45 protein-coding genes (1 of these 45 running past the window's edge) are annotated in these 57,671 nt (G+C 72.5%); 12 read left to right on the top strand and 33 right to left on the bottom strand.

The features are described 5' to 3' along the window. Positions 1–334: 334 nt before the first annotated feature. From ACZ6R9_RS32645 to eccD, 9 genes are all read right to left on the bottom strand, one after another. A complete protein-coding gene (locus ACZ6R9_RS32645; RefSeq protein WP_380488334.1) occupies positions 335–2,020 on the bottom strand; it encodes a ribonuclease J in 1,686 nt (561 codons plus the stop codon). 172 nt (positions 2,021–2,192) lie between these two features. Beyond that, positions 2,193–3,092, bottom strand: coding sequence for a 4-hydroxy-tetrahydrodipicolinate synthase (dapA, locus tag ACZ6R9_RS32650; protein ID WP_465542315.1), 900 nt, complete (start codon positions 3,090–3,092; stop codon positions 2,193–2,195). A gap of 317 nt (positions 3,093–3,409) precedes the next feature. Further along, positions 3,410–4,195, bottom strand: coding sequence for an FAD-dependent thymidylate synthase (gene thyX / locus ACZ6R9_RS32655; protein ID WP_380488332.1), 786 nt, complete (start codon positions 4,193–4,195; stop codon positions 3,410–3,412). 33 nt (positions 4,196–4,228) lie between these two features. Further along, positions 4,229–4,690, bottom strand: a complete 462-nt coding sequence (locus ACZ6R9_RS32660) for a tetratricopeptide repeat protein (RefSeq protein ID WP_380488331.1) — start codon at positions 4,688–4,690, stop codon at positions 4,229–4,231. Position 4,691: 1 nt separating this feature from the next. Then, positions 4,692–5,438, bottom strand: coding sequence for a 4-hydroxy-tetrahydrodipicolinate reductase (dapB, locus tag ACZ6R9_RS32665; RefSeq protein WP_465542318.1), 747 nt, complete (start codon positions 5,436–5,438; stop codon positions 4,692–4,694). A gap of 22 nt (positions 5,439–5,460) precedes the next feature. Continuing rightward, a complete protein-coding gene (locus ACZ6R9_RS32670; protein ID WP_380488329.1) occupies positions 5,461–6,816 on the bottom strand; it encodes a M16 family metallopeptidase in 1,356 nt (451 codons plus the stop codon). A 103-nt stretch (positions 6,817–6,919) separates the two neighbouring features. Then, the gene (locus tag ACZ6R9_RS32675; protein WP_380488328.1) at positions 6,920–9,130 is read right to left on the bottom strand and encodes a polyribonucleotide nucleotidyltransferase; all 2,211 of its coding nucleotides are present in this window, start codon (positions 9,128–9,130) and stop codon (positions 6,920–6,922) included. A gap of 375 nt (positions 9,131–9,505) precedes the next feature. Continuing rightward, entirely contained in the window at positions 9,506–9,796 is a 291-nt protein-coding gene (rpsO, locus tag ACZ6R9_RS32680) for a 30S ribosomal protein S15 (RefSeq protein WP_030462697.1), read from the bottom strand. An 88-nt stretch (positions 9,797–9,884) separates the two neighbouring features. Further along, the gene (eccD, locus tag ACZ6R9_RS32685; protein ID WP_465542321.1) at positions 9,885–11,348 is read right to left on the bottom strand and encodes a type VII secretion integral membrane protein EccD; all 1,464 of its coding nucleotides are present in this window, start codon (positions 11,346–11,348) and stop codon (positions 9,885–9,887) included. 587 nt (positions 11,349–11,935) lie between these two features. Between eccD and eccCa the strand changes: the two genes are divergently transcribed. Together eccCa and ACZ6R9_RS32695 are read left to right on the top strand one after the other, a co-directional pair. Beyond that, positions 11,936–15,895 carry a type VII secretion protein EccCa gene (gene eccCa, locus ACZ6R9_RS32690; protein ID WP_380488326.1) on the top strand — a complete coding sequence of 1,320 codons (3,960 nt, stop codon included), beginning with the start codon at positions 11,936–11,938 and terminating at the stop codon, positions 15,893–15,895. A 470-nt stretch (positions 15,896–16,365) separates the two neighbouring features. Next, positions 16,366–17,775, top strand: a complete 1,410-nt coding sequence (locus ACZ6R9_RS32695) for an APC family permease (protein WP_380488325.1) — start codon at positions 16,366–16,368, stop codon at positions 17,773–17,775. Between the two features lie 96 nt (positions 17,776–17,871). Here ACZ6R9_RS32695 and mycP read toward each other — a convergent pair whose 3' ends face one another. The 4 genes from mycP to eccB all read right to left on the bottom strand — a co-directional run bounded on the left by mycP (position 17,872) and on the right by eccB (position 21,723). Beyond that, positions 17,872–19,179, bottom strand: coding sequence for a type VII secretion-associated serine protease mycosin (mycP, locus tag ACZ6R9_RS32700; RefSeq protein ID WP_380488324.1), 1,308 nt, complete (start codon positions 19,177–19,179; stop codon positions 17,872–17,874). Positions 19,180–19,310: 131 nt separating this feature from the next. After that, positions 19,311–19,595: a WXG100 family type VII secretion target gene (locus tag ACZ6R9_RS32705; RefSeq protein WP_380488323.1), complete on the bottom strand. Its 285-nt coding sequence runs from the start codon at positions 19,593–19,595 to the stop codon at positions 19,311–19,313. A gap of 71 nt (positions 19,596–19,666) precedes the next feature. After that, on the bottom strand, positions 19,667–19,966 hold the full coding sequence (locus ACZ6R9_RS32710; RefSeq protein WP_380488322.1) for a WXG100 family type VII secretion target: 300 nt from the start codon (positions 19,964–19,966) through the stop codon (positions 19,667–19,669). 182 nt (positions 19,967–20,148) lie between these two features. Continuing rightward, positions 20,149–21,723 carry a type VII secretion protein EccB gene (eccB, locus tag ACZ6R9_RS32715; protein WP_380488321.1) on the bottom strand — a complete coding sequence of 525 codons (1,575 nt, stop codon included), beginning with the start codon at positions 21,721–21,723 and terminating at the stop codon, positions 20,149–20,151. A gap of 253 nt (positions 21,724–21,976) precedes the next feature. On the opposite strand from eccB, the gene eccE reads away from it, so the two are divergent. The 3 genes from eccE to ACZ6R9_RS32730 all read left to right on the top strand — a co-directional run bounded on the left by eccE (position 21,977) and on the right by ACZ6R9_RS32730 (position 26,355). Further along, entirely contained in the window at positions 21,977–23,362 is a 1,386-nt protein-coding gene (gene eccE / locus ACZ6R9_RS32720; RefSeq protein WP_380488320.1) for a type VII secretion protein EccE, read from the top strand. Beyond that, on the top strand, positions 23,362–24,120 hold the full coding sequence (locus ACZ6R9_RS32725; RefSeq protein ID WP_380488319.1) for a hypothetical protein: 759 nt from the start codon (positions 23,362–23,364) through the stop codon (positions 24,118–24,120). Before eccE ends, ACZ6R9_RS32725 begins: the two co-directional genes overlap by 1 nt. Positions 24,121–24,330: 210 nt before the next feature. Next, positions 24,331–26,355: a MinD/ParA family ATP-binding protein gene (locus ACZ6R9_RS32730; RefSeq protein WP_465542326.1), complete on the top strand. Its 2,025-nt coding sequence runs from the start codon at positions 24,331–24,333 to the stop codon at positions 26,353–26,355. A gap of 61 nt (positions 26,356–26,416) precedes the next feature. On the opposite strand, the gene ACZ6R9_RS32735 is transcribed toward ACZ6R9_RS32730, so the two are convergent. Beyond that, the gene (locus tag ACZ6R9_RS32735; protein ID WP_380488317.1) at positions 26,417–27,361 is read right to left on the bottom strand and encodes a bifunctional riboflavin kinase/FAD synthetase; all 945 of its coding nucleotides are present in this window, start codon (positions 27,359–27,361) and stop codon (positions 26,417–26,419) included. 63 nt (positions 27,362–27,424) lie between these two features. Further along, a complete protein-coding gene (locus ACZ6R9_RS32740) occupies positions 27,425–30,847 on the bottom strand; it encodes a serine protease (RefSeq protein WP_465542327.1) in 3,423 nt (1,140 codons plus the stop codon). 225 nt (positions 30,848–31,072) lie between these two features. Between ACZ6R9_RS32740 and ACZ6R9_RS32745 the strand changes: the two genes are divergently transcribed. Then, on the top strand, positions 31,073–31,582 hold the full coding sequence (locus ACZ6R9_RS32745; protein WP_465542328.1) for a GNAT family N-acetyltransferase: 510 nt from the start codon (positions 31,073–31,075) through the stop codon (positions 31,580–31,582). Between the two features lie 62 nt (positions 31,583–31,644). Here ACZ6R9_RS32745 and truB read toward each other — a convergent pair whose 3' ends face one another. The 8 genes from truB to rimP form a co-directional block, all read right to left on the bottom strand. Beyond that, positions 31,645–32,550, bottom strand: a complete 906-nt coding sequence (truB, locus tag ACZ6R9_RS32750) for a tRNA pseudouridine(55) synthase TruB (RefSeq protein ID WP_465542329.1) — start codon at positions 32,548–32,550, stop codon at positions 31,645–31,647. 99 nt (positions 32,551–32,649) lie between these two features. After that, the gene (locus ACZ6R9_RS32755) at positions 32,650–33,780 is read right to left on the bottom strand and encodes a DHH family phosphoesterase (protein ID WP_380488313.1); all 1,131 of its coding nucleotides are present in this window, start codon (positions 33,778–33,780) and stop codon (positions 32,650–32,652) included. Further along, positions 33,777–34,214, bottom strand: a complete 438-nt coding sequence (rbfA, locus tag ACZ6R9_RS32760; RefSeq protein ID WP_380488312.1) for a 30S ribosome-binding factor RbfA — start codon at positions 34,212–34,214, stop codon at positions 33,777–33,779. The genes ACZ6R9_RS32755 and rbfA overlap by 4 nt, the downstream gene beginning before the upstream one ends. A 145-nt stretch (positions 34,215–34,359) precedes the next feature. Continuing rightward, positions 34,360–34,656: a DUF503 domain-containing protein gene (locus tag ACZ6R9_RS32765; RefSeq protein ID WP_380488311.1), complete on the bottom strand. Its 297-nt coding sequence runs from the start codon at positions 34,654–34,656 to the stop codon at positions 34,360–34,362. Positions 34,657–34,780: 124 nt separating this feature from the next. Next, complete coding sequence (gene infB / locus ACZ6R9_RS32770; RefSeq protein WP_380488310.1) at positions 34,781–37,864, bottom strand: translation initiation factor IF-2; 3,084 nt, start codon at positions 37,862–37,864, stop codon at positions 34,781–34,783. A gap of 189 nt (positions 37,865–38,053) precedes the next feature. Continuing rightward, on the bottom strand, positions 38,054–38,356 hold the full coding sequence (locus tag ACZ6R9_RS32775; protein ID WP_380488309.1) for a YlxR family protein: 303 nt from the start codon (positions 38,354–38,356) through the stop codon (positions 38,054–38,056). 69 nt (positions 38,357–38,425) lie between these two features. Further along, positions 38,426–39,427, bottom strand: a complete 1,002-nt coding sequence (gene nusA, locus ACZ6R9_RS32780; RefSeq protein ID WP_380488308.1) for a transcription termination factor NusA — start codon at positions 39,425–39,427, stop codon at positions 38,426–38,428. A gap of 2 nt (positions 39,428–39,429) precedes the next feature. Continuing rightward, positions 39,430–39,972, bottom strand: a complete 543-nt coding sequence (gene rimP, locus ACZ6R9_RS32785; protein ID WP_380488307.1) for a ribosome maturation factor RimP — start codon at positions 39,970–39,972, stop codon at positions 39,430–39,432. Between the two features lie 225 nt (positions 39,973–40,197). Between rimP and ACZ6R9_RS32790 the strand changes: the two genes are divergently transcribed. From ACZ6R9_RS32790 to ACZ6R9_RS32800, 3 genes are read left to right on the top strand one after another with little or no spacing between them, the layout of a single operon-like run. Further along, complete coding sequence (locus ACZ6R9_RS32790; protein WP_465542334.1) at positions 40,198–41,142, top strand: ferritin-like domain-containing protein; 945 nt, start codon at positions 40,198–40,200, stop codon at positions 41,140–41,142. A 35-nt stretch (positions 41,143–41,177) separates the two neighbouring features. Continuing rightward, entirely contained in the window at positions 41,178–42,098 is a 921-nt protein-coding gene (locus ACZ6R9_RS32795; RefSeq protein WP_465542336.1) for an aminoglycoside phosphotransferase family protein, read from the top strand. A gap of 48 nt (positions 42,099–42,146) precedes the next feature. After that, positions 42,147–42,698, top strand: a complete 552-nt coding sequence (locus ACZ6R9_RS32800; RefSeq protein ID WP_380488304.1) for a GNAT family N-acetyltransferase — start codon at positions 42,147–42,149, stop codon at positions 42,696–42,698. Between the two features lie 52 nt (positions 42,699–42,750). Here the strand turns inward: ACZ6R9_RS32800 and ACZ6R9_RS32805 are convergent, their stop codons facing one another. From ACZ6R9_RS32805 to ACZ6R9_RS32840, 8 genes are all read right to left on the bottom strand, one after another. After that, a complete protein-coding gene (locus ACZ6R9_RS32805) occupies positions 42,751–43,626 on the bottom strand; it encodes a GNAT family N-acetyltransferase (protein WP_380488336.1) in 876 nt (291 codons plus the stop codon). Positions 43,627–43,709: 83 nt separating this feature from the next. Further along, positions 43,710–44,870: a flavodoxin-dependent (E)-4-hydroxy-3-methylbut-2-enyl-diphosphate synthase gene (gene ispG, locus ACZ6R9_RS32810; RefSeq protein WP_380488303.1), complete on the bottom strand. Its 1,161-nt coding sequence runs from the start codon at positions 44,868–44,870 to the stop codon at positions 43,710–43,712. A gap of 121 nt (positions 44,871–44,991) precedes the next feature. Next, complete coding sequence (locus ACZ6R9_RS32815) at positions 44,992–46,299, bottom strand: M50 family metallopeptidase (protein WP_380488302.1); 1,308 nt, start codon at positions 46,297–46,299, stop codon at positions 44,992–44,994. A gap of 25 nt (positions 46,300–46,324) precedes the next feature. Then, positions 46,325–47,554, bottom strand: a complete 1,230-nt coding sequence (gene dxr, locus ACZ6R9_RS32820; protein ID WP_465542339.1) for a 1-deoxy-D-xylulose-5-phosphate reductoisomerase — start codon at positions 47,552–47,554, stop codon at positions 46,325–46,327. Positions 47,555–47,585: 31 nt separating this feature from the next. Further along, positions 47,586–47,993 (bottom strand): hypothetical protein, encoded by a 408-nt coding sequence (locus ACZ6R9_RS32825; RefSeq protein ID WP_380488300.1) that lies wholly within the window; start codon positions 47,991–47,993, stop codon positions 47,586–47,588. A gap of 112 nt (positions 47,994–48,105) precedes the next feature. Then, positions 48,106–49,548: an aldehyde dehydrogenase family protein gene (locus tag ACZ6R9_RS32830; protein WP_380488299.1), complete on the bottom strand. Its 1,443-nt coding sequence runs from the start codon at positions 49,546–49,548 to the stop codon at positions 48,106–48,108. A 139-nt stretch (positions 49,549–49,687) separates the two neighbouring features. Beyond that, a complete protein-coding gene (locus ACZ6R9_RS32835; RefSeq protein ID WP_465542341.1) occupies positions 49,688–51,253 on the bottom strand; it encodes a PucR family transcriptional regulator in 1,566 nt (521 codons plus the stop codon). Between the two features lie 168 nt (positions 51,254–51,421). Continuing rightward, positions 51,422–53,437: an ATP-binding protein gene (locus ACZ6R9_RS32840; protein WP_465542343.1), complete on the bottom strand. Its 2,016-nt coding sequence runs from the start codon at positions 53,435–53,437 to the stop codon at positions 51,422–51,424. Positions 53,438–53,659: 222 nt separating this feature from the next. Between ACZ6R9_RS32840 and gabT the strand changes: the two genes are divergently transcribed. Together gabT and ACZ6R9_RS32850 are read left to right on the top strand one after the other, a co-directional pair. Next, positions 53,660–55,000: a 4-aminobutyrate--2-oxoglutarate transaminase gene (gene gabT / locus ACZ6R9_RS32845; protein WP_380488296.1), complete on the top strand. Its 1,341-nt coding sequence runs from the start codon at positions 53,660–53,662 to the stop codon at positions 54,998–55,000. Between the two features lie 355 nt (positions 55,001–55,355). Next, on the top strand, positions 55,356–55,985 hold the full coding sequence (locus ACZ6R9_RS32850) for a phosphatase PAP2 family protein (protein WP_465542345.1): 630 nt from the start codon (positions 55,356–55,358) through the stop codon (positions 55,983–55,985). A gap of 104 nt (positions 55,986–56,089) precedes the next feature. Here the strand turns inward: ACZ6R9_RS32850 and ACZ6R9_RS32855 are convergent, their stop codons facing one another. Then, on the bottom strand, positions 56,090–56,422 hold the full coding sequence (locus ACZ6R9_RS32855) for a DUF2218 domain-containing protein (protein ID WP_465542347.1): 333 nt from the start codon (positions 56,420–56,422) through the stop codon (positions 56,090–56,092). Positions 56,423–56,553: 131 nt separating this feature from the next. Between ACZ6R9_RS32855 and ACZ6R9_RS32860 the strand changes: the two genes are divergently transcribed. After that, on the top strand, positions 56,554–57,024 hold the full coding sequence (locus tag ACZ6R9_RS32860; RefSeq protein WP_380488293.1) for a MarR family winged helix-turn-helix transcriptional regulator: 471 nt from the start codon (positions 56,554–56,556) through the stop codon (positions 57,022–57,024). Here the strand turns inward: ACZ6R9_RS32860 and ACZ6R9_RS32865 are convergent. Further along, positions 56,951–57,671, bottom strand: the 3' portion of a protein-coding gene (locus tag ACZ6R9_RS32865; RefSeq protein WP_465542350.1) for an EamA family transporter. The gene runs 200 nt beyond the window's last position; the window shows 721 of its 921 coding nt (coding positions 201–921); the start codon falls outside the window, past its right edge; the stop codon is at positions 56,951–56,953. The genes ACZ6R9_RS32860 and ACZ6R9_RS32865 overlap by 74 nt on opposite strands.

Genomic DNA, 57,671 nt, shown 5'->3' on the forward strand with positions numbered 1-57,671 from the left:
CTGGCCGGGGATGTCAACATATCTGGCGTTGACTTTTGGCACGCTGTTGAGTTCTCAAGGAACGGACACTTCCTTCGAGCCGCATTCCTGCGAACCCTCCGGGCGCTTCGTTCTTTCGTGTTTCCAGCTTATCAGATGTTTTCCGCTCCGTTTTCCGGAGTTTCATTCATTCCGATTTGCTTTGGCCTTTCGGCGCTCCCGAACTCTATCAGAGTTTCTCGGCCTGTTTTCCCCGCCCCATTCGAACGAATTCGAATCCGGAGCGAAGCCGCACGACCGTGGGGCAACCCGGAGAACGTTACGCACCGGGCTGCCCCAGGTCAAATCAGGTCGGTCAGACCTCGACGACGACCGGGAGGATCATCGGGCGGCGCCGGTAGTTGTCGGCGACCCACTTGCCGATGGTCCGGCGGACCAGCTGCTGGACCTGACGGACCTCCAGGACGCCTTCCCCGGCGGAGCGGGTGAGGGCTTCCTCCAGCTTGCCGGCGATGGACGCGAACGCGCTGTCGTCGATGCCGGAGCCGCGGGCCTGGATGGTCGGGCCGCTGACGATCTTGCCGTTGGTGGAGTCGACCACCACGAAGACCGAGATGAAGCCCTCTTCGCCGAGGATCCGGCGGTCCTTGAGCGAGGCCTCGGTGATGTCGCCGACCGAGGAGCCGTCCACGTAGACGTAGCCGGCCTGGACCTTGCCGGCGATCCGGGCGACGCCCTTCTCCAGGTCGACGCAGATGCCGTCCTCGGCGATGACCACGCGGTTTCGCGGGACGCCGGTGGCGATGCCGAGGTCGGCGGCGGCACGCAGGTGGCGCCATTCGCCGTGGACCGGCATCAGGTTCTTCGGCTTGCAGATGTTGAAGAAGTACAGGAGTTCACCGGCCGAGGCATGGCCCGAGACGTGCACCTTCGCGTTGCCCTTGTGGACAACCTTGGCGCCCCAGCGGGTGAGGCCGTTGATGACCCGGTAGACGGCGTTCTCGTTGCCGGGGATCAGCGAGGAGGCGAGGACGACGGTGTCGCCCTCGACGATGCGGATCTGGTGGTCGCGGTTGGCCATCCGGGACAGCGCGGCCATCGGCTCGCCCTGGGAGCCGGTGCAGATCAGCACCACCTCCTTGTCGGGGAGGTCGTCGAGGGTCTTGACGTCGACGATCAGGTTGCCGGGGACCTTCAGGTAGCCGAGGTCGCGGGCGATGCCCATGTTGCGGACCATCGAGCGGCCGACGAAGGCGACCTTGCGCCGGTACTCGTGCGCGGCGTCCAGGACCTGCTGGATGCGGTGCACGTGGCTGGCGAAGGAGGCGACGATGATGCGCTTCTCCGCGTTGGCGAAGACGTTGCGCAGCGCGGCGGAGATGTCGCGCTCGTGCGGGATGAAGCCGGGGACCTCGGCGTTGGTGGAGTCCACCAGGAGGAGGTCCATGCCCTCTTCGGCCAGCTTGGCGAAGGTCGGCAGGTCGGTGAGGCGGCCGTCCAGCGGGAGCTGGTCCATCTTGAAGTCGCCGGTGGCGACGACCATGCCCGCGGGGGTGCGGACGGCGACGGCCAGGGCGTCGGGGATGGAGTGGTTGACCGCGATGAACTGGCAGTCGAAGGGGCCGATCCGCTCGCGGTCGCCCTCGGCGACCTCCAGGACGTAGGGGCGGATGCGGTGTTCGGCGAGCTTGGCCTCGATCAGGGCGAGGGTGAGCTTGGAGCCGATCAGCGGGATGTCCGGGTTCTCCCGGAGGAGGTAGGGGACGGCGCCGATGTGGTCCTCGTGGCCGTGGGTCAGGATGATGCCGTCGATCTTGTCGAGGCGGTCCCGGATGTAGCTGAAGTCGGGGAGGATCAGGTCGACGCCGGGCTGCTCGTCCTCGGGGAAGAGCACGCCGCAGTCGATGATCAGGATGCGGTCGCCGTACTCGAGGACCGTCATGTTGCGGCCGATCTCGCCGAGACCGCCCAGCGGGGTGATGCGGAGGGCGCCCTCCTTGAGAGCGGGGGGAGCGCCGAGTTCGGGGTGCGGGTGGCTCAAAAGACTCTCCTCACGACGCACGCCATATGCCCGGAGGGTTCTTCCCCCGGTGGCATATGGCGTGCGTCCATCGTGGTTACCTGACTGCCGATTGCCGCGCGCCGTCGGTCCCGGTCCAGCGGCGGACCCGGTGGGGGTCCGGCGAGCCGGGGGCGCGCACGTCTGTTGTTGGTTACAGGTGTACCCCGCCGGCGGCGAGATCCTCCTTCAGCCGGGCGATCTCCGCGTCCGTGGCGGAGACCAGGGGCAGCCGGAGCGGGCCGGCCGGGTGTCCCTGCAGGTTCAACGCAGCCTTGGAGAGGATCACTCCCTGGGTGCGGAAGATACCGGTGTAGACCGGCAGCAGCGACTGGTGGACGGCGAGCGCCTTGGCGTGGTCGCCGGCGACGAAGGCCTCGATCATGGCACGCATCTCGGCGGCGACCACGTGGCCGACCACGCTGACCACGCCGACGGCTCCGACCGAGAGCAGCGGCAGGGTCAGGTTGTCGTCGCCGGAGTACCAGGCGAGGCCGGTGTCGGCGATGGCGCGGGCGGCTGCGGCGACGTCGCCCTTGGCGTCCTTGTTGGCGACGATCCGCGGGTGCTCGCCGAGGCGGACCAGGGTGTCGTGTTCGAGGGCGACGGCGGCGCGGCCGGGGATGTCGTACAGCATCACCGGCAGTTCGGTGGCGTCGGCGATCGCGACGGTGTGCAGGTACAGGCCCTCCTGCGGCGGCTTGCTGTAGTACGGGGTGACCGCGAGCAGGCCGTGGGCGCCGGCGGCCTGCGCCTGGCGGGCGAGTTCGACGCTGTGGTGGGTGTTGTTGGTGCCGACGCCGGCGATGACGTGGGCGCGGTCTCCGACCGCCTCGACCACGGCCCGGACCAGCTGGGCCTTCTCCGCGTCGGTGGTGGTGGGCGACTCGCCGGTGGTGCCGTTGAGCACCAGGCCGTCGTTTCCGGAGTCCACCAGATGGGCGGCGAGGCGCTGGGCGCCGTCGAGGTCGAGCTCGCCTTCGGCGGTGAACGGGGTGACCATCGCGGTCAGGACCCGGCCGAAGGGCGTCTGCGGTGTGGAGGTCGGAGCCATGGGTCCAAAGCTACTCGTAGGGCGGTGGTCGATCGCCACGCAGGTCCAGGGTTTGGACAGTCCTGAGGGCCGCGGGCCGGGCCCGACATGGGATTCCGGTGCTGCGCGCTCGGGGGTTCACGCAGCACCGGAATCCGTGCCCCGAGCGTATGGAGCGGCCGAGAACGCCGCAATCCGGGCATCTCGGGCGGGTCCGGCCATCTGCCCGTCCACGCAGGTCAGCGGCCGGTTCACGGCCGCCCGCGGAAGGCCGCACGGGTGAGCACGGCCGGGCCGGGATCCGACGGTCCGTCAGACCCCGGCCAGGGGGTCGGGCGTCAGACCTTGCGCCAGCCGGGGACCCAGGCGCCGTCCTCGACGGTGTAGTCGCCGAACAGCGAGGGCGCCTCCTTGACCATCAGCTCGCCGATCTTGCCGAACAGCAGCCGGATCTCCTCCTCGGCGCCCGGCGCGGTGCGGTTCTCGATGACGTGGCGCAGGGTGCGCACGTTCGCCGTCCAGACCAGGCCGGTGGCCAGGCCCTCGGGGGCGAAGCGGCGCATGAAGGAGGTCTTCTCCTTCTTCTCGTGGAACTTGACGCCCTCCTCGTCCAGCCCGAAGTGGTCGGCCATCCAGTGCTGGAACTCCTCGATCTGCTGCATGAGACCGGTGGCGCGGCTCATCAGCTCCTCGTCCCGCTGCGCCCACTCGGGGAACCAGAACGGGATGTCGTCGAGGCGGACGAAGCGCAGCGACTCCTGGGAGACCGCGACGCCGGCCCGGTGGCGGACCAGCTCGTGGGTGACCACCCGGCTGACGTTGTGCAGCACGAAGGTGAAGGAGACGTGCTCCAGCACCGAGCCGTGCGCGCTGGCCAGGATGTTCTTCAGGTAGACGTCCTGGTCGGTGCGGACCTTGGTGACGTTCGGGTTGAGGCCCGGCTTCCACGAGCGGTAGCAGATCCGGCCGGCGAACTCGGCGAGGTTCTGGGCGTCGTCCAGGTCGCCGCGGTCGACTCGCTCCAGCCAGCTCTCGCCGCCGACGTCCTGCAGGTAGGCCGCGACCTCGTCGTAGTCGAGCTCGGGGCGGGCGATCAGGTGGACCTGGGGTTCGACTGCGCGCATGGGTGATGTCCTGGCTGTTGGGGGCGGTACAGGTCAGTTTACGGCGGTGGCCGCGGCGTCCCGGCCATGCAGCTTGATCGCGTGCTGCATGGCCTTGCGGGCGCGCGGGACGTCGCCGGCGTCCGCGTAGGCGACGGCGAGCCGGAAGAAGTTCCGCCAGTCGGTGGGGTCGGCCTCGGCCTCGCGCTTGCGACGGGCGAACACCGCGTCGGCGGAGGCCCGGTCGATCCGGCCGCCGCCGGTGCGCTTGAGCTCGTCCACGGGCAGGCCGCCCTCGGCCTCCAGCTGGCGGGCGAGCCGCTCGCTGGCCCGGCCGAAGCGGATGGTCTGGCGGAGGAACCAGAGCCCGATCACCGGGATGACGAAGGCGCACACGCCGATGCCGATGCCCAGCGGCTTGCCGGTGGCGACGAGCTGCACGCCCTCCCCGACGCAGACCGCGCTGACCAGCAGCAGGATGCCGGAGAGGACGAAGAAACCGGTGCGAGAGGTCATGTCACAGGTCCAGGAAGTGTTCCAGGCCGAAGGTCAGGCCCGGGTGGTCGGCGATCTTCCGCACGCCGAGCAGGATGCCGGGCATGAAGCTGCTGTGGTGCATCGAGTCGTGCCGGATCGTCAGCGTCTCGCCGGTGTCGCCGAACATCACCTGCTGGTGGGCGAGCAGGCCGCGCAGCCGCACCGCGTGCACCGGGACGCCGTCCACGTCGGCGCCGCGGGCGCCGGGCAGGCTGTGCGTGGTCGGGTCCTGCTGCGGGGGCAGGCCGGCCTCCGCGCGGGCGGCGGCGATCAGCTGCGCGGTGCGGGTGGCGGTGCCGGACGGGGCGTCGGCCTTGCGGTCGTGGTGGAGTTCGACCACCTCGACGGACTCGAAGTACTTGGCCGCCAGCTGGGAGAACTTCATGCCGAGGATCGCGCCGATGGAGAAGTTCGGGGCGATCAGCAGGCCGAGCTCGGGGGCCTCGGCGAGCAGACCGCGGACGGTCTCCAGGCGCTCCTCGGTCCAGCCGGTGGTGCCGGTCACCACGTGGATGCCGTTGCGCAGGCAATGGTCGAGGTTGCCCATCACCGAGTCGGGGTGGGTGAGTTCGACCGCGACATCGACCCCGGCCTCGCCGAGTTCGGTGAGCTCGGAGCCACGGCCGAGGGCGGCCACCAGCTCCATGCCGTCGGCGGCCTCCACGGCCTTGACGGCCTCGGAGCCGATCCGGCCCTTGGCGCCGATCACGGCGACGCGCAGCGTCATGTCAGTTGTCCTCTCGGGCGGTTCAGGCGAGCAGGTCGGCCAGCTTGGCGGCCCGGCGGTCGTTGACCGGGCCGATCAGCGCGAGCGAGGGCCGGTGCGCCCCCAGCACATCACGGGCGACGGCGTGCACGTCGTCCAGGGTGACCTCGGCCATCTTGCGCAGCATCTCGTCCACCGACAGGTGGTGGCCGTAGGAGAGTTCGGCCTTGCCGATGCGGTTCATCAGCGAGCCGGTGTCCTCCATGCCGAGCACGGTGGAGCCGGAGATCTGGCCGATCGCACGGCGCAGTTCCTCCTCGGTGATGCCTTCCTCGACGACCCGGGCGAGTTCCTCGCGGCAGATCTTCAGCACCTCCTCGACCCGCTTGGGCTGGCAGCCGGCGTAGATGCCGAACAGACCGGTGTCGGCGTAGGAGGAGGAGTACGAGTACACCGAGTACGCCAGGCCGCGCTTCTCCCGGACCTCCTGGAACAGCCGGGAGCTCATGCCGCCGCCGAGGGCCGCGTTGAGCACGCCCAGCGCCCAGCGGCGCTCGTCGTGGCGCGGGATGCCGGGGACGCCGAGCACCAGGTGGGCCTGCTCGGTGGGGCGGTTGAGGACGGCGGCCTTGCCGGAGGTGCGGACCGCCTTGACGCCGCGCCGGACCTCGGCGGGGTGGCCCTTGGACTTGGCCAGCACCGGCGCGAACGCCTTCTCCACCAGCTTGACCACCTTGGCGTGGTCGAGGTTGCCGGCCGCGGCGACCACCAGGTTCTCCGGCTTGTACCGGCGGTGGTAGAAGCCGGCGATCTGGTCGCGGCTCAGGCCGGACACCGTCTCCTGGGTGCCCAGGATCGGGCGGCCGAGCGGGCCGGTCCCGAAGATCACCTTGGCGAACAGGTCGTGCACCACGTCGCCCGGGTCGTCCTCGGCCATCGCCATCTCTTCCAGGATGACGCCGCGCTCGGACTCCACGTCCTCGGGGCGGACCAGCGAGCCGGTGAGCATGTCGCACACCACGTCGATGGCCAGCGGCAGGTCGGTGTCCAGGACCCGCGCGTAGTAGCAGGTGTTCTCCTTGGCGGTGAACGCGTTCATCTCGCCGCCGACCGCGTCCAGCGCGGCGGAGATCTCCAGCGCGTCGCGCCGGGCGGTGCCCTTGAAGAGCAGGTGCTCCAGGTAGTGCGTGGCGCCGTTCAGCACCGGGGTCTCGTCCCGGGAGCCGACGCCGACCCAGATGCCGAAGGTGGCGCTGCGCACCGTCGGGAGGGTCTCGGTGACGACCCGCAGGCCGCCGGGGAGCACGGTGCGGCGGACGGTGCCCGCGCCGCCTTCGGTGCCCTTGAGCAGGGTCCGGGTAGTGCCGGGGCGCTGCTTCGCCGCCGAGGCCTGGGCCACGGGTGTTCCTTCCAACTACTGCTTCACGAGGGGAGCTTCACGAACAGGGCGCGGCCCGCACGCGCCGATCGGGGCGTGCGGGCCGCAGGGTGTTACCGGGGTGTCACTCGGAGGCGGCGGCCTCGCCGCCCTCCTCGCCCTCGATGACGGGGATCAGCGACAGCTTGCCGCGCGGGTCGATCTCGGCGATCTCGACCTGCACCTTGGTGCCGACGCCGAGCACGTCCTCGACGTTCTCGACGCGCTTGCCGCCGGCCAGCTTGCGGATCTGCGAGATGTGCAGCAGACCGTCCTTGCCCGGCATGAGCGAGACGAAGGCGCCGAAGGTGGTGGTCTTCACCACGGTGCCCAGGTAGCGCTCGCCGACCTCCGGCATGGTCGGGTTGGCGATCTGGTTGATCGTCGAGCGGGCGGCCTCGGCGGCCGGGCCGTCGGCGGCACCGATGTAGATGGTGCCGTCGTCCTCGATGGTGATCTCGGCGCCGGTGTCCTCCTGGATCTGGTTGATCATCTTGCCCTTGGGGCCGATGACCTCGCCGATCTTGTCCACCGGGATCTTGATGGTGATGATCCGCGGCGCGTTCGGGGACATCTCGTCGGGCGAGTCGATGGCCTCGTTCATCACGTCGAGGATGTGCAGGCGGGCGTCCCGGGCCTGCTTCAGCGCGGCGGCCAGCACGGAGGCCGGGATGCCGTCGAGCTTGGTGTCCAGCTGCAGGGCGGTGATGAAGTTGCGGGTACCGGCGACCTTGAAGTCCATGTCGCCGTACGCGTCCTCGGCGCCGAGGATGTCGGTGAGCGTCACGTAGTGGGTCTCACCGTCGATCTCCTGCGAGATCAGACCCATGGCGATGCCGGCGACGGCGGCCTTCAGCGGCACACCGGCGTTCAGCAGCGACATGGTGGAGGCGCAGACCGAGCCCATCGAGGTGGAGCCGTTGGAGCCCAGCGCCTCGGAGACCTGGCGGATCGCGTAGGGGAACTCCTCGCGGGTCGGCAGGACCGGGAGGATCGCGCGCTCGGCAAGGGCGCCGTGGCCGATCTCGCGGCGCTTCGGCGAACCGACGCGGCCGGTCTCACCGACCGAGTACGGCGGGAAGTTGTAGTTGTGCATGTAGCGCCGACGGGTCTCCGGGGAGAGCGTGTCGAGCTGCTGCTCCATGCGCAGCATGTTCAGCGTGGTGACACCCAGGATCTGGGTCTCGCCGCGCTCGAACAGGGCGGAGCCGTGCACCCGCGGGATGGCCTCGACCTCGGCGGCCAGGGTGCGGATGTCGGTGACGCCGCGGCCGTCGATGCGGACCTTGTCCTTGATGACGCGCTCGCGGACGATCTTCTTGGTCAGCGCGTTGTAGGCGCCGCTGATCTCCTTCTCGCGGCCCTCGAACTCCGGGAGCAGCTTGTCGGCGGCGACGGCCTTGATGCGGTCCAGCTCGTTCTGGCGCTCCTGCTTGCCGGCGATGGTCAGCGCCTTGGCCAGCTCGTCCTTGACGGCGGCGGTCAGCGCGGCCAGCACGTCGTCCTGGTAGTCCAGGAAGCGCGGGAACTCGCCGGTCGGCTTGGCGGCCTGCTTGGCGAGCTGGGCCTGGGCGGCGCACAGCACCTTGATGAACGGCTTCGCGGCCTCCAGGCCGGAGGCGACGACCTCCTCGGTGGGGGCCTCGGCGCCGCCCTCGACCAGCTTGATGGTCTTGTCGGTGGCCTCGGCCTCGACCATCATGATCGCGACGTCGCCGTCCGGCAGGACGCGACCGGCGACGACCATGTCGAAGACGGCCGACTCCAGCTCGGAGTGGGTCGGGAAGGCCACCCACTGGCCCTTGATCAGCGCGACGCGGACGCCGCCGATCGGGCCGGAGAACGGCAGGCCGGCCAGCTGGGTGGAGGCGGAGGCCGCGTTGATGGCCACCACGTCGTACAGGTGGTCGGGGTTGAGCGCCATGACGGTGACGACGACCTGGACCTCGTTGCGCAGGCCCTTGACGAAGGACGGGCGCAGCGGGCGGTCGATCAGGCGGCAGGTGAGGATCGCGTCCTCGGACGGCCGGCCCTCACGGCGGAAGAACGAGCCGGGGATGCGGCCGGCGGCGTACATCCGCTCCTCGACGTCCACCGTCAGCGGGAAGAAGTCGAAGTGCTCCTTGGGCTGCTTCGAGGCGCTGGTGGCCGACAGCACCATGGTGTCGTCGTCCAGGTAGGCCACGGCGGAGCCGGCGGCCTGACGGGCCAGGCGGCCGGTCTCGAAGCGGATGGTGCGGGTGCCGAAGCTGCCGTTGTCGATGACGGCCTCGGCGTAGAAAACGTTCTCTTCCACCTGGAAGATCTCCTCTTTCGTACGTCTCCCCAGGAGCGCCCCTGCGCGTGCCTGCCGTGGCCCGGGCAGTTGGGCCGGTCTTCGATCGAAGCCACCGGGTCCGTCCCCGCGTGTCGGGGGTCCCGGCGGCCACTACCGAGGACCGGCGCCTTTCGGCGTGCGGCGGTCGGCGTGTGGACGCTCCTGCGGTGCGGGCGGCTTCCGTTTGAAGCCTTGGTCGGCCCGCAAGGGCGGGCATGCCCTTTACCTTACAAATTCACACCCTATCGAGCGCGGCTTTACGGCCGGGCTGTTCGCGGGGTGCGGTCGCGAGGTGGCGCGGAAAGCGCCGAGGGGCGGCTCCCCCGGTGAGGGGAGCCGCCCCTACGAGCGGTGTCAGCGGGCGCCGCCGGCGGCACCGCGGCGGATGCCGAGGCGGTCCACCAGGGTACGGAAGCGCTCGATGTCCTTCTTGGCCAGGTACTGCAGCAGGCGGCGGCGCTGGCCGACCAGGATCAGCAGGCCACGACGCGAGTGGTGGTCGTGCTTGTGGAACTTCAGGTGCTCGGTCAGGTCCGAGATGCGGCGGGAGAGCATGGCCACCTGAACCTCGGGAGAGCCGGTGTCGCCCTCCTTCTGGCCGAACTCGGCGATGATCTGCTTCTTGACGTCAGCGGCGAGGGCCACGGGCATCTCCTTCGGTGTTGGCCGAGCGGTCCTGGTCGAAGGCACAGGACCTGACAGAACTCGGACGGATCAACGATACCAGCGCGGCTCAGCCGGTCGCGCCGCGCACCACGTTGTAGATGTTGAGCACGGCCAGCGCCAGCGGCACCAGGGCGATCAGCATCAGGCTGTCGACCATGTCCAGGATGCGGCCCCAGAACGGGGACACTCCGGAGCGGGGGACGATCAGCGCGATCGCGATCATGATCGCGGCGCCGGCCGCGATGGACGTGGACAGCCACACGGTGCGCAGGTCGCCGCCGTCGCCGCCGGTGGCCGCGGCCATCGCCAGGTGCATCGGGGTGTGCAGGGCGAGGCCCAGGATCAGCAGCGCCAGGCCGGCCAGGCCGGCGATGGTGAGCGCGAACACCTGGGCGGTGTAGCGGAACAGCCGGGCGCGCAGCATGGTCGTGACGCCGATGGCCAGGGCCAGCAGTTCGGCCCAGGTGCGGTCGCTGAAGCCGAGCACGGTGCAGGCGCCGACGATGGTGGTGGCGGCGCCGCCGACCAGGCCGACCAGCACCTCGTGGCCGCGGCGGGCCTGGGCGGCGATCCGCTCGTACTGGACGGTCTCGGCGCTGGTGTTCTCCTCGCCGTAGGCGGTGCCGCGGGTGCGGGCCTGGCCGGGGGCGCTGAAGCCGACGGGCAGGCGGGCGAACCGGGCGGACAGCGCGGGCAGGAAGCCGATCGCGGCGACCGCGGCGACGCCGGTGACGGCGGCGATGTCGGTGATCGCGGTGCCGGACATCAGCACGGCGGCGAAGGTGGCCAGGGTGCCGGCGGCGGCGACGAAGGCGGCGGCGACGAACACCGAGTCCTTCTCCGGCAGCAGGCCGACCAGCAGGACGGCGACCACCAGCACGGCGACGCAGCCGACCAGGAACTGGAGCCGGCCGGGGCCGTCGCCGAGGTGCGGGACGTCGATGATGCCGGAGCCGGCCAGCATGGCGTGCGGCAGCGCGCCGAGGCCGAGCGCGAGCGCGGCGACGTGGTCCTCGTAGACCCGGGCGCGGACGGCGGCGAAGGTCACCAGCACGACGGCGGTGACGCCGGCCAGGATGCCCGGCAGGCCGAACATGTTGTGCCGCAGGTCGGAGAACCACAGCGCGAACGCCAGCAGGGTGAGCAGCACCGTGCCGGCGATCAGGCCGAAGGCCCGCATCAGGTCGGGGCTCCAGAACCGGCGGTCGGCCTCGACCGCGGAGGCGATGGCGTCGGCGACGTCGTCGTAGACGGCCGGCGGCAGCGACTCGGAGAACGGGCGCAGGCTCAACAGGTCGCCGTCGCGGACCTGTTGGGCCGCCAGCGGAAGTCCGCTGTCGAGCACGGTGCCGTCCCGCCGCACCAGATGGAACCCGGTCGGCGTTCCGTCCACCTGGGTCTGCCCGGAGAGCCGCAGCACTTCCGGGTAGATGTCGGCGAGCGGGACGTCCTCCGGCAGGGCGACGTCGATCCGGCTGTCCGGTGCCACCACGGTGACCCGGCAGAAACCGGTCGTAGCGTTTGTGCTCACCGGCCCTCTCCCCCTCGTTGGCTGTGTCGGCAAGTCTGCTGACCACTCGTCGACCGGCTCCGGAACTGTCACGGCCCGAACGAGAGTTGGCGCGGCGTCACCTTACCCCCTCCGCGCAAGGGTGCACCGCGTCGGGGGCGTGGAGGAGGTGTGGGCGGCGCATGCGGATGGAGGCGGTGCGCAGGAGCGCCGGGGGTTGTGTGTTGACGCCGGATCAGTACCCTGCGGGTGGGCGACCCCGTGGACGAACGGCTTGCCCAGCGCAGTAGGATCGGCCCCTGCGCACGGCGTACGGGGGCGGCGATCGAACGCGACAGCCCCGCGCGCCTGCGGTTCGGCGGAGCGGGGGCGGCGTCATCACACGGGGCGCCCTCACCGTACGTATCCAGATGCGTGAGGGCGGATTGTGAGCGAGCGATGGGGGTGCCCCCGACCCTGTGCCCGGGGAGGGCGCACCGTTGACGACGGGGAGTCGCGCGCTGCGGCTGCCGCTGGGGGCGGGGTGACCACGTGAGCGAGCGGAGCGAGCTCACCATCAAGAGGCGCGTGTGTACGAAGTGCTCACCGAGCGCCAGCGAGGTGAACGCATGAGTACGGTGACGGTCAAGCGTCCGCCGCGGGCGTTCCCGCCTCCGGTGTCGGAGGAGCCGGTCGAGCTGGTTCCGCCGCCGGAGCTGCCGCGGGGCGGTGGCGAGGACTGGATGATGTCGCTGCTGCCGCTGCTCGGCATGGGCGGTTCGGCGGCGTTCTTCTTCTCGCCGGGCGCACAGGGCCCGATGAAGATGATGGGTGTCCTGATGGTCGCGTCGACCGCCGCGATGGCGGTGGCGCAGATCGTCAAGGCGCGCAAGGGCGGTAGCGCGGCCACCTCGGACGAGCGCCGGGACTACCTGAAGTACCTGCAGCAGAAGCGCCGCGAGGTGCGTCGCACGGCCGAACGTCAGCGCGGGGCACTGCTGTTCACCCACCCGGAACCCGACCAGCTGTGGTCGATCGTGGCCGAGGGCCGCCGGCTGTGGGAGCGCCGGCCGACGGATCCGGACTTCGCGCAGATCCGGGTGGGCCTGGGCCCGTTGCAGTTGTCGACGCCGCTGGTGGCGCCGCAGACCGCCCCGATGGACGAGCTGGAGCCGCTCGCCGCGGAGGCGATGGGCACCTTCATCAAGACCCACGGCACGCTGCAGGACCTGCCGCTGGCGGTGTCGCTGCGCGCCTTCTACCACATCACGGTGTGCGGCGACCCGGACTCGGTGTACGGCAACGTCCGGGCGATGGTGGCCCAGTTGGCGACCCTGCACTCCCCCGAGGACCTGATGATCGGGGTGGCCGCCGCGCCCGGCGCGGTGGAGGAGTGGGAGTGGGCGAAGTGGCTGCCGCACACCCAGCACCGCAAGGAGAGCGACGGCGCCGGTTCGCGCCGTCTGATCGCTTCCGGGCTGGGTGAGTTGGAGGAGCTGCTGGCCAACGAGCTGGCCGGCCGCAAGGGCTTCTCCCGGGACAGCACGCCGAGTTCGGACCAGCCGCACCTGGTGGTCATCATGGACGGCGCCTCGGTGCCGGTCGACTCGGTGATCGCCGGTCCGGAGGGCGTCCAGGGCGTCACCGTGATCGAGGTCGTCCCGGGTGACCTGGACGAGCCGAACGGCCACCTGGTGATCACCGTCGGCAAGCACGAGCTGCTGCTGGAGGCCGCCTCCGGCGCCAGCTACCCCGGCAAGCCGGACACCCTGTCGGGGTGGCAGGCCGAGGCGCTGTCGCGGCAGCTGGCGCCGTTCCGGGCGTCCGCGGGCGGCGACGACAGCGACCCGTCGCTGGTGTCGATGGACTTCACCGAGATGATGCACACCGGCGACCCGGGCTCCTTCGACCCGGCCCGGCACTGGCGTCCCAAGCCGATCCGCGAGAAGCTGCGCGTCCCGCTGGGCGTCGGCAGCAACGGCGAGTACGTCTGGCTGGACATCAAGGAAGCCTCGCTGGAGGGCATGGGCCCGCACGGCATGTGCGTCGGCGCGACCGGTTCCGGCAAGTCCGAGGTGCTGCGCACCATCGTGCTGGCGCTGGCGGTCACCCACTCGTCCGAGGTGCTGAACCTGGTCCTCGCCGACTTCAAGGGTGGTGCGACCTTCGCCGGTATGGCGGAGATGCCGCACACCGCGGCCGTGATCACCAACCTGGAGGGCGAAGCCACCCTGATCGACCGCATGCGCGACGCGATCGAGGGTGAGATGAACCGCCGCCAGGAGCTGCTGCGCGCGGCGGGCAACTACGCGAACATCAACGAGTACGAGCGGGCCCGTACCGCGGGCGCGCCGCTCGACCCGCTGCCCTCGCTGCTGATGATCATCGATGAGTTCTCCGAACTGCTCACCGCGAAGCCGGACTTCATCGACCTGTTCATCCAGATCGGCCGGATCGGCCGTTCGCTCGGTATGCACATGCTGCTGGCCTCGCAGCGACTGGAGGAGGGCAAGCTCCGCGGTCTGGACACCTTCCTGTCCTACCGGCTGGGTCTGCGCACCTTCTCGGCCGCCGAGTCGCGGGCCGCGATCGGTGTGCCGGACGCCTACCACCTGCCGCCGATCCCCGGCGTGGGCTACCTCAAGTTCGGCTCCGACGTGATGGAGCGCTTCCGGGCCGCGTACGTGTCCGGCAAGTACCGTCCGCCGGGCCAGCAGCGCGCGGTCGGCGGCCGGGTGGTCACCGCCCAGCCGGTGCTGTTCACCGCCGCCGAGGTCGAGATCATCGAGCCCGAGGTGGAGGAGGTCCTTCCCGACCCGTCGGAGGAGGAGGAGAAGGACGACGCGCTGCTGGACACCATGCTCGACGTGTTCGTCCAGCGCATGATCGGCCAGGGCCCGCCGGCCCACCAGGTGTGGCTGCCCCCGCTGGAGGCGCCGCCGTCGGTGGACACCCTGCTGGAGCCGCTGCAGGTCAGCCCGGAGCGCGGTCTGACCCCGGCGTCCATCCACCAGGGCAACCTGATCGTCCCGGTCGGCATCGTCGACAAGCCGCGCGACCAGCGCCGCGACGTGATGTACCTGAACTACTCGGGCGCGGCCGGCCACGGCCTGATCGTCGGCGGTCCGCAGTCCGGCAAGTCCACCATGGTGCGCACCATCGTGGCGGGCTTCTCGGTCACCCACACCCCGGTGGAGACGCAGTTCTACCTGCTCGACTTCGGTGGTGGCGGTTTCGGCTCGCTGGCCGACCTGCCGCACGTCGGCGGCGTCGCGGGCCGACTGGACGTCGAGAAGGTCCGCCGCATGATCAGCGAGGTGCACGGGGTGCTCAACCGCCGTGAGGAGCTGTTCCGCTCCCAGGGCATCGACACCATCGCCACCTACCGCACCCGCCGGGCCAACGGGCAGCTGCCGGACGAGCAGTTCGGCGACGTGTTCCTGTTCATCGACGGCTGGCTGATCTTCAAGCAGGAGTTCGAGGTCCTGGAGCCGGTCATCGCGGACATCGCCCAGCGAGGTCTCGGTTACGGCGTCCACGTGGTGATCACGGCGGCCCGTTACGCCGAGGTCCGCCCGGCGCTGAAGGACCAGCTGCAGAACCGCGTCGAGCTGAAGCTCGGTGACTCCATGGAGTCGGAGATCAACCGCAAGGTCGCCGCGAACGTGCCGTCGATCCCGGGCCGCGGTCTGACCCACGAGCAGTTGCACTTCCTGTCCGGTCTGCCGCGCATCGACGGCGCCGGCACCACCGAGGACCTGGTGGACGGTGTCGCCGACATGGTCAGCCAGATCAACGCGGCCTGGACCGGCCCGCGCGCCCCGCAGGTGCGCATGCTGCCGGCGGTGCTGGACGGCAACTCGCTGCCCAAGGGCTTCGAGCACCCCGAGCTGGGTGTCGCGTTCGGTGTCGACGAGGTCGAGCTGGCGCCGGTGTTCGTCAACTTCGAGAACGACCCGCTGTTCGTCATCTTCGGCGAGAGCGAGTCCGGCAAGTCGGCGATGCTGCGCATGCTGATCAAGCAGATCACCGAGCGGTACACCCCGGACCAGGCCGGCATCGTGGTCGGCGACTTCCGCCGCTCGCTGCTCGGCGTGGTGCCGCCGGAGTACCTGGTGGAGTACGCGGCCGCCGCGCCCGCCATGTCGGCGATCGTGGAGATGCTGCGCGGCGCCTGCTCGCGTCGTCTGCCCGGTCCGGACGTCACCCCGGAGCAGCTGCGCAACCGCAGCTGGTACCAGGGCAAGGACATGTTCGTGATCGTGGACGACTACGAGCTGGTCGCCACCCAGTCGGGCAACCCGATGGCGCCGCTGGCGGAGTTCCTGCCGTTCGCCCGCGACATCGGTCTGCGTCTGATCGTCGCCCGCAGCGCGGGTGGCGCCGGCCGTTCGCTGTTCGAGCCGGTGATGCAGCGCATGCGCGAGCTGGGCGGCCAGGGCCTGATCCTCTCCGGTGACAAGGGCGAGGGCGCGCTGCTGGGCACGGTCAAGCCGCAGCCGTTGCCGCAGGGCCGTGGTGTGTTCGTCTCCCGCCGGATCCAGGCGGGCCAGACGGTGCAGACCGGTTGGCTGCCGACCCTGCAGTAGCCGACGGGCGAGAGTCACGCAGTGTGACCAAGGGGGCCGGGTTCCGAAAGGGATCCGGCCCTTTGGCATCCCAAGGTCCGAACGGTGCCATAACGTTATCTTCTGATTTTTCGCCACCTCCTTCGGTTCCCGTACTCCGAAGGCCGAACCGCCTGGGATTTCGGGCCATCAGCCACCCCGGCGCAGCGCCTTTGAATCTGAGTTGCGCAGATCACTTCACCTTCGATTCAAGCGCGGTTCATCGGAGTTACCTCAATGGAAACAAGCAGCCAACCGGCCACTCGGCTGCGTTCCGTAGGAAAACCCGGCTTACGACAACGGATTCCGCAGCTGATCCCGCGTTGACGGGGCCAATTCACCCAGGCAACCTGGCGCATCGGGAGCGATGGAGAACCAGACCCGCGAGAACGTGTTTCGGAGGCGATACCGCTCCCTCCCCCAGTGACCGCCGACAGCCGATCGGATGCCCCATGACCGACACGCTCCCTCCGCAGGCAGCCGCCCCCGCCCCGGGTGCCGCCACCGGCACGGAGGCCCCGAAGAAGCTCGCCCGATCGCTCGGCGTCGTGGGCGGCACGCTGCTCACGCTCTCCTGCGTGACCCCGGCGTCCTCGCTCTTCGTGCTCGTCCCCGAGCTGTTCCAGGGCCTCGGCACCTACACCCTGATGGCCATCGTCATCGGCACGGTGATCTGCATCGCGGTGGCGTTCTGCTACTCCGAGCTCGGCACCCTGGTGCCCTCGGCGGGCGGCGAGTACGCCATGGTCGGCACTCTGGCGGGCAAGTTCGCGGGCTGGCTGGTCTTCGTCCAGTCGCTGATCGTGGTGATGATCGTGCCGTCGATCATCGCGATGGGCACCGCCGAGTACCTGGAACCGATCATCCACGTCGACCCGAAGATCGCCGGCGCCGTGGTGATGATCGCGGCCACCATCGCCGGTCTGCTCGACCTGCGCGCCAACGCCTGGATCACCGGCATCTTCCTGGTGCTGGAGGTCATCGCCTGCGCCGTGGTGTCCTTCCTCGGCTTCACCCACACCCAGCGCGGCGCGGACACCATGCTGCACGGCACCATCGCCGACGCGGCCGGTGCCACCTCCGGCGTGGGCCTCTCGGTGATCATCGCCATGATGGGCACCGCGCTGTTCGTCACCCAGGGCTTCTCCACCGCGATCTACCTCTCCGAGGAGCTGGAGGACCCGCGCAAGAACGTCGCCCGCACCGTGCTGTGGACGCTGGGCCTGTCGGTCGCCATCATCGTCATCCCGGTCGCCGCCATCACCATGGGCGCGCCGGACCTGACCGCGCTGACCGAGGGCAACATCTCCCAGCTGGTGATCGGCTGGAGCAACACCGGCGTCGGCACCTTCATCAGCCTCTGCATCGCGCTGGCGATCATCAACGCCGGCATCGTGATGGTCATCCAGAACTCCCGGGTGCTGTTCGCCTCCGGCCGCGACAAGGCCTGGCCGCAGCCGGTGAACGACGCCTTCGGCACCCTCAACAAGTTCAGCGCCCCGTGGGTCTCCACCCTGGCCGTCGGCGTCCCCGGCGCGGTGCTCTGCTTCGTGCCGCAGTCCCTGCTGATCGAGATCACCGGCGTCGCGGTCGCCGCGCTGTACCTGCTGGTCGCCGTCGGCTCGCTGTTCTCCCGCCGCGGCGAGCACAAGCACGCCCCCGCCTGGCGCCAGCCGCTGTGGCCCGCGCTGCCGATCCTGGTCATCGGTGCCCTCGGCTACACGCTCTACCAGCTCAACGGCCCCGGCCTCTACTGGACTCTGGGCATCACCGCCGCCGCCGGCCTGTACTGGGCGTTCTACCTGCGGCCCCGTCAGGAGACCCGCTGGGTGATCACCCTTCCCGAGGACGAGCGGGTCTGACCCCCCGCGGACCGCTCCCTCTCGGCCCCGCCGGTTTCCCCCGACCGGCGGGGCCGACCCCTGTCCGGGGACGGCCCCTCACGTCGTTCCGAACGGTCAGTGGCGGCGGCGCCGGCCCATGTCACGGGCGACGATCGCACCGCCGGCCAGGCCCGCCACCAGCAGGCCACCCGCCCCGAGCACGAAGGTCCCGGTCCGCCGGTCCCGGTCCGCCTGCGTCTCCTCCAGGCCGGCCGGCTGCGCGACCAGCGGAACGGTGTCCAGCTTGGTCGGGGCGTCCGGGGTCGGGGACGACTCGGGCGTACCCGTGAACGAGACCGCCTTGACCGGGTCGACCACGCCCCAGCCGATCCACTTGTTGCGGCCGTGCTCGGTGCGCTGGGCAGTCTGCTCGATCACCGTGCGGATCTGCTTGGGGGTCCAGTCCTTGTGCATCCCCTTGAGCACCGCGGCAAGGCCGGAGACGTAGGGCGCGGAGAAGCTGGTGCCGTTGTCGGTGCACTGTCCGCCCCCGGGGACGGTGGAGAGCATGTCCACGCCCGGCGCGACCACCTTGACGAAGTCGCCGTACTGCGAGAACGTGGCCCGCTCGTTGTTGCGGTCGGACGCGCCCACGGACAGCACGGTGTCGTACTTGGCCGGGTAGGTGGGGCCTTCGGCGCCGTCATTGCCGGAGGACGCGACCACCACGATCCCGTCCTCGTCGGCCTGCTTCAGTACCGCCTCCAACTGACGGTCCTCGGCGAACGCCGGCGCGTCGGAGGGCTTGGTCGGGTCCACCTCGACCCGGACGTCCTGCGAGATGTTGATGACGTCGGCCTTCAGTTGCATCGCTTTCTTGATGGCCTCGATCAGCGTGGTCACACTGCCGTGGCCCTCGGCATCGTTCTGCCGGATCGAAATGATCTTCGCGTCCTTGGCCAGGCCGACGAAGCCGACCCCGGGCCTCGGATCGGCGGCGATGATGCCTGCGACCTTGGTGCCGTGCCCGACCTTGTCGGAGGTGGCTCCGCCCTCCGGCTTCGGCTGACCGGCCGGCTGCGAATCGCCGAGCAGGTCGCCGCCGTCGATCACCTTGCCGGGGGCGCCCAGTTGCGGGTTGCTGACGTCCACGCCGGTGTCGATCACCGCGACCCTGATGCCGTCCCCGGTGTGCTGGGCCTTGCCGTTCTTGTCCACGCCCCACAGCTCGTCCAGGAAGACCCGCTGGAGCGACCAGGGCACCGCTTCGACGTCCTTCTGGGCGCAGTCACCGGCCGCCGCGATCGCCACCGGCGCTCGGAACCCGGCTCCCCCGGAGGCCGCGGGCGAGGGCTCGGCGTAGGCGGGGCCGGCGGCCGTGGTGCCGACCACCCCGAGCACCAGCAGCACCGCGCCGGCCCGGCGCAACGATCCTGACGACACCTGAAGTCCACCCCTCATTGCTTCCACCCGTGTTCGGCGCGTGCCCCGTGCAACGCGCGAAGGGCGGGCGCCCCGTGGGACGCCCGCCCTTGTGAAGAGCGCTTACCGCGCAGAGTCCCGAGAGGGAACAGTCAGGACCAGAGCGACTGGTTCTGGTTCTCGGTCTGCTGGTAGCTCTGCGCCGCGTTGTCCAGCGCGGTGGCGATCTGGCCGAGCACCTGCTGCAGGTCGGCAGCCTTGGCGTCCCACTGCGCCTGGCGGGCCTGGTAGCCCTCCTGGGCCGCACCCTGCCAGGAGGAGGCGACGCGGGTGACGCCCGACTTCAGGTCGTCAAGCTGCGACTGGATGCGCGAAGCGGTCTGGCGCACCTCGGAGCTGGCGTTCTGCAGGGTCTGGAAATTGACGAGAATGGACATGCTTGTCTCCTTGTCGATGGATGCACGGCGCGCCCCCGTAAGGGCGCGGTGTGACGGTTACCGGCTCGGCGTCAGCCGATGCCACCGACGGCAGCACGCTGCTCTTCTTCGGTCATCGAGTACGCCTTGGTGGTCGCCTCGATCGCCTGACGGATCTCGTCGAGCACCTTGTTGAGCGCGTTGGCGTCGTCGTTGGTCCGCTCCTGCATCTGCTTGTACGCAGTCGCGGCCGCGCCCTGCCAGCCCGAGGAGATCTCGGAGACCAGGTTGTTCAGGCGACCGATCTCGGCCTGCACCTGCTGGTTGACCTCGCCGATGCGGTTCGCGAAGGAGGTCATTTCCTCCGCGGTCATCGTGAACTGACCTGCCATGATCCACCGTCCCCCATGAGACAGACTTCCGTCCGGGCGCCCCTGTGGCGAACGCCCGCACGGGCACCACGTGGTGTGGTGCTCTGTAGCACTGTAACGGCCAAGTGCCCTCGGCCCAACACCGGGTCGCAGGTAGTTACCAGACCATGACACTGAACTCCCGCACCGGCGTTGACGATTCGTCAGGCGTTCTGAGGCTGAAGTGCAGTGTTGGTGTTGAGCACCGGACCGGCCGGCACCAGCTTCGACCAGAAGTCGGGCACGAACTGCGGGTTGACGGACTTGAAGCCCAGCCGCGCCTGCGCCTCGTTGGTGCCCTTCTTGTCGCCGCCCTGCGGGTTCGCACTGGGGCTCGCCGTGCCGTTGCCGCCGTCGTTGTTGGCGGGCAGCGTGTAGCGCAGGCCGGAGTCGGTGATCAGGTAGCCGGTGCCGGTGCCGCCGTCGCTCGGCTTGCTGCGGCCGTCCAGCGAGCGGTACAGCAGACCGTGACCGGGCGTCACGTGCGCGCTGGCCGCGTCCGAGCTGATGTCCGCCGGGTAGGTGGTACCGGCCCACACCGAGCGCTTGATCTGGTCGCCCTCGTAGCCGTTGAAGGTCGAGCAGACCACCGTGCGGGCGTCCTTGTCGCCGAGGTTGACCGCCGGGGACTTGCGGGTGGGCAGGTCCTTGGCGTCGTCCAGCCACTTCTTGGAGATCGTCGGCTGGAGCTTGCTGTAGTCGCCCGCGCCGAGCTCCGCGATGGTCGGCGTCGCGCCGCCGTACGCCGCGGCCTGCGTGTTCGGGTCGAGGCGGATCAGGTTCGCCTGGAACTCGCTGACCTGGTACAGCTTGTCCGGGCCGACCGCGTAGTACTTGTCCTCGAACTTCAGCACCCGGCCGACCTTCTTCTCCGGGGCCTGCGACAGGTCCACGGTGGAGGACTGGGACTGCTTGGCGATGACGTTGTCGAACCGGAAGAACTTCACCGGCTCGCCGTACTCCAGGGTCGCCAGCCATTCCTTGGTGACGCGCTGGGGCTTCGCGTCCGGGCCGAACAGGGCCGTCACCATGGCGGCCTTGTCGGTGTCGCTGGTGTCCTCCCGGCCGACCGCGTGCTTCAACCCGTTGCCGTCGACCAGGAACTTCGACCCCGTGGTGCCCTGCTCGTCCGGCCCCTGAACGAACAGCGCCTGACCGTCACCGAGCTTCCGCTCCGCCTGAAGGGTCTTGGCGTCCGCCCCGGCCGCGATGAACACCGACTGGGCGACCGAGGACGACAGGTTGTCCTTGCCCTGCTTGTCGCACACCGACCACAGCTTCGCGCTGCCCGCGTCGTCGCTCTTCGGCAACTTGTCCGGCGCGTACGGGATGCCGATGGCGGGACCGCGCCGCGGGTACTTGTCCAGCACGTCGTCGGCGACCGTCTGCACGGTGGCGCCCTCGGACAGCACCAGGCGGGCCGAGGACATGTTCAGCACCTGGTGCAGCATCGGCTTGCCGCTCTTCTGGTCCGTCAGGATCACGTACCGGGTGGTGGACGTCTTGCCCTGCAGGATGTACTTGCCGTTGTCCCAGTTCGGCGGCGCGCTGGGCTTGATGACGCCCCACATGCCGAAGCCGGCGACGACCACGGCCCCGATCACGAAGCTCGGCAGAATCGCACGGATCGGACGCGGCGCGTCCTCGTCATTGCCGCCGCCCCCCGGCTGCAGGAAAGCCCCCACCATCCGCTTGCGGGCGAAGGTGTAGGCGTTCAGCTCGTCCCGGCGTGATGCCATGCTCGTCCCCGTCTCCCCTGTGTGACCCGACCTGCGGGTGTCAACGCGCTTGTGCTGTGCGTGAGTCTGCCACCCGACGGGCGTCCGGAGCGGTCAACCCTCTACGATGCGACAGCAGACGGTGAGTACGGTAACGGGTAGGCTCCGACGGTCCGCCATCCGGGCCGTCGACCCGGCCCGCGGCCCGGCCCTGATGGCCGCAGCCGCACGGGGATCTGACGGCACATCTGAAGCAGAGAGGGCAATTCGGGGGATGCCAAGCCAGTCCGCTCCAGCACGACGACGCTCCAGCACGCACGGCCGGAGGCCGGACGCCCAGGGCGGCCGGCGGGCGCGTACCGCTCCGGCCGCGGCGCCCACCGGGCCGGTCGGCCTGCGGCTGCTGCCCAGGCCCGGGCTGCTCGCCCGCCGCCTGGAACTCAAGCAAATCGTCCAACTCGAGGTCGCCGTCGCCCTGGTGGCGGTCGGCTGGTCGATCAGCAAGCTGATGGCCGCGGTTCTCGCGGTGCCCGCGGTGATCCTCGTCGTGGTGGCGGTGCTGCGCCTCGGCGGCCGCACCATGGGCGAGGCGATGGGGGTCCGCTCCGCGTTCAACTCCCGTCGCAAGGAAGCGAAGTACAACGTTCCGCCGCCCGGCACCGACCCGGCGCTGGCGCCGATGATGGAGCTGGAACCGGCGCTGCGCACCTGCACCCACGCCATCGAGACCGACCTCGGTGACGGGCGGCCGCTGCGCCGCGAGACCGGCATGGTCGGCGACGGCACCTTCTTCACCTCGGTGCTGCTGGTGCAGTCCAAGGACCAGCCGCTGCGCCCGGGCCGGACCCCCGAGTCCTCGCTGCCGCTGGACCTGATCTGTTCGGTCCTGCAGGTCGACGACATTCCGCTGGAGTCGGTGCAGCTGATCCAGCACACCCAGCCGGCGCCCGCGCCGCACCTGCCGGAGCACTCGCTGGCCGCGCGCGCCTACCAGCAGGCTCCCGGAGGAGTGAACACTCCTGCGCTGCGGTTGACGTGGATCGCCATCAAGCTCGACCCGGAGCACGCCTCCACCGCCGTGCTGGCCCGCGGCGGCGGCGAGGAGGGCGCCCGCAAGGCGCTCCAGCGGGTCACCGACCAGCTCGCCGGGCGGCTGAACAGCGCCGGCTTCACCGCGACCGTCCTGGACGAGCGTGAGCTGATCGCCGCGCTGGCCATCTCGGTGTGCGCCAACCCGGTGGCGGTGGCGGGCCGTCAGGGCTCCGGCGGCGGCGGGGTCGGCGTGCGGCGGGCCCAGGAGTCCGCGAAGTTCTGCCGGATCGACGACCGCTGGCACGCCACCTACTGGATCTCCAAGTGGCCGGAGCTGTCCCGTCCGAACGCGGGCGGCGGCCGGGTCGCCGCCCCCGACCTGGTCAACCAGCTGACCAGCACCCCGGCGTTCGCCTCCACCTTCTCGATCACCGCGACCCGCGCGATGGGCGGCTCGGTGGCGCTCAGCGGGCACGTCCGGCTGACCGGGCGCAGCGAGAGCGAGGTCGCCCAGGTGGGCCGCCTGGTGGAGTCCCGCGCCCAGCACGCCGGCACCGCGCTGACCCGTCTCGACCAGGAGCACGGCCCGGGCCTGCTCGCCACGCTGCCCCTGGGAGGGACTTCCTGATGGCCTATCAGACCTATGGCGGCCAGGCCCCGCAGCCCGCGGAGCAGAACCGGGTGCGGGTCCGTCCCGGCTACGGCCTGCGCGGTCCGCGCCGGGAGAAGCACGTGCTGACCGTCGACGACCTGGCGGCGCTGGCCTTCCCGGTCGGCGACGACGGCGTGGTGATCGGCCTGGACCAGCAGCAACGGCCCGCGGTGATCGGCCTGTTCCGGCCGACGCAGTACGACGTGGTGCTGGTCGGCGGCATGTGGACGGCGCAGCTGATCGCGCTGCGCGCCGCCGCCACCGGTGCCCGGGTCGCGGTGGAGACCGGCCGTCCGCAGGCGTGGGCGCCGATGGCGCAGGCTGCGGGCGGCGGGCAGCCGTGTGTGACGATCCACCAGGTGGGTCGTCTGGGGGCGCAGGGCGCGTCGGTGGCGTCACCCGTCCTGGTGGTTCGGGACCTGGGTGCGCGGCCCTCGCGCAGCCGGCTGTCGGCCTCTCCGTGGCAGACCACGCTGACGGTGCTGCCGTACCTGGGCCCGAACGCGTCCCGGGTGCTGAACGCCGCCGACCTGGTGGGCCTGCAGCGGATCTCGCCGCAGGAGTCGGAGCTGGTGGGCCGTCTGCTGTCGCTGTCGCCGGGCGATGTGAACACGCTGCCGACGATGCCCGACCACATCACCCTGTGGGCGACCCGGATGCGCCGTCAGTACGTGATGACCAATCCGGGCGAGGCCGAGACCCAGGTGCTGGGCGGCCCGCGCCGCATGGACTGAAGCGGCGCGGCCGGGCGGGCCGCGTCGCGCGGGCCGGCCGGCCGGTGCGTCCGAAGGGGACGGTGTTCCCCGAGGGACGGACCGGTCGGCCGCCCCGCTCCGATCTGCCGTCAGATCGGCCTCCGCCTTCAGCGGACCGGTCCGCACGGCCTAGTCTTGTTGCCCGAAGGCAACCGCCGAAGTGATGTCGGCGAGAACGAGGGAGCCCCAGTGAGCAGCGATCGGGACGGCGTCTACGTCGGCGACAACGCGGCCGAGGACGACGATGACTGGCCCGATGCCCCGGACTACACCGCTCCGTCCTGGTACACCCAGAGCGCCGCTCCCGGGCCGGCCCAGCCGCCTGCCCAGCAGCAGCCGGTGCAGCAACCGCCGGTCCAGCAGCCGCCGCAGCCGGTGCAGCCCGAGGTCCAGCAGGCTGCGCCGCAGCCTCCGGTAGCGTCCGAGCAGCCGCAGCAGCCCGTACAGCCGCAGCCCGTGCAGGCGCAGGTTCCGCCGGCCGAGCCGGTGGCCGGTGCGCCGGTGGCCGGTGCGCCGGTGGCCGGTGCGCCGGTGGCCGCTCCGCAGCCGCCCGCGCCGGGCGCCGAGCAGCACGCCGGGCCAGCCACCGACGGGCAGGGCGTGCCCGTCGCTCCGCCGGTGGAGCTCGCGGCGGCGGCGCCGGTGCAGGAGGCCCCGCAGCCGCCCGTCCAGCAGCAGCCGCCGCCGTACCCGCAGCAGGGCCAGCCGCAGCAGTGGGGCCAGCAGCCGCCGGTGCAGCAGCCGCCGCAGCAGCAGTGGCCCAACCAGCCGCCGCAGCAGCAGCCTTACCCGCAGCAGGGCCAGCAGCCGCCCGTCCAGCAGCAGCAGCCGTACCCGCAGCAGGGCCAGCCGCAGCAGTGGGGCGGGCAGCCGCCGGTGGATCCGCGGGCGGGCGGCTGGCCGCAGGCCGGACCGCAGGCCGGACCGGGTCCGGCGTACCAGCAGCATTCGGGCCCGAACGCTCCGCAGGCGCCGGCCCAGTTCCAGCAGCCGGGTCCGCAGCAGGCGGCGCACGGCGCCGCGCTGGGCTACACGGCGGCGGTGGAGCTCTCCTCGGACCGGCTGCTGCGCGGTCAGCCGAAGGTGCAGAAGCAGTCGCGGTTCCAGTTCGGCGGCAAGTCGGCGCAGGCCGGCAAGCAGCAGAAGCTGGAGCTGATCCGGCATCCGGTGATGACCTGCTACCGGATCGCGGTGATCAGCCTCAAGGGCGGCGTCGGCAAGACCACGACCACCACCTCGCTGGGCGCGACGCTGGCCAGTGAGCGGCAGGACAAGGTCATCGCGATCGACGCGAACCCGGACGCGGGCACCCTGGGCCGCCGCATCAAGCGGCAGACCGGGGCGACCATCCGCGACCTGGTGACGGCGATCCCGCACGTGCGCAGCTACATGGACATCCGTCAGTTCACCTCGCAGGACCCGAACTCGGGCCTGGAGATCGTCGCCAACGACGTGGACCCGGCGGTCTCCACCACCTTCGACGACTCGGACTACCGCCAGGTCATCCAGGTGCTCGGGCAGCACTACCCGATCATCCTGACCGACTCGGGCACCGGTCTGCTGTACTCGGCGATGCGCGGTGTGCTGGACCTGGCGGACCAGCTGATCGTGGTCGCCACGCCCAGCGTGGACGGCGCGTCCAGCGCCTCCACCACGCTGGACTGGCTGTCCGCGCACGGCTACGCGGATCTGGTGCAGCGGTCGATCACGGTGGTCTCCGGGGTGCGCGAGACCAGCAAGATGATCAAGATCGAGGACATCGTGGCGCACTTCCAGACCCGCTGCCGCGGCGTCGTGGTGGTGCCGTTCGACGAGAGCCTCGCGGCCGGCGCCGAGGTCAACCTGGCGATGATGCGGCCCAAGGTCCGGGACGCCTACTTCGAGCTGGCGGCGCTGGTCGGCGAGGACATCGCGCGGGCCCAGCAGCAGGGCGGCTGGCAGGCACAGCAGCAACAGCAGCAGGGCGGCTGGCAGGGCCAGCAGCAGGGCGTCCCGCCGCAGCAGCAGCCGTACCCGCAGCAGTACCCGCCGCAGCAGGGCGGCTACCCGGCGCCCGGGCAGCCGTGGCAGCAGCAGCCGCCGCAGCAGCCGTACCCGCAGCAGCAGCCCGGCGGTTACCCGCCGCAGGGTCCGCCGGTGCCCGGCTACGGCTACCCGCCGCCGCAGGAGGCCCCGCCGCCGGGCTACGGGTACCCGCCGCCGCAGCACGGCTGAGCGCGCATCGGAAAGCCCCCCGCGAGGAGTTCTTCGCGGGGGGCTTTCGCGTGGGCGCCGGTCAGGGGCGCTCGGTGAGGTCCCGGGCGCGCTTGACGTCCTCGGCCATCCGCTCCAGCAGGGCGTCGATGGAGTCGAACTTCTCCATGCCGCGCAGCCAGGCGAGGAAGTCGACGGCGACGTGCTTGCCGTACAGGTCGAGGCCGACCCGGTCGATGGCGTAGGCCTCGACGGTGCGGGTGGTGCCGTCGAAGGTCGGGTTGGTGCCGACCGAGATCGCGGCGGGCATGGTCTCGTCGTCGGCGATCAGCCAGCCCGCGTACACGCCGTCGGTGGGGATCGCCGAGTACGGGACGGTGTCCACGTTGGCGGTGGGGTAGCCGAGTTCGCGGCCGCGCTGGGCGCCCCGGACGACCACGCCCTCGACCCGGTGCGGGCGGCCGAGGACCTCGGCGACGCCCGCCATGTCGCCGGCCGCGACCAGGCGGCGGCACAGGCTGGACGAGAACGGCTCGCCGTCGCCGGCGGCGCCGCGCACCTGCAGGTCGAGCACCTCGACCGCGAAGTCGTCGGCCCGGCCGAGCTCGGCGAGCAGTTCCACATTGCCCGCCGCGCGGTGCCCGAAGCGGAAGTTGGGGCCTTCGACCACGGCCTTCGCGCGCAGCGCGTCGACCAGCACCGAGCGCACGAAGTACTCCGGCGACTCCTGGGAGAACTCGGCGGTGAACGGCAGCACCAGCACGGCGTCCACGCCGAGTTGCTCGATCAGTTCGGCCCGCCGGTGCTGCGGGGCGAGCAGCGGCGGGTGGCTGCCCGGGCGGACCACCTCGCTGGGGTGCGGGTCGAAGGTGACGACGACCGACCTCGCCCCCAGCTCCCCGGCCAGCTCGACCACCCGATTGATGATCAGCTGGTGTCCGCGGTGGACCCCGTCGAACGATCCGATGGTGACGACGCTGCGCCCCCAGTCCCCTGGGATCTCCTCCAGGCCGTGCCAGCGCTGCACCTGACCGCTCCTTGTTCCTACGGTGTGCACACCCGGTGCACTCGAAAGACCGAAACCGAACTCCTATAGCGTGCCATGCGACCGACCCTGCCCAGGTACCGGAAGGCCCCCGGTGTGACCGGTCAGACGGCCGCCGGTCCGGTCCACCTGCCGTTCGGCCTCCGCGGCGGCGTGCTGCGGGTCCCGGCCGGCCGCGACGAGTGTCCGCATCCTGGTCAGCCGGGGCCCCGCGGGCGAGGGCGCGGCCTCCGTGGGCCAGTCGGCCAGCAGCCGGGCGAAACCGGCCCAGCGGGCCGCGCAGCGCACCAGGACGGCGTCCGCTCCGGGCCAGCGGTCGGCGATCCGGTGCAGCAACTCGCGCACCCGGGACGCCGGATGGCCGGCGTGCCGGGCCGCCAGCGCCTCCAGTACGGCGCCCAGCACCCCAGGGTCCCGCTCGGCGGCCAGCAGGGCGTCCAGCAGCCCCGCACGGCCCTTCCCGGGGGCGGCCAGCACCGGCGCGAAGCGGGCCCGCTCCGGGGGGCCGGCGGCGAGCACCGCCGGCAGCAGCGGGCGGGCGTCCCGTCCGGCGTCCAGCAACCGGTCCAGGTGGTCGGCGATCTGCCCGGTCCGCTCGGGCCGTTCGCGCAGCAGCTCGGCCGCGAGCAGCACCCCGGAGCGCACCACCGCCGGGTCCGCCGCCCGGTCGAGCACCCGCAGCCCGTCGCCGACCCGCGCCCCGGGCAGCTTCAGCCGGTCGCGGACGGCGGACAGCACCTGGGCCGGGTACTCCTCGACGAGTTCGCCCAGCACCTCCTCGGTCAGGAACGGGTCGCCCGCCCGGTACGCGGCCAGCGCCGCCGGCAGGTGTTCGGCCCGGGCCTGCGGGTCGCGCACCAGCAGCGCCAGCGCCGCGCCGTGCAGCGCCGGCTCCTCCTCCCGGTCCAGCAGGGCGCGGGCGGCCAGCCGCAGCAGCTGCGCGCCCGAGCCGCCCGCGTGCGGGACGGTGCGCAGGGCGTGCACGGCGGCCGCGACGTGCCGTTCGGGGCGCGGGTCGTGGGCCCACCGGTCGACCGCCCGGCACAGCGCGGACGGCTCGCGCTCGGCGAGCCGCCCGAGCAGCGCGTCGGCGCGCGGGTGCGCGGCGGCGACCAGGGCCTCCGTCAACTCGTCCAGGGCCAGCGTCCGGTGCTCGAACAGCAGCGCGTCGGCGAGCTCGGCGGCGCCCGGCCCGGCGTGCTCGTACCAGCCGCACAGCAGCGGCAGCACGGTGTGCGGGTCGGCGGCGAGCAGCTCCGCGACGCTCTCCCGCACCGCCTCCGGCTCGCCGTCCGGGTCGGCGGCCAGGCGTCCGAGCAGCGCGACCCGGTCGGCGGCGGGCAGCGGCAGGCCGGCCCAGAACGCCGGGCCGAAGCGCTCGTCCCACCCGGCCCGCTCGACCAGCAGTTCCAGCAGCTCCCGGTGGGCGCCCGGCTCGGGGCTGGCGGCGATGCCGTCGGCCAGCAGCCGGCCCGCCCACCAGTCCGGGTCGCCGCCGGGCTCGGCGCGCTCCAGCGCCAGCCGGATCCGGTGCAGCCACCCGTCCAGCGCCCCCGCGCCGCGCGCCGCACCGACCCGGCGCAGTGCCCCCACCACCACGCCGACCCGGGCCCGGCCGACCGCGCCCTGACGGCCCGCCACTGGGGAGGTCGCCGCGGGCGGAAGCACCTTTCGATCGGTCAACTCGCCGGCACTGACTCCGGCTTCGTTCGCCTCGCCCTCCGCCAGCAGCAGCCGCAGGGCCGCGTCCAGGTCCAGGTGCAGGCTCTGCAGCCACTCCCCCCACTCCTCGTGGCCGGCCCGGCGCCCGGTGCCCGCCGGGACCAGCAGGCGTTCCTCGTGGACGGCCCGCGCCCAGCCGCCGACGGCCGGGAACAGCCGCTCGAACTCCTCGGCGGGCAGCGCCCCGTCGCCCGCGCCGAGCATCAGCCGGGCGGCCTCGTGCAGTCGGCCGGCGGCGACGGCGGCCAGCCGCCGCACCTGCCGGGCGTCCTCGCCGGGCGGGACGGGGCCGCCGCGCCGGTGGCGGCGCTGGCCGCCGGGGGTGAGCGCGACCCGGCGGGCGACGGTCAGGCAGGCCAGGTCCAGCCAGCCGTCGAAGAGTTCGGTGCGGTCGGCGACCGGCCCGAGCGCGCCCGCGCCGCGCAGGTCGCCGGCCAGGCGCAGCGCCAGTGGGTGGCCGCGGTCGGCGGGGCCGAGGAAGGCCTCGGGCAGCCCGTAGCGGCGCCCGGCCCGGGCCGCCGCGTCGTCGGTGAGCGGGCCCAGCCAGAGCGCCCGGGCGGTGGCCCGCCAGGGGCCGAGCTGCTCCCAGGCGTCCGGGCGGCAGGCGACCAGGGCGCGGGCGTGGTGGGTGCGCAGCCATTCCAGGCCGGTGGCCAGCCAGGGCACGGTGAGCTCGCGCGGCGCCTCCTCGGGCCCGTCCAGCACCACGAGCAGCGGGCGGCCGCTGTCCGCGCACCGTTCGGCGAGTTCCGCCGGGCCGACCTCGGGGACGCCCAACTGCCGTGCGGCGGTGGCGAGTCGGCGGTGCAGGGTGTCGCCGATGGTGTGGTCGCCGGGGGCCAGGTCGGCGCCGCGCAGCCACAGCGTGGGCAGGGGTTCGGCGGCGCCGGCCCGGCGGACGGCGAGCGCGGCGAGTTCGGTGGTGCGCCCGCTGCCGGCGTGGCCGAGCAGCACGGTCAGGGTGTCCTGCGGTTCCTCGCCGCTCAGGCCGTCGGGCCGGTCCACCCGGTCGGCGGCGAGTTCGGTGATCCGGCCGGGCCCGGCGGTGGCGGCGTCCAGCTGGGCGGCCGTCAGGCGCAGTCCGCCGGCCAGGTTGAGGGCGCGGCCGAACGCGGGCACGCCGGAGGCGTTGCGGGCCAGCAGCAGCCCGAGCGGGCCGCCGCCGGGCGGGCCTGGCAGGGACAGCGGGACGGCCGCCACCCCGGACCCGGCGGCGGTGCGCACCCGGGGCGCGACGACGCCCAGCACGGCTCCGGTGCCGGGGTCCAGCACGGGCGCGCCGGCCACCGGCGTCACCGCGAGGTCGAGCAGCAGCACGCCCGGTACCGTCCGGGTCTGCGCGCCGTCCCCGCAGCGGCCGTTCTCCCGGCCGAGCAGGGCGCCGCGGGCCAGCACGGGCACGCCGTCCTCCCGGCGCTGGTGCGGCACCACGACGGGGCCGCCGGTCTCGCCCCGCCCGATCGGCAGCGCGCGGCCGGGCACCCCGCCGACGGCGGTGGTGCGCAGCAGTGCCAGCCCGTGCTCCGGCAGCAGGTCGACGCTGTCCGGCCCGAGCACCCGGGACTGCCCGCCCGGGGTGTGCAGCACCAGCCGGGGCAGGCCCGCCACCACCTCGTGCGCCGTCACCACCGTGCCCTGCCGGTCGGCGACGAACCCGAGGCCGCACAGCCGGCCCTGCACGTCCCGGATCCGCAGCAGCCCGTGCGCCGGGTCTCCCGCAAAACCGGGGCTCGCGCCCTCGCCCATCCCGCCAGTCCTCCCGCCGCCGCGCCTCTCGCTCCCACCGGCCGCTCCACCGGCCGCCGGTCAGCTTGCCCCCCCACCAGCCCCACAGCACCCCGCGCGCCCCGCTCACCACACCCGTTCACTTCGCGCGCCCCCCGCGACACGCCGCGCACCGCCCGGCCGGCCCCGCTCCCGCCCGCCGAAAGCCCGTGGGCCGGGCGGCTCCCGGTCTGCCACCATCCCGGCATGGACGTCCGCCTCGCCCCCTGGACCGGCTCCCACTTCGCCCTGCTGGAGCGCATCAACACCCCGGTGATGCGCCGGCACGTCGGCGGCCCGGAGAGCGCGGAGCAGCTGCTGCACCGCCACCGTCGCTACCTCGAACTCCCCGCCCTGGGCGGCGTGATGTTCGCGGTCCTGGCGGACGGCGAACCCGCCGGTTCGATCGCCTACCACCGCCGCGGCTGGCAGGGCGAGGAGATCTACGAGACCGGCTGGAACGTCCTGCCCGGGTTCCAGGGCCGCGGCATCGCCCTCGCCGCCGGCCGCCTGATGCTGGCCGCCCTGCGCGAGGTGACCGCCGCGGACCTCACCGCCCCCGGCACCCTGCACGCCTTCCCGGCCACCGACAACGCCCCCTCCAACGCCCTCTGCGCCCGCCTCGGCTTCACCGACGCCGGCCCGTGCGCCTTCGAGTACCCCCGGCGCTCGGGGCGCTTCCTGCACAGCAACGACTGGCACCTGGCGCTGCGCTGAGACGCCGAGCGGCCCCGGCGGAGTGCTCTCCACCGGGGCCGCTCAAGCCAGTTGACGCCGCGTCAGCCGACGAACACCGCAACCGGCTTGGCCTTGCCGGCGTGCTCCTCGACCAGCGCCAGGAAGCGGCCGTCCGGGTCGAAGACCGCGATCGGGCCGTCCACGCCGAGACCGGGGGCGGGCAGCCGCATGCCGTTGGAGAGCAGCTTGGCCTGCTCGGCGTCGATGTCCCAGCGCGGGAACGCGGCAGCGGCCGCGTCGGCGATCGGCAGGACCTCCAGCTTCTCCTCCAACTGCTCCAGCGTGTGCGCGGATTCGACCGCGTACGGGCCGACCTTGGTGCGGCGCAGCATGGTCAGGTGGCCGCCGACGCCGAGCGCGGCGCCCAGGTCGCGGGCCAGCGCGCGGATGTAGGTGCCGGAGGAGCACTCCACCGTCACATCGAGGTCGAGCACCGGCGTGCCGTCCTCGGCGACGGCGGGGCGCATCCCGTGCACGGTGAAGGAGTGCACGGTGGTCGGCCGGGCGGCGAGTTCGAAGTCCTCGCCCTCGCGGACCCGCGCGTACGAGCGCTTGCCGTCGATCTTGATGGCGCTGACCTTGGACGGCACCTGCATGATCTCGCCGGTGAGCTTGGCGATCTCGGCGTCGATCGCCTCCCGCGTCACACCGTCCGCCGGAGCGGAGCCGGTGACCTCGCCCTCCCGGTCGTCGGTGACGGTGGTCTGCCCGAGCCGGATCGTGGCGTCGTAGGTCTTGGCGGTGAGCATCAGGTGCCCGAGCAGCCGGGTGGCCCGCTCGACGCCGATCACCAGCACGCCGGTGGCCATCGGGTCGAGGGTGCCGGCGTGACCGACCTTGCGGGTGCCGGCCAGCCGGCGGAGCTTGGCGACCACGCCGTGCGAGGTGATGCCCTCCGGCTTGTCGACGATGACCAGCCCGTCGGGGCCCGTCCCTTTACGCTTCATCGCTTCATCATCGTTTCAAAATCTGCGCGCATTCCTGCGCGGCCGCCTTCGCAGCCGCCTTCGCGGCCGGTCGAAGCCCGTCCACCGAACCGGACGAGCCTAACGCCCGCTCTCCTCCGCCAGTGCCACCCGGAACCGTTCCACGGTCTCCGGCACCCCGGCCCGGGCGGAGAACCCGGCCGCGAAGACGTGCCCGCCGCCGTCCAGCCGGGCGCACGCCGCGGCCACGTCGACCGCGCCCCGGGAGCGGCAGGAGCCGCGCAGGGTGCCGTCCGGGTCCTGCTTGAGCACCAGCGCGACGTCCGCCTCGGCGGGCTTGCGCAGCACGTCGATCAGGCCCTCGATCTCCTCCACGGTGACGCCGAACAGCGCCAGGTCCTGGTACGGCACCCAGGTCCACACCAGGCCGTGCCCGCCGGCCTGCTCGGGCTCGAACACGGCGCGCTCCAGCGCCCCGGCGAGCACTTTCAGGAAGCCGAAGGAGGTGGTGTCCCACAGTTGACGGGAGATCAGGTCGTGCCGGATCCCGGTGGCCAGCATCCGCCCGGCCATCTCGTGGGTGGCGGGCGTGGTGGCCCGGTACTTGAACGAGCCGGTGTCGGTGGCGATGCCGGTGTACAGGCAGGTCGCGATCGGCTGGTCCAGCGGGACCCGCAGCCGGCGCAGCAGTTCGTCCACCAGCGCGGCGGTGGCGGGCGCGGACGGGTCGATCAGCCGGACGTCGCCGAAGCCCGGGTTGGAGGCGTGGTGGTCGAAGACCACCAGGCCGGCGGCGGCGAACGCCTTGTCGCGCAGCAGGCCGAGCCGGTCCTCGGAGGCGGCGTCGAAGGCCAGGACCAGCGCGGGCGCGTCGGGGATCGCGGCGGCCGGGACGATCAGTTCCTGCCCGGGCAGGAAGGACAGCGACTCGGGGATGATCTGCGGGTCCTCGCCGAACGACACCCGCACCCGCTTGCCGAGGCCGCGCAGGGCCAGCGCGGCGGCCAGCGCGGAACCCAGCGCGTCGCCGTCGGGGCAGATGTGGCAGATCAGGTCGATCTCGTCGGCGCCCGCGATCAGTTCGAGGGTCCGCGCCCACTCCTGCGCGAACGGACCGTCCGGCGGCTGCGCCCCGGGTTCGGGCGACGCCCCGCTGCGAGGGCCCGGAAGCACCGCGAGGGCGGTCTCCACCTCAACAGTGGAGACCGCCCCCGGGGCGCCGGACTCGGCCGGCTTCCCGGCCGTGGTCACTCGTCCTCGTCGTCGTCGCGGGCCGACTTGTACGGGTCGGCGTCGCCGGCGTAGGTGGCCCCGGCGGCGGCGGTGCGGACGGCGGCGTCGGAGACCCGGGCCTTGTCCAGCAGGTCGTCGATGTTCCGGGCGTTGTCCGGCAGGGCGTCGGCGACGAAGGTCAGGGTCGGCGTGAACCGCACCCCGGTCTGCTTGCCGACCTCGGAGCGCAGGATGCCCTTGGCGCTCTCCAGCGCGGCCGCGCTGGACTCCCGCTCGGTCTCGTCACCGTAGACGGTGTAGAAGACGGTGGCCTCGCGCAGGTCACCCGTCACCCGGGCGTCGGTGATGGTGACGTACCCGAGTCGCGGGTCCTTGATCCGGCGCTGCAGGGTCTCCGCCACGACCACCTGAATGCGGTCGGCGAGCTTGCGCGCCCTTGCGGTGTCGGTCACGTTGCCTTGCCTCCTCGTGCAATAGGCGCGGTACCCGGGTCATGACCTCGACCCGGTGGGGCCCTCTCCCCAACGTACCCGCCCGCGCCCAGCCTTGTGGGCGCTCCGGTTCCGATGCGGGTGTGACGGTGGTGACGCCCGCAGGTCATTCGTCGCCGTCGTGGTGGTGCCGCCTCCTCGCGGAGAGCAGCATCACCTCGGGGCGGCCGGCGACGAGCCGCTCACAGCTGTCCAGGATCTCGTTGACGTACCCGGCGTCGCCGGACACCACCGCACAGCCGATCTCGGCCCTGCGGTGCAGATCCTGGTTCCCGACCTCTGCGGCGCACACGCTGTACTTGCGCTGCAGTTCGGCCACGATGGGCCGCACGATCGACCGTTTCTCCTTCAGCGAGTGCACGTCGCCGAGGAGCAGGTCGAAGGTGAGAGTTCCTACGTACATGAAGTGACAGGCCTGGCCGGCCTGGGGGCCTCGAAGGATTCCCGACAGCCAGGACCCTAACAGCGCGGCCGGGGCCGGCCAACGGGATAACTGCACCCCGTCGGCCGACCCCGGTCAGCAGCCGTTACGCGCGCGGCTTCTCGCGCATCTCGTAGGTCTCGATGACATCGTCGATCTTGATGTCGTTGAACGAGCCCAGCGTGACACCGGCCTCGAAGCCCTCGCGGACCTCGGTCGCGTCGTCCTTGAAGCGGCGCAGACCCTCGATGTTGAGGTTCTCCGCCACGACCTTGCCGTCGCGCAGCAGGCGGGCCTTGGTGTTGCGGCGGATGATGCCTTCGCGCACCAGGACACCGGCGATGTTGCCGAACTTGGAGGAGCGGAACACCTCGCGGATCTCCGCGGAGCCGAGGCGCACCTCCTCGTACTCGGGCTTGAGCAGGCCCTTGAGCGCGGCCTCGATCTCCTCGATCGCCTGGTAGATGACCGAGTAGTACCGGATGTCGACGCCCTCGCGCTCGGCCGCGGTACGGGCACGCCCCTCGGCGCGCACGTTGAAGCCGATGATGATGGCGTCCGAGCCCATCGCCAGGTCCACGTCGGACTCGGTGATGGCACCCACACCGCGGTGCAGCACGCGCAGCTCGACCTCTTCGCCCACGTCCAGCTTGACGAGGGCGTCTTCCAGGGCCTCGACCGAACCGGAGACGTCACCCTTGATGATGAGGTTGAGCTTCTCGATGTTGCCGGCGGCCAGCGCGGCCTCGAAGCCCTCCAGCGACACGCGGACGCGGCGCTGGGCCATCGAGGCGTTGCGGTCGCGGGCGGCGCGCTTCTCGGCGATCTGACGGGCGGTGCGGTCCTCGTCGACGACGATGAAGCTGTCGCCGGCGCGGGGCACCGAGGTCAGACCGAGCAGCAGCACCGGACGGGACGGGCCGGCCTCGGAGAGGCTGTTGCCGTTCTCGTCCAGCATCGCGCGGACGCGGCCGTAGGAGTCGCCGACCACGATCGAGTCGCCGACCCGCAGGGTGCCGCGCTGGACGAGCAGCGTCGCCATGGCGCCGCGGCCCTTGTCCAGGTGGGCTTCGATCGCGATGCCCTGGGCGTCCTGCTCGGGGTTGGCGCGCAGGTCGAGCGAGGCGTCCGCGGTCAGGACCACGGCCTCCAGCAGTTCCTCGATGTTGAGGCCCTGGCGGGCGGAGATGTCGACGAACATGGTGTCGCCGCCGTACTCCTCGGCCACCAGACCGAACTCGGTCAGCTGGCCGCGGACCTTGGTCGGGTCGGCACCCTCGACGTCGATCTTGTTGACGGCGACCACGATCGGCACCCCGGCGGCCTTGGCGTGGTTGAGCGCCTCGACCGTCTGCGGCATGACACCGTCGTTGGCCGCGACCACCAGGATCGCGATGTCGGTGGACTTGGCACCACGGGCACGCATGGCGGAGAACGCCTCGTGACCCGGGGTGTCGAGGAAGGTGATCGGGCGCTGCTCGCCGTTCACCTCGGTGACCACCTGGTAGGCACCGATGTGCTGGGTGATGCCGCCGGCCTCGCCCGCGACCACGTTGGTCTTGCGGATCGCGTCCAGCAGTCGGGTCTTACCGTGGTCGACGTGACCCATGACGGTCACGACCGGCGGACGCGGAGCCAGCTGCTCCTCGTCGCCCTCGTCCGCGCCGAAGTCGATGTCGAACGACTCCAGCAGCTCGCGGTCCTCGTCCTCCCGGCTGACGATCTCCAGCACGAAGCCCATCTCGTCCGCCAGCAGCTGCAGCGTGGCGTCGGAGACCGACTGGGTGGCGGTGACCATCTCACCGAGGTTGAACATGACGGAGACGAGCGCGGCCGGGTTGGCGTTGATCTTCTCCGCGAAGTCCGTCAGCGACGCACCGCGCGACAGGCGAACGGTCGAGCCGTTGCCGCGCGGCAGCATCACACCGCCGACGGACGGGGCCTGCATGGCCTCGTACTCCTGGCGCTTCGCGCGCTTCGACTTCCGGCCACGCGCCGGACGGCCACCGGGGCCGCGACCGAACGCACCCTGCGTGCCACCACGGGCACCCGGGCCACCGGGACGACCGCCGAAGCCACCGGGACGGGCACCGCCGCCACCGAAGCCGCCGCCACCACCGGCGCCACCCGGACGGGGACCACCGAAGCCGCCACCGGCCGGACGCGAGCCCGGACCGGCCGGACGGCCCTGGAAGCCCGGACGGGCGCCACCCGGGGCACCCGGACGCGCACCGGGACCACCCGGACGCGCACCGGCACCCGGACCCGGACGCGGGCCCGGACGCTGCGGCATCATGCCGGGGTTCGGACGGGGCATCCCGGACGGGCTCGGCGCACCCGGGCGCGGAGCGGCCGGACGCGGCATGCCGTCGGGACGGGGGGCACCGGCACCCGGAGCACCGGGACGCGGAGCGCCACCGGGACGGGGACCGCGCTCACCGGCCGGGGCGCCCGGACGCGGAGCACCAGCACCCGGACCACCGGGACGCGGGGCGCCGCTGGGGCGCGGACCGCGCTCACCGGCCGGACCACCCGGACGCGGAGCACCGGCACCGGGAGCACCCGGACGCTGGCCACGCTCGCCGGCCGGACCACCCGGACGCGGGGCGGACGGACGGGCCATGCCCGAAGCGCCACCGGAGGTGAAGGGGTTGTTGCCCGGACGCGGGCCGGCCGGACGCGGGCCCGGACGGGCCGCGGGGTTGGCCGGGGCCGGCCGCGGGGCGGCCGGACGCGCCGGAGCCTCACCGGCCGGAGCCGGGGAGGAGAACTCGGCCGCCGGGGCGGGCGCGGCCGGCGCGGCCGGACGGGCCGCCGGGCGCGGACCCGGGGTCGGCGCCCCGGCGGGCTTCGGCGCGGCCGAGCCCGCGGCGGGCGCGGGAGTGGGACGGGGACCCGGCGTCGCGGTCGGACGCGGGCCGGGGGTGGGGGCACCCGGCTTGGGTGCGGCCGAACCGGCACCGCCGGACGGCTGGGGCGCCGCGGGCTTCCGCGGGCCAGGCTTCGCGGAGGACGCGCCGCCGGACGGCGGGGTCGCTCCCAAAGCGTCAGTCAACTTGCGCACGACCGGCGCCTCGATCGTCGAGGACGCCGAACGCACGAACTCACCCAGCTCGGTGAGCTTGGCCATGACGGCCTTGCTCTCCAAGCCAAGCTCCTTGGCGAGTTCGTATACCCGGACCTTAGCCACTTCGCTCCTGTCTATACGTCCGGGGTATTCGTCCGCCGGACTGTCGCTACTTCATGGGCGTACTCATCGCGTACTCATCGAGTGCTCATCGCAATCTCGACCTACTTCCATCTCGCGAGGTACCTGACTGGGCGCACGGCGGCGTACCCACTGCCGTGCGCTGGTGCGTGTTGCCGGGCGCGAGGCCCGTCAGCGAGCCGACTGACCGTCGGCCGGACTTGCTCCTGTCCCGACGTACTCCCGCAGGGCGCCGGGTTCGAGCGTGCCCTGGACCCGGAGGGCCCTCGGGAACGCGCGGCGACGGACCGCGAGGTCGAGGCAGGTCGGTACGGGGTGCAGATACGCGCCCCGGCCCGGCAGTGTGCCGCGAGGATCGGGGACGCACTCGCCCTCGCCCGCCACGACACGCAGCAGCTCGTGCTTGGCCGCCCGCTTGCGGCAGCCCACGCAGGTGCGTTCAGGGCATGCGCGGACATGCGTCCGGCCAGACACGTTCAAGTCTACCCCTCCGAAGGGACTCGCCGCCGCCGAGTAGATCTCCGGAGGCTAGCAACAACGTTCTTACCGGTCCGAGGATTCCCCGGCCGGGGCCTCGGTGTCCGGACGGATGTCGATCCGCCAGCCGGTGAGCCGGGCGGCCAGGCGGGCGTTCTGCCCCTCCTTGCCGATCGCCAGCGACAGCTGGTAGTCCGGCACGATCACCCGGGCCGAACGCTGGGCCAGGTCGACGATCTCCACCTTGGTCACCCGCGCGGGCGACAGCGCGGCGGCGACCATCTCGGCCGGGTCCTCCGACCAGTCGACGATGTCGATCTTCTCGCCGTGCAGCTCGGCCATCACGCCGCGCACCCGCAGGCCGTTCGGGCCGATGCAGGCACCCTTCGCGTTCAGGCCCTGCCTGCGCGACCACACCGCGATCTTGGTGCGGTGGCCGGCCTCACGGGCGATCGCCGCGATCTCCACCGAGCCGTCCGCGATCTCCGGAACCTCCAGCGCGAACAGCCGCTTCACCAGGTTCGGGTGGGTCCGCGACAGGGTGACCGACGGACCGCGCACACCGCGCCGCACGCCCACCACGTAGCACTTCAGCCGGGTGCCGTGCCGGTAGTCCTCGCCCGGGACCTGCTCCTGCGGCGGCAGGATGGCCTCCAGCTTGCCGATGTCGACCAGGATGTTCTTCGGGTCGTTGCCCTGCTGGACGACACCGGTGACGATGTCGCCCTCCTTACCGGCGTACTCGCCGAAGGTCTGGTCGTCCGCGGCGTCCCGCAGCCGCTGCAGGATGACCTGCTTGGCGGTGGACGCGGCGATCCGGCCGAACCCGCTCGGGGTGTCGTCGAACTCCTTGGGCTCCACGCCCTCGTCCAGCTCGGCGGCGTCCTCCAGGGCCCACACCGTCACGTGGCCGGTCTTGCGGTTCAGCTCCACCCGCGCCCGGCGGCGCGAGCCCTCGGTGCGGTGGTACGCGATGAGGAGGGCCGACTCGATCGACTCGACCAGCAGGTCGAACGGCACGCCCTTCTCGGTGACCAGCCCGCGCAGGGCACTCATGTCGATGTCCACGATTACGCCTCCTCTTCCTCTTCGTCCGTGTCCGCGATGTCGGCGGCGGCGTCGAGCAGTTCCTCGTCCTTGCGGTTGAACTCGACCTGCACCCGGGCCCGCGCGATCTCCGCGAACTCCAGTCGGCGCTCCTTGGGGCGGCCGCGCCCCTTCACCGGCTGCACCTCGACCAGTGCGCCGTCCTCGTCGCTCTCCAGCACCCGCGCGGTCAGTTCCGCGCCGTCCACCAGCTTGATCGCCGCCAGCCGGCCGGTCGCCCGGCGCCAGTGCCGCGGCTCGCTCAGCGGGCGCTCCGCACCCGGCGAGCCGACCTCCAGCAGGTACGGGGCGTCACCCATCAGGTCCGACTCGTCCAGCGCCTGGCCGACCAGGCGGGAGAACTCGGCGATCGCGTCCAGGTCGACGCCGCCGTCGGCGTCCACGTCGATCTGCACCTGGCGGCGGCTGCCGGCCTGGGTCACCTTGACCTCTTCGAGGTCCAGCCCGGACTCGGCGGCCAGCGGCTCCAGCAATGTGCGCAGCCGGTCAGTGGGGGTGGTGCTCATCCGGGTGACTCCTCGGCCGCGTCTGCTGTTGTCGGAGGTGCTAACTCACCGCGAAGCCTATCCGGTCAACCCCCGAACCGCCGATTCCGACCCGGGCCGGGGCCGCCTCGCTGCGAGGAACGTCACAACCACGCGTTACTGTCCAAGCTCTCGCCGGGAACGCCCGGCTCGGGAATGATCCCTCCCGACGGGGGCGTCCGGCCCCACGACCACGCTGGAGTGCCGATGCCCGCGCCCACACGGCGGTCCTTCCTCACGCTCGGGGCGCTCGGCGGGCTCCACCTCCTCTGCGGCTGCACCGACGAGCACGAGCACACCCCCGGCAAGGCCGCCGAGGACGCCGACCGGCCGCTGCGGCTGCGCCAGCTCGCCGCCACCGACACACTGCTCGCCGACTACGCCGCCGTGCTCGCGGCGAGCCCCGCCGACGCCGACCGGCTCGGCGACCTGCGCGAGGACGTGCTCCAGCACCGCGAGGCACTCGCCCAGTCACTGCCCTCTCCCTCCCCCACCGCCGCCGGTACCGGCACGGCCCGCAGCGTCGCCGACCTGGCCGCATCCGAACGCCGCACCGCGGGCCTGCGGCTGGCCGACCTGGCCGCCGCCTCCCCCGCGCTGGCCAGGACCCTCGCCTCGGTGGCCGCCTCCGGCGCCGCGCACGCCACCGCCCTCGGCGACACCGGCCCCCTCACCGAGGACGCCTCCCCGTCCCCGTCCACCTCAACGGCCGCCCTGCCCGCGGCCGACGCCGCCGCCCTCCAGTCCGCGCTCGCCGCCGAACACGCCGCCGTGTACGGCTACGGCGTGGTGGGCGCCTTCCTGCCGGTCGGCCCGCAACGCGAGGACGGACGCGCCGCGTACGCCGCCCACCAGGCCCGCCGGGACGCCTGGCAGCGGCTGCTCACCACCGGCGGCGTCTCCCCCACCGCCGCCGCACCCGGCTACCGGCTCCCGTTCCCGGTCAAGGACGCCACCACCGCCACCCAGCTCGCCGCCCACCTGGAAACCCAACTCACCGCCGCCTACGCCGACCTCTGCGCCACCACCACCCTCCGCCCCCGGGCCGCCACCGCCCTGCGCGAATCCGCCCTCCGCGCCGCCCACTGGGGCGCCGACCTCCCCGCCCTCCCCGGCCTCACCCCCACCGACCCCACCCCGGCCGCCGGCTAGCACCCCGGGCCGGACGCTGCGCGATGATGGACGGTATGTCCGCACAGCCCGCGCAGTTCACCGTCCCCGAGCGTCTGGCCGAGTCGGTCCGGGCCGGGGGTGATCCGGGCGAGGCGGAGTGGCTGGCCGCGTTGCCGTCGCGGTTCGCGGAGCGGCTGGCCGACTGGGGGCTGGTGCTGGAGCGGGTGGCGCAGCCCGGCGGGCGGGGCGGCGTGGTCGGGTACGCGTACCGGGCCGAGGACCGGACGCCGGTGGCGGTGAAGGCGCTGCGGCCGGCCGCCGACCCGGCGGCCGAGGCGGCGGCGCTGCGGGTGTGGGCCGGGCGCGGGGCGGTGCTGCTGCTCGCCGAGGCGGAGGCGGACCGGATGCTGCTGCTGGAGCGGCTTCACGGCGAGATCCCGCTGCGCTCGCTCGCGGAGGCGAAGGCGACGCTGGAGGCCACCAGCCTGCTGCGTCGCCTGTGGGTGGAGCCGCCCGCCGGGCACGCGTTCACGGCACTCGCCGAGCATGCCGAACGGCTGTCCTCGCGGATCGCCGAGCGGCGGGCCCTGCCGGGTGCGGCGGAGGCCGCTCCGCTGGTGGACGAGGCGCTGGAGGCGGTGGCGCTGGCCTCGGACGGCGGCGGGTGGCTGCTGCACGGGGACTTCCACCACGGGCGGGTGCTGGCCGCCGACCGGGCACCGTGGCTGGCCGTCGGGCCGCGTCCGGTGGTGGGTGACCGGGCGTACGACCTGGCCCGGCTGGTGCTGGACCGGGTGGAGACCCTGGCGGCCGCGCCCGGTCCTCGGGGCGCGGCCCGCCGGCGCCTGGCGCAGCTGTCGGAGGCGGTGGAGCTGCCCGCCGACCGGGTGCGGGCCTGGGCGCTGCTGCGGGCCGTGGACATCGCGCTGGCGGCGCTCGCCCGGGGCGAGGTGGCGGGCGCGGAGCTCCATCTGGAGTTCGCGGCTTGGCTGTGAGGACGGCGCGCGCCACCGCCCGGGACGCAAGTAGTAACGTCCCGCTTCATGGAGCAGCTCACCGGGGTGACGATCGAGGCCATTGACCTGGCGGCATGGGCGCCTGCCGTGCTGGAGGTCCAGGCGGTCGCGTTCGGGCTGGGTCCGCAGGAGGTGGCGGTGCGGCTGCCGATCATCGGCCGGCACGCGTTGCAGCCGGGGGTGATCGCGCTGGGTGCGATGGCGCAGGGCCGGCTGGTCGGTTTCGGCTACGGGATGCCCAACCAGCGCACCCACTGGTGGTCGACGGTGATCGAGCCGTACCTGGCGGCGCGCGGCCTCGCGGACTGGCTGGACGGGGTGTTCGCGGTGACCGAGCTGCATGTGCTGCCGGAGTGTCAGGGCCTGGGCGTGGGTACCCGGCTGATCCGCACGCTGTGCGAGCGCTCCGGTCTGGACCGTTCGATCCTGTCGGCGATCGACGCGGAGACCCCGGCGCGCCGGCTCTACCGCTCGCTCGGCTACCGGGACTTGGCGCCGGCGGTGCGCTTCCCGAACACGGCCCGGCCGTACGCGGTGATGGGTGCGTACCTGCCGCTGCGCGACCCCGCACGCCCCTGACGCGCCGTCGGATGCCGCACCGTCGGATGCCGCACCGTCGGAAGCGGCAGCGTCAGAACAGCACGCTCATGAACGCGCCGACCTCGCGGAAGCCGACCCGGCGATAGGCGGCGCGGGCCCGGAGGTTGAAGTCGTTGACGTACAGCGACACCACCGGGGCGACCTCGGCGAGGGCGGTGTTGACGACCGCGGCCATGCCGCTCTCCGACAGTCGCTTGCCGCGGTGCTCGGGGGCCACCCAGACGCCCTGGATCTGGCAGGCACCGGCCGTGACGGCGCCGATCTCGGCCTTGAAGACGACCTTGCCGTCCTCGTCGAAGCGGGCGAACGACCGTCCGGAGGAGACCAGTTCGGCGACCCGGGCCTGGTAGAGCAGGCCGCCGTCGCCGGCCAGCGGGGAGATCCCGACCTCCTCGGTGAACATCGCGACGCAGGCGGGGATCAGCGCCTCGATCTCGCCGCGGTGCACCCGGCGCACCAGCGGGTCGGGTTCGACCCCGGTGACGGGCGTGGAGGTGGCCATCAGCGGTTGGTGGCCGCGTACGTCGCGGGCCGGGCCCCAGGAGCGTTCCAGCAGGGCCCACAGGGCGGAGACGGCGTCGCCCGGGCCGACGATCGAGGAGCAGCGGCGGCCCTGTCGGCGGGCCCGCTCGGCGAACGCGCGGACGGCCTCCGGGCCGGCGTTGACCGGGACCAGGTTGGCGCCGGCGTAGCAGAGCGCGTCGAGCCGTCCGTCGGCCCCGTACCAGCCCCACATCTCGCCGCCGAGCCGCCACGGGTCGAGACCGACGGCTTCCACCCGGGTGGCGACGAAGGCGTTGGCGACGGGGTCGCGGTGCAGGATCTCCAGCGCCTCGTCGAGGTCGGGCGTCTCCAGCACGCGGGTTGCGGCCAGCGCCCGGGCGACCTGGAACGGGCCGGGCAGCATCACACCTCGATCGAGCACGGGAGGTACCTCTCGCAGGGGGCGGGGCCGCCGAAGTGGGCGGTCCCGCCGGGGACTTCAGACCGTCACTCGGCGGCCACGACGACGGGGGCGCCGGATTCGACACCCTCCTCCTGCATCTGCTCGGCCAGCTTCATGGCCTCCTCGATCAGGGTCTCGACGATCTTCGACTCGGGCACGGTCTTGATCACCTCGCCCTTGACGAAGATCTGGCCCTTGCCGTTGCCGGAGGCGACGCCCAGGTCGGCCTCGCGGGCCTCGCCGGGGCCGTTGACGACGCAGCCCATGACGGCCACCCGCAGCGGCACCTCCATGCCCTCCAGGCCGGCGGTGACCTCCTCGGCGAGCTTGTAGACGTCCACCTGGGCGCGGCCGCAGGACGGGCAGGAGACGATCTCCAGGCCGCGCTCACGCAGGCCCAGCGACTCCAGGATCTGGTTGCCGACCTTGATCTCCTCGGCCGGCGGGGCGGACAGCGAGACCCGGATCGTGTCGCCGATGCCCTCGGCGAGCAGCGCGCCGAACGCCACCGCGGACTTGATGGTGCCCTGGAAGGCCGGGCCGGCCTCGGTGACGCCCAGGTGCAGCGGGTAGTCGCAGGCCGCGGCGAGCTGCCGGTAGGCGTTGATCATCACGACCGGGTCGTTGTGCTTGACCGAGATCTTGATGTCGCGGAAGTCATGCTCCTCGAACAGCGAGCACTCCCACAGCGCGGACTCCACCAGCGCCTCGGGGGTGGCCCGGCCGTACTTCTCCAGCAGGCGCTTGTCCAGCGAGCCGGCGTTGACGCCGATCCGGATCGGCACGCCCGCGTCCCTGGCGGCCTTGGCGATCTCGCCGACCTTGTCGTCGAACGCCTTGATGTTGCCGGGGTTGACGCGCACCGCGGCGCAGCCGGCGTCGATCGCGGCGAACACGTACTTGGGCTGGAAGTGGATGTCGGCGATCACCGGGATCTGCGACTTCTTGGCGATGATCGGCAGCGCGTCGGCGTCGTCCTGCGAGGGGACCGCGACCCGGACGATCTGGCAGCCCGAGGCGGTCAGCTGGGCGATCTGCTGGAGCGTCGCGTTGACGTCCGAGGTCAGCGTGGTGGTCATCGACTGCACCGAGACCGGCGCGTCGCCGCCCACCGGGACGTTGCCGACCATGATCTGCCGTGAGTACCGGCGCTTGGCCAGCGGCTTGAGCGGCAGGGAGGGGATACCGAGCGAGATCGCGGTCATGTGCGCAGTGTTTCCTCTGCAGAAATTCGGTGAGCCGACGCGCGCCGCATCCGGCGCGCCCGGCGTCCAACGGTACGGCACGGCCGGGTGGCGGAGCACACTCGGCCGTGATGGCGTGCGACTAGTTGAGGCGCACCGGGTTGACGATGTCGGCGGCCATCACCAGGACGGTGAAGCAGATGAACACCCCGGCGACCACGTAGGCCAGCGGCATCAGCCGGGCCACGTCGAAGGGTCCGGGGTCGGGGCGGCGCAGCACCCGGGCGACGCCGCGGCGCAGCGACTCCCACAGGGCGCCGGCGATGTGGCCGCCGTCCAGCGGGAGCAGCGGCAGCATGTTGAACAGGAACAGCATCAGGTTGATGCCGGCCAGCAGTTGGACGAAGAAGGCGAGTTGCTGGGTGGCGGGCAGGTCCATCGCGAACACGTCGCCGCCCAGCCGGGCGGCGCCGACCATGCCGATCGGCGAGTCGGTGTCGCGCGGGGTGCCGTCGACCACGGCGTGCCACAGGCCGGGGATCTTGCCGGGCAGCTGGGCCAGCGACTCGACGCTGTGCCGGGCCATCGAGTCCATCTGGTCGACGCTCTCGCCCAGCGACAGGTGGTGCACGCCGGTGGCGGGGGTGATGCCGAGGAAGCCGGCGGTGACGGTCTGTCCCTTGATCGGGGTGCCGTCCTTCTCCTGCGCCTGCAGCGTGTTGGTGGTGATGTCGGCGGTCAGCGTGCCGGGGCTGCCGTCCTTGTGCCGGACCTCGATGGCGACCTGCTTGCCCGCCGAGTCGCGGATCAGGCCGGACAGCTGCGGGTAGTCGTGGATCGGCACCCCGCCGAAGGTCAGCACGGTGTCACCGGCCCGCAGGCCCGCCAGGTTGGCCGGGGACTTCGGGTCCTCGGGCTTGCAGGTGTCGGTCTTCGCGCTGACCGGCACCACGCAGTCGCTGACCGACCGCACGGTGGGCACCGACTGCTGGATGCCGATGCCCATGAACAGCGTCAGGAACAGGCCGATCGACAGGATCAGGTTCATGCCCGGGCCGGCGAACATCACGATGACGCGCTTCCACGGCTTGCGGGTGTAGAACAGCCGGGTCTCGTCGCCGGGCTGGACCTCCTCGTACGAGGCCGAGCGGGCGTCCTCGATCATCGAGCGCCAGGGCGAGCTGGAACGTTTCGTTATCCGGCCGTCGGCGCCGGGCGGGAACATGCCGATCATCCGGATGTAGCCGCCGAACGGGATCGCCTTCAGGCCGTACTCGGTCTCGCCGCGTTTGGTCGACCAGATGGTCTTGCCGAAGCCGACCATGTACTGCGGCACCCGGATGCCGAACAGCTTCGCGGTGGAGAGGTGGCCGAGCTCGTGCCAGGCGATCGAGAACAACAACCCGACCACGAAGATCAGGACGCCCAGCACCCACATCAGCTTGTCCACCGCGTCGCCTCCGTCGTCCTACCGCTTAGCCGGCCGCCAGTTCGCGGGCCCGGGTCCGGGCCCACCGCTCCGCGTGGAGTACGTCCTCCACCGTGAGCGAAGTTCCCGAGTCGGGGGTGCCGTGTTCGGCGACCACCTTCGCCACAGTGTCCACGATTCCGGTGAAAGGGAGCGCGCCCTTCAGGAAAGCGTCCACACATTCCTCATTGGCGGCGTTGAAGACCGCCGGGGCGGTCCCGCCGAGCGTACCGACCTCGCGGGCCAGTTCGACGGCCGGGAAGGCCTGGTTGTCCAGCGGGAAGAACTCCCAGGTCGCGGCCTTGGTCCAGTCGCAGCCGGGGGCGGCGTCCGGCACCCGCTCGGGCCAGCCGAGGCCCAGCGCGATCGGCATCCGCATGTCCGGCGGGCTGGCCTGGGCCAGCGTCGAACCGTCGACGAATTCCACCATCGAATGAACGACCGACTGCGGGTGGACCACCACCTCGATCCGGTCGAACGGCACGTCGTACAGCAGGTGCGCCTCGATCACCTCGAGGCCCTTGTTCACCAGGGTCGCCGAGTTGATCGTCACCACCGGGCCCATCGCCCAGGTCGGGTGCGCCAGCGCGTCGGACGGCGTGACGCCGCCCAGCTGCTCGCGGGTGCGGTTGCGGAACGGGCCGCCGCTGGCGGTCACCACCAGCTTGCGGACCTCCGGGCGGGTGCCGCCGGCCAGGGCCTGGAACAGCGCGGCGTGCTCGGAGTCCACCGGCACGATCTGGCCGGGCCGCGCCACCGCCTTCACCAGCGGGCCGCCGACGATCAGCGACTCCTTGTTGGCCAGCACCAGCACCCGGCCGGCCCGCAGCGCGGCCAGCGTCGGCGCCAGACCGATCGAGCCGGTGATGCCGTTCAGCACCGAGTGGCACTCCGTCGCGGCCAGCTCGGTCGCCGCGTCCGGGCCCACCAGCACCTGCGGCAGCGGGGCGCCCTGCGCCTTGGCCGCCAGGGCCTCGCGCAGCGGCCGCTCGGCGGCCGGGTCGGCCACCGCGACGGTGTGCACGCCCAGCGCGACGGCCTGCTCGGCGAGCAGCTCCACCCGGCCGCCGGCCGCGGACAGCGCGACCACCTTGAACCGGCCGGGGTTGCGGAGCACCACGTCGATGGCCTGGGTGCCGATCGAACCGGTCGAACCGAGAATGACCAACTCCCGCGGCCCGTCCGGGTCGGCGACGGTCGGGGTGAAGCGCAGCTGCGGATGGGCAAGCGAGTTCATGCCCCCCATTGTGTCCTGTGCTACGCCGTGGTCACCGCCATGCCCAGAGCTTCCCGACGGCCTCGCCGTCCGCCGAGGTCTCCCACTCGAACACGCCCGCGACACCGCGCAGCGCGGCGAATTCCGGCGAGTCGGTCTCGTAGACGATCGAGCCGCGGAAGCTGTTGCCGCCGCTCTCGGTGAACGTGCCGACGCCTTGGCCGTGCCAGCTCGCGTGCGCCCCGCCCGGGCCCATCAGCACGCCCTGACCGCCGCCCTCCAGGGTGCCGTCGGCGCGCAGCCGCGACGTGTAGGTGCCCAGGTCCCGGACCTGGACGCCGAGCAGGGTGCCGCTCGCCGCGAACGAGGACTCCACCGTGGGCGGCAGCCCGTGCTCGCTCGCCAGCACCCGCTGACCGGTGATCCGGCCCTGTTCCTCACCAATGAGATCGCCCAGCATGACGGGACCTCCTTCCTTCCTGCCTCCCGGACTACGCCCGGCCCCGGGGGGTGTCAAGGCAGGCCGACGCCCCGCCACCGCTGGTGCGGTGACGGGGCGTCAGGAGGGTTGCTCAGAGGTCCAGGCCGGTCAGCACCAGGACCTTCTCGACGGTGAAGTCGTCCATCGCGTAGCGGACGCCCTCGCGGCCCACGCCGGAGGCCTTCACGCCGCCGTACGGCATCTGGTCGGCACGGTAGGACGGCGCGTCGCCGATCACCACGCCGCCGACCTCCAGCTCGCGGTGGGCGCGGAAGGCGGTCTGCACGTCGTGCGTGAAGACACCCGCCTGCAGGCCGAAGTCGGAGTCGTTGACCATCGCGAAGGCCTCCTCGGTGGAGGACACCTTGTGCAGCGACAGCACCGGGCCGAACACCTCGGACTTCGCCAGGATGGCGTTCTCGGGCAGCTCGGCAAGCACGGTCGGCGCGAAGGCCGCGCCGTCCCGCTTGCCGCCGGTGAGCACCTTGGCGCCCTTGGCGACGGCGTCCTCGACCCAGGACTCGACGCGCTTGGCGGCGTTCTCGTCCACCAGCGGGCCCACGTCGGTGGCCTCGTCGCGCGGGTCACCGGTGACCTGCGCCTGCACCTTGGCGACGACCTTCTCGACCAGGCGGTCGTAGACGGTCGCGTCGGCGATCACCCGCTGCACCGAGATGCAGGACTGGCCGCCCTGGTAGTTCGCGAACAGCGCGATCCGGCTCGCGGCCCAGTCCAGGTCCGCCTCGGAGCTCCAGTCCGCCAGCACCACGGCCGCGGCGTTGCCGCCGAGCTCCAGGGTGACGTGCTTGCGCGGCACCGAGTCCATGATCTGGTAGCCGACCTTGTCCGAACCGGTGAACGAGATCACCGGCAGGCGCTTGTCCTGCACCAGCGCGGGCATCTTCGCGTTCTCGACCGGCAGGATGCTCCAGGAGCCCGCCGGCAGGTCCGTCTCGGCCAGGATCTCGCCCAGCACCATGGCGGAGAGCGGGGTGGCCGGAGCGGGCTTCAGGATGATCGGCGCGCCGACCGCGATCGCCGGGGCCAGCTTGTGGGCCACCAGGTTCAGCGGGAAGTTGAACGGCGCGATGCCCAGCACCACACCGCGCGGGAAGCGGCGCACCAGCGCGTAGCGGCCGGTGCCGCCCGGGTCGGTGTCCAGGCGCATGGTCTCGCCGTTGGTGCGGCGGGCCTCCTCGGCGGCCCAGCGGAACACCGACACGGCACGGCCCATCTCGCCGCGCGCCCACTTGATCGGCTTGCCGTTCTCGGCGGTGATCAGCTGGGCGATCTCCTCGGTGCGCTCCGTCAGCCGCTTGGCGACGTGGTCCAGCGCGGCCGCGCGGACGTGCGCGGGGGTCGCGGTGAACACCGGAACCGCGGCGGCGGCGGCCGCGACGGCCTCCTCCACCTGCGCGTCGGTCGGCACGCTGACCTTCGCCACCAGGCTGTTGTCGTGCGGGTGACGGACCTCGAAGTCCGTCTCGCCACTCGCCCGCTGCCCGGCCAGCCAGAACTCGTACGTGGTGGTCACGGTCGCACCGGCCCCTTCCCTCGAAGACTTCGCTTTCCCGTTCACGGTAGGCGGAGGGGCGCGGCTTTCCGATTGGACGGACGGGTGGAAAGCACCCGTCCGATTTCTACGGACAGGACAGGCCCGTCCGGGGCGGGGCTCAGTCCTCGCCCGCCCGCAGCGCCAGCCACAGCTCCATCCGGACGTCCGTGTCGTCCAGCGAGCGGCCCAGCAGCTCCTCGACCCGGCGCATCCGGTAGCGCAGCGTGTGCCGGTGCACGCCGAGGTCGGCGGCGGCGGCGTCCCACTGGCCGTGCCGGGACAGCCAGGCCCGCAGCGAGGCCACCAGGTCGCCCCGGGCGGTGCGGTCGTGCTCGCGCAGCGGGCGCAGCAGGCCCTCGGCGAACGCGGTGACGGCCTCCTCGCCGAGCAGCGGGAGCAGCGAGCCGGCGCCGACCTCCTCGTGGTCCACGGTGCGGCGGCCGCCGCGCTGGGCGACCGCCAGGGCGCGCTCGGCCTGGGCGTGCGCGGTGCCGGCGTCCTCCAGGGCGGCGGGGGCGGAGACGCCCAGCGCCAGACTCTCGTGCTCCTCGACGGCGCCGAGGCAGGCCCGATGGACCGAGCCGTTGTCGATGGCGAGCACCATCAGGCGCGGCCCGTGGGCGCCGTCCTCGCGGGCCACCAGCAGCTTCTCGCCGACCTTGCCGCCGGCCTGCTCGGCGCGGTCACCGAGCTCGCCGAGCGCCTCCGCGGCCTCGGGGCCGGGCCCGGCGGCGGCCACCAACACCCGGACGGTGCCCTCGGGCAGGCCGCCGAACAGCCCCGCGGCGACCTGCCGGGCGGTGCCGACCTCGCCGGCCAGCACCATCCGCAGCAGCGCCGCGCCCATCTTCTCCTCGGCCTGCCGCAGCTCGCGGGAGCGCTCCAGGGTGAGGGTGAGCAGCGCGACGGCGGCGTTCAGCACGTACCGCTCGGTCGGGGTGATGCGGTCCTCGGTGCCGACCGCGAGGAAGCCGCGCGGGCGGCGGTCCGCGCCCAGCGACTGCACCACCACGTAGTCCTCGTCGGCGGTGTCGATGGTGCCGGCCCGGCCCTGCAGCGCGGCGCTGGACGGCGCGGGGCGGCGGCGCAGCCGGTCCACCTCGGCGGCCAGCCGGCCGGCCCGGCGGGCGGCCCAGTCCGGGGCGACCGCGGACAGCGCGCCGGACCCGTCGTACAGCGCGGCCCAGCCGCCCAGCCGGGCGGCCAGCCGGCGGACGATCGCGGTGGTGCCGTCCTTGCCGAGCGCGGCCCGGGTCAGCTCCTCCTGCGCCTCGAAACTGGTGGTGACGGCCTCGTACTGCTCGGCGGCGAGGGCGGCGGAGACGGCCTTGGAAATCGCGATGAACGGCGTCGCCTCGGGCACCCGCAGCAGCGGCAGCCCGCGCTGCGCCGCCGCGTCCACCAGGGCCTGCGGCACCTCGGTGTGCGAGAGGCCGACCCCCAGCCCGAGCCCGACCACGCCGGCATCCGCCAGCCGGTGCACGTAGGCCTGCAGCCCGGCGGAGCTCTTGCCGAGCTTGATGCCGGTGGTGAGGAGCAGCTCGCCGCCCTCGAGGAACGGGGTGGGGTCGTCCAGCTCGCTGGTGTGCACCCAGCGGACCGGGCGTTCCAGGTGGTCCGCGCCGGCCAGGACCGTCAGGTGGAGCGTGCTGGTACGGACGACGGAGGCGAGTGTGGGGGGCATGGCACCTTCGGTGGTTCGACCTGGTCGCGCCGTTGCGGCCGGGCGAGTGAGGGTTCTCCCCCCATTATGGACGCTCCGGACAAGCCGGAGTGCCGAAATCCGCCGGTCCGTACCTTCCGTAACCCAATACTGACCGCACTGCGACCGGCCCCTCGGAGTCCCCGCGTCTCAATGCCGGAGGTCGACCAGCAGCGGCGGCACCTGCTCCCCCGTCACCGAGGTCAGCGAGATCACCGCGTGCCCGGACGGCAGCGCGTGCGCCAGGTCGGACGGCGACCAGCGGTGCCGCTCGACGTCCCGGGTGGTGACCGACTCGGTCTGCGCGGTCGTCCCGGACAGCGCCTTGCGCACCAGTCGGCCGGCCCGGCGCATCGTGCCGCCGGAGGTGTCCGGCGTATGGGTGACGGCGGTCTCCCGGACCAGGTGGGTGCCCCAGGCCTCGGAGAACAGCCGGCCGTCCCAGGGCGCGATGCCGGGGAAGGCCATCCGGTTGCCGACCGCGCCGAACAGCGGCGCGCGCAGCGCCTCCGGCAGGTCCGACAGCGTGCGCAGCAGCAGCACCACACCGGCGTTCGCGCCGCGCAGCCGCTGGATGCCGCGGATCGTCTGCGCGTCCACGGCGGCGGTGGCGTCGTCCAGCACCAGCCCGGCGAACAGCTCCCGGTCGGCCCGGTCGGCGGCGGCCTGGGTGAACTGGCCGAGCAGCAGCCGCGACAGCATCCGGGCGGCCTCGGGGTGACTGCGCTCCGGCAGCTTCACCCGCACCCGCAGCGGGTGCTCCAGGGCGCGCATCGCGAACGCCGGCTTGGCGCCCGGACTGCCGGAGAAGCCGGCGGCCAGTGCGGGGCGGTCCAACAGCGCCAGCCGGTCGGCGAGCAGCGCGCCCGGGTCGTCCACCCGGCCGTGCATCCGCTCCCGCTGCTGCAGGTCCGCCTCGAACTCCGGCCGCCGGCCCGACTTCTGCAACTGCTCCGCGAGCTCCGCCCAGCCGTCCCGGTCACCGGCCAGCAGCCCGCGCAGCTCCCGCACCCCGGGGTAGCGGCCGTACGCCGCCCGGAACGGCCCGACCACCTGCTGCATCGACGTACGGGCGCTCTCCGCCCGCGACGCCAGCTCGTCCGGCAGCAGCGCGTCGGCCAGCCGCGCCGCCGCCTCGTCCGGGTTCGGCGCGGCACCGTACAGGTCCAGGCCGTACGGGGCGGACGGGTCGCCTGGGGCGATCACCACGTCGTACCAGTCGTCCGGGCCGAGGTCCGCGTCGGCCGCCCCGACCACCACCGCGCAGGCCGCCCCCGCCAGCGCCTGCAGGCACAGCGCCTCCGCCACCGGACGGGCCAGCGCCGCCGTCTTGCCGGTGCCGGCCGGGCCGACCGCGAGCAGCGAGGTACCGAGCAGCGCCGGGTCCAGCGCGAAGCCCGCGTTGCGGTGCGTGGCCGGGTTCTTCGGCACGTCCTGCGCGGTACCCAGCCGCACCTGGCGCACCAGCAGATCGTGCCGCGCGGCCCGCCCACCGGGCAGGTCGCGCTGCTCGGACGGGTGCGCGCAGGCGGCCGCGCCACGGCTGCCCACCTGCGCGGCGAACTCCTGCCGGCCGGCCGGGTCGGCTCCGACACTCCGCCAGGCCTGGTGCAGCCGCACGTAGTCCACGTCCCCCACCGGCTCGCTCTCCAGCCGCCGCACCACCTCCCCGGCCGGCCGCAGCTCGGCCCACACGTCCACCACGGGCGCCGCCTCGGGCTCGGGCGGGACGTCGGTGACGGTGCGGGAGACGAGAGGCATCAGGAAGCGTCGGCCGACCTCGCGCCAGCGGCCCATGCGGCCGAACACCCAGATCAGCAGGACTGCGGCGATCGCCCCGAGAAGCAGGGCGAGCGGGTTGGCGAGTGCGCTGGTGAGCTGCTGGCCGAGCCCGACCGCTTGGATCAGCAGCACCTCGAGTTCGACCACATACGGGTAGAGGATGGCAGCGATCACCAGGTTCAACGCCGCCCGCAGCAGCAGCGGCCCCACCGGGGTCTCGTTCTCGGTGGCGGTCCTGGGGTCGTAGGGCGTGTGGTGCTGCCGGTAGATGCCGGGCGGGGCCTGGGGGCGGGGGGCGGTGGCCCAGGTGGGGAGGTGGAAGGGGGCGCGGGGTGGCGGGAGGTGGGGGTGGGTGTATTGGGTTCGCGCGTCGTTCTGTTCCACTTCGGGGCCCTCCTACGTTGCCGGCGGTGCCCTACCCGCTCCGCCGTCCCACCCACACACCCGGGGCCAATCTAGTGGAGGGAGTGGGGGCGGGAGCCGATCTTCGGCCACTGGCCGCGCAGGACAATTCGTACAGCGCAGCAGTACCGAGTGGCGCATGCCCGCCGAACGGGGCCCGCCGTAGCCTGCGATTACCGCGCCTTGAGAACTTGGAGAACACAGATGAGCGCTGCAACGCCGCTCCCGCAGGAGCGCCGCCTGGTCACCGCGATCCCCGGCCCGAAGTCGCAGGAGCTGCAGTCTCGCAAGCTCGGCGCGGTGGCCGCGGGTGTGGGCACCACGCTGCCGGTGTACGTGTCGCGTGCCGGTGGCGGTGTGCTGGAGGACGTGGACGGCAACAGCCTGATCGACTTCGGTTCGGGCATCGCCGTCACCAACGTGGGCAACAGCGCCGCCGCTGTGGTGGAGAAGACCACCGAGCAGCTGGCCGCGTTCACCCACACCTGCTTCATGGTGACCCCGTACGAGGGTTACGTGGCGGTGGCCGAGCAGCTGAACGAGCTGACCCCGGGCGACCACGCGAAGAAGACCGCGCTGTTCAACTCCGGCTCCGAGGCCGTGGAGAACGCGGTGAAGATCGCCCGTGCCTACACCAAGCGTCAGGCGATCGTGGTGTTCGACCACGGTTACCACGGCCGCACCAACCTGACCCTGGCGCTGACGGCGAAGAACATGCCGTACAAGCAGGGCTTCGGTCCGTTCGCCCCCGAGGTCTACCGCGTGCCGGTGGCCTACCCGTACCGCTGGCTGACGGGCCCGGAGAACGCCGCGACCGAGGCTGCCAAGCAGGTCATCGACACGATCAACAAGCAGATCGGTGCCGAGAACGTCGCCGCGATCATCATCGAGCCGATCCAGGGCGAGGGCGGCTTCATCGAGCCGGCCAAGGGCTTCCTGCCGGCGATCGTGGAGTTCGCGAAGGCCAACGGCATCGTGTTCGTCGCGGACGAGATCCAGACCGGCTTCTGCCGCACCGGCCAGTGGTTCGCGTGCGAGGACGAGGGCATCGTCCCGGACCTGATCACCACCGCCAAGGGCATCGCCGGTGGTCTGCCGCTGTCGGCGCTGACCGGCCGCGCCGAGATCATGGACGCCGCGCAGACCGGTGGTCTGGGTGGCACCTACGGTGGTAACCCGGTGGCCTGTGCGGCCGCGCTGGGCGCCATCGAGACCATGAAGGAGCAGGACCTCAACGGCAAGGCGCAGCGGATCGGTGAGATCATGCTGGGCCGCCTGCGGGCGATGCAGGAGAAGTTCGAGATCATCGGTGAGGTCCGCGGCCGCGGCGCGATGATCGCCGTCGAGCTGGTGAAGCCGGGCGGCAAGGAGCCGAACGCGGAGGCCACCGCGGCCATCGCGAAGGCCTGCCACGCCGAGGGCCTGGTCGTGCTGACCGCCGGCACCTACGGCAACGTGCTGCGCTTCCTGCCGCCGCTGGTGATGCCGGAGCACCTGCTGAACGAGGGCCTGGACATCCTGGAGTCGGCCTTCGCGGGCGTCTGAGTCCCAGGTAGTACCCCCTGAGCGGCGCGGGGGCCGGACGGATGCGGATCCTGTCCGGCCCCCGCGCGTTCTGCTGTTCGACCCCTGGGTGGAGGTTGCCCCGCCGGTGGTGAAGATGCTGTGCACGAAAGCCCATCGGCCGTTGGCGCGCCCCGGCTTTGACGTACTGTCATCACAGATGGACAGCGAACCTCAACCACTGCCCACACCGTCGTCCGCCGTTGAGGCGGGCGCAAAGGACCGATCGACCGACCGTCCCGCCCACACCCCCCGGGCCGCACGGCGCGGCGATCGCCTTGGCCGCCCCGGAGCTCTCCCCCCTGCTCCGGGGCGGCCTGTTTTTGCTGTCCTGCCCATGACACTCGCGGTGCTGCTGGTGGTGATCTCCTGGCAGGTGGCGGTGGACGGCCCGCTGCTGGGGATCGATCCGGCGGTGCGGGACGCGGTTCGGCATCTCCGCCGTTCGCTGCGCTCCGCGCCGCTGAACCACCTGGGTGTGGCGCTGTCCGACCTGGGCGGCGGGGTGCCGGCCGTCCCGGTGCTGCTGGGCTGTGCGGGCCTGGCGGCCTGGCTGGCCCGGCGCGGCGGCCGGCCGCGTTGGTGGACGCCGGTGCCGGTGGCCGCGCTGGCGGCGGTGCTGATCCCGCTGCTGGTGGTGCCGGCCAAGGCCTGGTTCGCCCGGCCCGGCCCGTTCGGTGCGCCGCTCGCCCAGGGCCAGTGGGGCTGGTACCCGTCGGGACACACCGCGACCTCGGCGATCGCGTACGGGACGGCGGCGCTGCTGCTGGCCCGGGTGCTGCCCTCGCGGCGGGCCCGGCAGGTCGGGTGGGCCGCTGCGGCGCTCTGCCTGGGGGTGGGTGCCGGGCTGGTGTGGAGCGACTTCCACTGGCTGCTGGACGTGATCGCCAGCTGGTGCCTCTCGGGCCTGCCGCTGCTCGCCCTGCACCGGATGCTGCCGCGCCTGCTGCCCAGGGCTCCCGCCTGACACCACGTCGGTTCGCGGTCCGGTCCGGACCATTGACGGCCCCCCGGCTCGCGCGCACGCTGCAGCGCGGCAGAGCCGAGCGGGCGGCACTCGCGCGGGGCCGGTCAGCCCTCCTCGCCGGTCAGGCGCTGGACGGTGCCGGCCTCGCCGCCCTCGCGCCGCCAGGCGACCACCAGCTCGTCGCGGGTGCCGAAGCGGACCAGGTGGCGGCCGACCACGTCCTCCAGCTGGGGCAGGTTCTCCTCGGCGCCCTCGACGGCGAGCAGCAAGGCGCCGTCCTCGGCGGCGAGTTCGGCCCGACCGGCGCCGAAGACGAGCGAGCCGCGGCCGGTCTCCTCGGACCACTCGGCGGGGACCTTGCGGCCCATGTGGGCGGCCAGCTGCTTGGCGTAGCGGCCGGGGCGGTCGGTGGTGACACGGGCGGTGGAGCGGGCCATGGCGGAACTCCTCGATGCATAGTGACTTAGGCTGACCTAAGTTACTCGATTGCTGAGCCAAGCTCAACATATTTCGGGGATGGAACCTGCCGCCCTCCGGGCGGTGACGAGCCGACCGCTACCCTGTGCCCATGACCTCCCCCGGCCCGGCCGACACCGCCGCGGAACTCGCCGACGCCCTCACCCGGGCGATGAAGCGGATCCGCCGGCGGACCATGCAGCGGCTGGAGCCGTACGGCATCACCCCGGCCCAGGCCCGGGCGCTGCGCACGCTCGCCCACGCGCCCGGCTGCGAGAGCGCCGAGACCATGCGGCTGAGCGAGCTCGCCGAGCGTCTGCACATCGCGCCGCGTTCGGCGACCACCGTGGTCGACGCCCTGGAGGAGGCCGGCCTGGTCGCCCGCACCCCGGACCCGGCCGACCGCCGGGCGGTGCGCCTGGTCCTGACCGCCGCCGGGCACGGCGCACTGGAGCGGATCTCCCAGGTCCGGCACGAGGTCGCCCAGCAGTACTTCGGCCCGGTCAGCCCTACCGAGCAGGACGCCCTGCTGCGGGCGCTGCGTCACGCCGAGGAGGCGTACGAAACCGGGCCCAGGCCGTAGCGGGCACCGCCCCCAGCCCGATCCCCGCGATCACCAGCACCGTCGCCGCCCCCGCCAGCAGGCTGAACCGTTCCCCCAGCAGCAGCGCCGCCGAGGACATCCCGAACATCGGCACCAGCAGCGAGTACGGGGCGACCACCGAGGCGTCGTAGCGGCGCAGCAGGTGGCTCCAGGCGACGAAGCCGAGCAGCGTCGAGACCAGCCCGACGTACAGCACCACGCCGACGCCCGCCCAGCTGATGCCGCGCAGCGCGGCCCAGTCCGCGGCGGGGCCCTCGACCAGCAGGGACAGGCCGAGCAGCGGCAGCGGCGGCACCGCGGAGACCCACACCATCCAGCGCAGTGCGTCCGGCGGGGCGGCCTTGCGGGTCAGCACGTTGGCCAGGCCCCAGGCCGCCGCCGAGCCGATCAGCAGCGCGAAGGCGCCGACCGGGCCGTGCACGCCGCGATCGACGGCGGCCAGCGCGATGCCGGCGAAGGCCAGCGCCAGGCCGGCGGTCCGCACCAGGGCGGGCCGTTCGCGCAGCAGCGCGGCGGCGAACAGCGCGGTGAACCCGGCCTGGCCCTGCAGCACCAGCGAGGACAGTCCGGCCGGCATCCCGGCGTGCATGCCGAGGAACAGCAGCCCGAACTTCACCACGCCGAGC

The organism is Kitasatospora sp. NPDC048662 (assembly GCF_055587065.1).

Bases quoted from the DNA above. Each gene is read 5' to 3' on its own strand.
- gabT (WP_380488296.1), top strand. From the start codon at position 53,660: ATGAGCGCTGCAACGCCGCTCCCGCAGGAGCGCCGCCTGGTCACCGCG.
- ACZ6R9_RS32705 (WP_380488323.1), bottom strand. From the start codon at position 19,595: ATGTCCATTCTCGTCAATTTCCAGACCCTGCAGAACGCCAGCTCCGAG.
- eccCa (WP_380488326.1), top strand. From the start codon at position 11,936: ATGAGTACGGTGACGGTCAAGCGTCCGCCGCGGGCGTTCCCGCCTCCG.
- ACZ6R9_RS32850 (WP_465542345.1), top strand. From the start codon at position 55,356: ATGACACTCGCGGTGCTGCTGGTGGTGATCTCCTGGCAGGTGGCGGTG.
- ACZ6R9_RS32805 (WP_380488336.1), bottom strand. From the start codon at position 43,626: ATGCTGCCCGGCCCGTTCCAGGTCGCCCGGGCGCTGGCCGCAACCCGC.
- truB (WP_465542329.1), bottom strand. From the start codon at position 32,550: ATGAAGCGTAAAGGGACGGGCCCCGACGGGCTGGTCATCGTCGACAAG.
- ACZ6R9_RS32800 (WP_380488304.1), top strand. From the start codon at position 42,147: ATGGAGCAGCTCACCGGGGTGACGATCGAGGCCATTGACCTGGCGGCA.
- ispG (WP_380488303.1), bottom strand. From the start codon at position 44,870: ATGACCGCGATCTCGCTCGGTATCCCCTCCCTGCCGCTCAAGCCGCTG.
- ACZ6R9_RS32710 (WP_380488322.1), bottom strand. From the start codon at position 19,966: ATGGCAGGTCAGTTCACGATGACCGCGGAGGAAATGACCTCCTTCGCG.
- dxr (WP_465542339.1), bottom strand. From the start codon at position 47,554: ATGAACTCGCTTGCCCATCCGCAGCTGCGCTTCACCCCGACCGTCGCC.
- ACZ6R9_RS32765 (WP_380488311.1), bottom strand. From the start codon at position 34,656: ATGTACGTAGGAACTCTCACCTTCGACCTGCTCCTCGGCGACGTGCAC.
- ACZ6R9_RS32795 (WP_465542336.1), top strand. From the start codon at position 41,178: ATGTCCGCACAGCCCGCGCAGTTCACCGTCCCCGAGCGTCTGGCCGAG.
- ACZ6R9_RS32855 (WP_465542347.1), bottom strand. From the start codon at position 56,422: ATGGCCCGCTCCACCGCCCGTGTCACCACCGACCGCCCCGGCCGCTAC.
- ACZ6R9_RS32825 (WP_380488300.1), bottom strand. From the start codon at position 47,993: ATGCTGGGCGATCTCATTGGTGAGGAACAGGGCCGGATCACCGGTCAG.
- eccE (WP_380488320.1), top strand. From the start codon at position 21,977: ATGCCAAGCCAGTCCGCTCCAGCACGACGACGCTCCAGCACGCACGGC.
- ACZ6R9_RS32835 (WP_465542341.1), bottom strand. From the start codon at position 51,253: ATGCCCCCCACACTCGCCTCCGTCGTCCGTACCAGCACGCTCCACCTG.
- ACZ6R9_RS32695 (WP_380488325.1), top strand. From the start codon at position 16,366: ATGACCGACACGCTCCCTCCGCAGGCAGCCGCCCCCGCCCCGGGTGCC.
- dapA (WP_465542315.1), bottom strand. From the start codon at position 3,092: ATGGCTCCGACCTCCACACCGCAGACGCCCTTCGGCCGGGTCCTGACC.
- eccB (WP_380488321.1), bottom strand. From the start codon at position 21,723: ATGGCATCACGCCGGGACGAGCTGAACGCCTACACCTTCGCCCGCAAG.
- rimP (WP_380488307.1), bottom strand. From the start codon at position 39,972: ATGAGCACCACCCCCACTGACCGGCTGCGCACATTGCTGGAGCCGCTG.
- ACZ6R9_RS32660 (WP_380488331.1), bottom strand. From the start codon at position 4,690: ATGACCTCTCGCACCGGTTTCTTCGTCCTCTCCGGCATCCTGCTGCTG.
- ACZ6R9_RS32860 (WP_380488293.1), top strand. From the start codon at position 56,554: ATGACCTCCCCCGGCCCGGCCGACACCGCCGCGGAACTCGCCGACGCC.
- ACZ6R9_RS32745 (WP_465542328.1), top strand. From the start codon at position 31,073: ATGGACGTCCGCCTCGCCCCCTGGACCGGCTCCCACTTCGCCCTGCTG.
- dapB (WP_465542318.1), bottom strand. From the start codon at position 5,438: ATGACGCTGCGCGTCGCCGTGATCGGCGCCAAGGGCCGGATCGGCTCC.
- thyX (WP_380488332.1), bottom strand. From the start codon at position 4,195: ATGCGCGCAGTCGAACCCCAGGTCCACCTGATCGCCCGCCCCGAGCTC.
- ACZ6R9_RS32790 (WP_465542334.1), top strand. From the start codon at position 40,198: ATGCCCGCGCCCACACGGCGGTCCTTCCTCACGCTCGGGGCGCTCGGC.
- ACZ6R9_RS32725 (WP_380488319.1), top strand. From the start codon at position 23,362: ATGGCCTATCAGACCTATGGCGGCCAGGCCCCGCAGCCCGCGGAGCAG.
- ACZ6R9_RS32740 (WP_465542327.1), bottom strand. From the start codon at position 30,847: ATGGGCGAGGGCGCGAGCCCCGGTTTTGCGGGAGACCCGGCGCACGGG.